Raw genomic sequence first — 57,671 nt, 5'->3', positions numbered from 1 at the left:
GAACATTCAAGACGGCATCAAGAAAGGCAAGAAGCACGCAATCATTGCGCTGACTGAGCTTATGATGGATGCGAACGAACTGGCTAAAGAGATCGAATCCGCAACCGGTCGTGAAACCCGTGCGACTGTACTGGGTCACATCCAGCGTGGTGGTCGTCCAACCGCCTTTGACCGTGTACTGGCATCTCGTATGGGTAACTACGCTGTTCACTTGCTAATGGAAGGTCATGGTGGTCGTTGTGTCGGTATTCAGAAAGAACAACTGGTACACCACGACATCATCGACTGCATCGAGAACATGAAACGTCCGGTTCGCCAGGATCTGTTCAAAGTGGCACAAGAGCTGTTCTAAGAAGCCTTGTCAAAAATGAAAAAACCGCAGCCAGTGCTGCGGTTTTTTATTGCCTATATAAAATCTTGTAATTGGGTTACGTAACGGCAACGGAATTTAGAGTCTCATTTCGAATTTTAATGGCGTAGAAATACCCCAAAATCCCACCAGCAAAATTACCCATGGCTAGCCCAATGAATAACCCTTCCACACCATAAATCAGGCTGCCCACCCACGCGCAGGGTAACGTGAAAATAAACAGGCGCATGGCACTCCAGGTAAATGCCTGCATCGGTCTGTGTAGCGCGTTCAAGCCACTTACCAGTACCATTAATATGCCCTGAAACCCATAGCTAAGCGGCACTACCAGCAAATAGTGCCAGAGTAGATCTCGTACTGATTGTTCTTGTGAGAAAAGTGCTGAAATAGGCACACTGAGTGGCACCATCATGACAAAAATCAGCAACTGGAAAAGAATCAAAAATCGCATACACAGGAACAGAGCCTGAAAGCTGCGGGTTGGATTCTTGGCTCCAATGTTCTGTGCCATAAATGGAGTCAGCGCCGAGTTCAGTGCCATCATCACCAATATCAGAATCGATTCTACTCTTTGAGCTGCCCCATACGCTGCGACAGCCGCTGTACCGTGGGAAGCGAGAATCATCATCAACAATGCCCCGGCAAGAGGAGACATGGCGTTTGACAGCATGGCAGGCGTACTGATCTTGAGTAAATCTCGCCAGTCCTGGAGCAACGAAGAGATGTGAGGAAGGGCCAGCAATTTCACTCGTCTTATCAGGACATACAGAGAACTTGATAACGCGCCTAACCAACTCAATGCGCTGGCTATGGCTGCTCCCTGAATGCCTAATTCTGGAAAAGGACCATAACCAAAGATCAGAAATGGGTCGAGAATGCCGTTGATGACGCCTGCCGTCATCATGATTTTGGCTGGCGTTTTGGTGTCTCCAGTGGCGCGAATGGCGCTATTGCCAGCCATCGGAATAACCAGTAATGGAATCGTGAGATACCACACCTGCATGTATTCTTTGATCAGAGGGATAAGATCTGGCGTCGCACCGAGCAGTGTAAACAAAGGCTCAATAGTGAAAAATCCGGCTGCGCACGCAAGACTGACCAGCATAATCGCCAGAATCAGCCCATGAGAAGAAAACCGCGCAGCATGCTGATTATTGCCCTGACCCAAAAGTCGCCCGATGTTGGTAGACAAACCTATCCCTATTCCCATAGTGATGCTACTCACAGCAAACGTGACGGGGAAAGTAAAACTGACGGCGGCAAGAGCCTGAGTGCCAAGAAGAGAAATAAAAAAGGTATCCACCAAGTTAAACATCAGAATAGATACCAGCCCAAAGGTCATGGGTATGGTCATCTTTCTCAGAACTTCTGGGATGGGACCCGTCAGTAATCCGTGTTTATCCTGCATAGGGGGTGACAACTTAACTGGCAACAAAAAACGTAGGATACAGAAGAAAAACCAGACCCGCTACAGACGTTATAAAAGAGTACGCGGGGGCGTTGTAAACGTACATTTCCTTCGCAAAATATGAAATTTCTCTAAAAGGTGATTGTTTTTTCAACATACGTCACAAAAAAACGGTTTTGCCCCCTTGGGTTATCGGATTGTACGCCCTATATAAGATCCACAAGCCGTTTTACGGCATTTCTTACATCAAATGGAAACATCTAATCAGGAGAGACGACCGATGAATATTCGTCCTTTACATGACCGAGTTATCGTTGAACGCCAAGAAGTTGAATCTAAATCTGCCGGCGGCATCGTTCTAACTGGTTCTGCTGCGGAAAAATCTACTCGTGGTACGATTCTGGCTGTTGGCAAGGGCCGCATCCTAGAAAACGGTACTGTTCAACCGCTGGACGTAAAAGTTGGTGATACAGTAATTTTTGCTGAGGGCTACGGCACTAAATCTGAAAAGATTGATGGCAAAGAAGTTCTGATCATGTCTGAAAATGACATCATGGCAATCGTTGAGTAATTTTTACTCTGATTCTAAAACGACAGATTAAAATCGAATTGAGAAAGGGAAATTAAAGATGGCTGCTAAAGACGTTAAATTTGGTAACGACGCACGAGTCAAAATGCTAGAAGGTGTCAACGTTCTGGCTGACGCAGTAAAAGTAACGTTAGGTCCTAAAGGTCGTAACGTCGTACTGGACAAATCTTTCGGTGCACCAACGATCACTAAAGATGGTGTATCAGTAGCGCGTGAAATTGAGCTGGAAGACAAATTCCAGAACATGGGCGCACAAATGGTTAAAGAAGTCGCATCCCAAGCAAACGATGCTGCGGGTGACGGTACAACAACCGCAACAGTACTGGCTCAGTCTATCGTAAACGAAGGTCTGAAAGCGGTTGCTGCGGGCATGAACCCAATGGATCTTAAGCGCGGTATCGACAAAGCAGTTCTAGCAGCAGTTGAAGAACTGAAAGCGCTTTCTGTACCGTGTGCAGACTCAAAAGCTATCGCTCAGGTAGGTACTATTTCTGCAAACTCTGACCAAACGGTTGGTGACATCATTGCAGAAGCGATGGAAAAAGTTGGTCGCGACGGTGTTATCACTGTTGAAGAAGGTCAGGCTCTGCAAGACGAGCTAGACGTTGTTGAAGGTATGCAGTTTGACCGTGGTTATCTGTCTCCTTACTTCATCAACAACCAGGAAGCGGGTGCGGTTGACCTAGAAAACCCATTCATCCTTCTGATTGACAAGAAAGTATCGAACATCCGTGAACTGCTTCCAACTCTTGAAGCGGTAGCGAAAGCTTCTCGTCCTCTTCTAATCATCGCTGAAGACGTAGAAGGCGAAGCGCTGGCAACTCTTGTTGTGAACAACATGCGCGGTATCGTGAAAGTTGCTGCGGTTAAAGCACCTGGCTTTGGTGACCGTCGTAAGGCAATGCTTCAAGACATCGCTATCCTAACTGGCGGTACTGTGATTTCTGAAGAAATCGGTCTGGAGCTAGAGAAAGTAACGCTAGAAGATCTAGGTCAGGCTAAGCGTGTCACTATCACGAAAGAAAACTCAACTATCATCGATGGCGCGGGTGAAGAAGCAGCGATCCAAGGTCGTGTAGCTCAAATCCGTCAGCAAATCGAAGAAGCGACTTCAGACTACGACAAAGAGAAACTACAAGAGCGCGTTGCTAAGCTAGCAGGCGGTGTTGCAGTAATCAAAGTTGGAGCAGCGACTGAAGTAGAGATGAAAGAGAAGAAAGACCGCGTTGAAGATGCATTGCACGCGACTCGCGCAGCGGTTGAAGAAGGCGTTGTAGCAGGCGGCGGTGTTGCACTTATCCGCGCAGCTTCTAAGTTGACTGAACTTGAAGGCGACAACGAAGAACAAAACGTTGGTATCCGCGTTGCACTACGTGCAATGGAAGCGCCAATCCGCCAGATCACAAGCAACGCAGGTGACGAAGAATCTGTTGTAGCAAACAACGTGAAAGCAGGCGAAGGCAGCTACGGCTACAATGCAGCATCTGGTGAGTACGGCGATATGCTAGAGATGGGTATCCTAGACCCAACAAAAGTAACGCGCTCTGCACTTCAGTTTGCAGCGTCTGTTGCGGGTCTGATGATCACTACAGAAGCTATGGTTACTGACCTGCCTCAGAAAGATGCTCCTGCTATGCCTGATATGGGTGGCATGGGCGGAATGGGTGGCATGGGCGGCATGATGTAAGCCTCCTCCATTCTGGATACTAAGAGCCTCGCAATTGCGAGGCTTTTTTATGTTTATCAGATAGATGTGAATATTCATTTGTTTTATTGATTTTATATATTTCAGATAAACCCTCTATCATTTAATAACTCTTCGCTAATCTAGGCTAAAAAATCGCTGTATGTCGCATATTGTTCTGGTATGTTAGAGACATAAAAATAAACAGCTAGGTTAACTCGGTGAGCCATAATCACTCATTTCCCATTAAGCGCTCTTTGCTAGGCGTGACGGCTTTGTTTGGCTTGTTTCTGCTTCTATTAGTGGTGGATGCACTTAACGAAGCATCTGAAGAGTTTGCTGCAGAGAAAAAGCACGTTTCAGCGACGTTGAAGGAGTTGTCTAATACGCTGCGGGCAGTGGAATATGAAATGACGTCCCTGTCTCAATTCAATTTGCCTCAGTACCCCGCCTCTCTGAAGTCTTCGATAAAAGACATCACCTGTTCATTGGAAGGAGAACCGGAAGCGGGTATCCATTCTGATTTCATCATTGCAGGCATCGTTGATATGTGTGATGAGCGAACCTCGCTGTATCAAGATGCGCATTTCTGGTTGCCCAGTGCTCACGTGATGTCTTATCTGGTTAACACGCATGGTGCGATTTCTTCGTTCTATTTTATTTCTAAAGACCAGTTCATCATTTCATCGCCTTCTGAGCTGGCACGAAACATCACCAGCAATACATTTGATGAAGTGCTGAAATACCGACCATTCTGGCGCAATACCATGAAATATGGATTGGCGAATAACAGTCGTAATATCGCTTTTACGGGTGAGTATCGTGACCTGTTTACCGGGAAGTCAGTGGTTACTCTGAGCGCAGCCGTTTATAAAAATGGTGGGTTGGCTGGGGTTCTGGCAATGGATGTTCTTGCCGATCAGCTTAAGCGAGATTTGGATAGAGAATACGAAATTAGCCCATATGCTGGGGAGAATCGCAGCAGTCTTTTGTCCTACAAAAAGTCTGGCTCCATCAATGATTCCTCTCAAAATACACGCCTGCACTTAAACATTGATCAAACCTGGCAACAGCATATCTACCATCTGTGGAGGTGCAAGCATTACTGGCTGGTGACCTGGTTTGTGTCCTACCTGTTTGTGGTCACCTTGCTAATCAGTAAAAACTGGTCTTTGATTCAGGATTACGAAGATAAACTGATTCACATTGATGACGATACTGGCTTGCTGAACATCAAAGGCTTGGAAGCCAGGCTGGGCGAATTGAGGGAGCAGCCCTACCTGATTGTGGCGGCTTACACCGTAAAAGATACGCAATACCTGTCTGAAGAATCCGTTATTCAGGTCAAAACGCATGTGCAAGGCATCGTCAGCGAGAGGCTTCGTTCATTCGACATTATGGCGGCGTCTGGTGATGGTGAGTGGATTTTGCTTATGCCCTGTGAATCGATGGAGCAGGGGCACCACTTACTCAGCCAATTAGAAATGGAAGTGGCGTTAACGCCTTATCGCTTACCTGAAGGTATCACTCGGGATTGTGAGTTGGACGGGCACTTCGATATTCTTCCCGTCCATAAGTTCGATGGTTATCTGCATTTGTGGCGCAGTGTGAAAACACGTTTTATTGCTCAGTGTGCTGAAACCAAAGAGATCATTCAGGTCGTCAGTCACTGAATTCCTATCCTCGTTTATTGCGTCTGCCAATGGACTGGTGGACACCCCGCCTTAAACTCATAAAGCTGCTTTCCAGCTTATCGACCCCAAGTAGCACAGAAAGAGTCAGCAAGGTCACCATTATTGCCTGTTGCCCAAAGCCTAATCCTGTCATTAAACCTAGCGCCGCCAATACCCAAATGATCGCTGCAGAGGTTACGCCGTGTATCTTGCCGTCCAGTGTCATCATCACGCCAGCACCAAGAAACCCTACTCCAGTTATGATCTGACCAAGCACTCGAGCCTGATCCAAACTGTTGGGAGAAAGGTGCACTGCCAGCGACATGAAAAAATAGGTTCCGGAAATGATCAGGATGGATGTTCGTATTCCAACGGGCTTTCCACGGGTTTGGCGTTCAATCCCAATCAGCGAACCACAGATTGCGCAGCAAAGAAGCCCCCACCAGGAAAAAGGTCCTAAGTCTAACCATTTTGATAATTCTGTCATGTAATACGCTCCTCAATAAGGTGCGAATATTAGGTTAAAAAAGGAAGAAGTCACCGTTTCCGTTGATGAAATTTTTTTATGGATTCGACAATAAATATTTGCCAGTCAAATGATAAAAAATCTTAATCGAATCAAGGGAAATCCATGTGTTGCTCAACCAATATAACTCGCTTATATTTCGCGCTCCTGTTCCTTTGAGTCTTTGGAGACTTAACAAATGAAAAAACTGATGTCTGTTGCTGCTGTTACAGCAGCGCTTGTATCGCCGGTGACAATGGCTCAAGATTCTGTCGCGATGTTTTCTACTCTGGACGGCTATAACGCACCGTCGAACGATGCTGTAGGCGGTGTTCGTCTTTCGGTTCTGCACGGAAAAGTGAGCGCGGTAAAAGGGGTAGATGTATCCGTATTGGGTATGTCGGAAACCGATACAACGACAGGTCTAAACCTGGGCATGTTCTTTGGCGCATCTAAAGTAAACAAAGAGATGAAAGGTTTGTCTTTAGGTCTGTTTAACTGGAACACTGGCAGTACAAAAGGGGCAAACTTCGGTGTCGTGAACCTGACTAATGATGTAAAAGGCGTTAACGTTAGTGCTGTGAACTACTCGGAAGGCTTTACAATGGCAGATGTAGGTCTGGTGAGTTTGTCTGAAAAATCCAACATTCAACTTGGTGTATTCAACAAAACCAAGCAGATCGAAGGTGTGCAGATTGGTTTGATCAACTGTGCGGATAACGGCTTCCTGCCTTGCTTCCCGTTGGTGAACTTCGCTATCTAAGTTGAACGCTTTTCAAAGCTCCTGCGCCTGACAGGGGCTTTATTCCAAATGCAAATCCAGCGGTGTTTTGCTTTTACGCCCGCCAATTTCTCTGGTGAGCTTTGGCACCAGATACCCAGACACTTCCTCTATCAACTTAGACATCAATACTTTCGCTTCCTGATCCGAAACGAAGAAATGCGCTGCGCCCTGCACTTTATCTAACACGTGGATGTAGTAGGGAAGCACGCCCGCATTGAACAGAGTTTCACTCAGTTTGATCAGGGCTTCGGCGTTATCGTTGACCCCTTTAAGCAGAACGCTTTGGTTGAGGAGTATCACTCCAGCCTGTTTTAGTTTGGCAAGGTATGCAGCAAGCTCGCCATCGATCTCGTTCGCGTGGTTAATGTGCGTCACCATTACTACATTTAAACGGCTTCCGCGCAGCAGATAACAAAGCTCATCGGTAATACGAGACGGAATCACCACTGGTAACCGGGAGTGGATACGTAGTGTTTTCACGTGTGGGATAGCTTCAATTCGCGAGACAAGCCATTCCAGTTCGCTGTCTTTCGCCATTAAGGGGTCGCCTCCAGATAAGATCACTTCATTGATTTCATCTCGCTCGGCAATGTAAGCCAAGTTTTGTTCCCAAACCGATTTGGATCCTTTGTTGTCCTGATAAGGAAAATGACGGCGGAAACAGTATCGGCAGTTGATCGCACAGCCACCCTTTACGATCATCAATACACGGGATTTGTACTTGTGCAGCAGTCCCGGTTGATCATTGTCCTGCTCTTCCAATGGATCGGCTGAATAGCCTTTATGGATTTCAAACTCTTCCATCAAAGGCAATACCTGCCTGAGTAGAGGATCGTTCGGGTTGCCTTTTTCCATGCGATTGACGAAGCTCTGAGGCACTCGCATAGCAAAGAGTTCACGTGCAGCCAGTCCTTTTTCCCACGGAGTTGGGTCAATTTCAACGGCTTGAAGCAACTTGCGAGGATCGGAGATCGCATTCGCCAATTGTTTGAGCCAGTTTTGCTCAACAGAAACAGCTTTTCGGGTTATGATGTGCGGCATTAAATTGAACTCGAAGATGGTAAGAGGAAAAAATGGCTACTGTTAGCACGAATGAATTTAAAGGCGGTCTTAAAATTATGCTTGATAATGAGCCGTGTGTCATTCTCGAAAACGAGTATGTTAAGCCGGGTAAAGGTCAGGCATTCAACCGCGTAAAAATCCGTAAGCTGCTTTCTGGTAAAGTTTTAGAGAAGACTTTCAAGTCAGGCGACACTGTTGAAGTAGCAGATGTAATGGACATCGATCTGGACTACCTATACAACGACGGTGAGTTCTACCACTTCATGAACAGCGAGTCATTCGAGCAGATCGCAGCGGATCTGAAAGCCGTTGGCGACAACGCTAAGTGGTTGGTAGAAAACGACACTTGCATGATTACACTTTGGAACGGTAACCCAATCGCGGTAACGCCACCAAACTTCGTAGAGCTTGAAGTAACCGAAACTGATCCTGGTCTGAAAGGCGATACTCAAGGTACGGGTGGTAAGCCAGCAACACTGGTCACTGGTGCTGTAGTTCGTGTTCCTCTGTTCATTGCTATTGGTGAAGTGATCAAAGTTGACACTCGTAGCGGCGAATACGTAGGTCGAGTGAAGTAATCAACTTCCGATACAAACTGTTACAAAGCCGCTCCAGTGTGAGCGGCTTTTTCATATATTTATCATTTTATTTATAAAATAAACTTAAGTTTATATGCATATAAGATGAGCACCATTAGAATTCGTGGCGATTAGTTGGAACTAATGTCACAAATAATAAAGGGCTCTCGATGAAATTCTCAACCACCGCACGATCAGCGCTAATGATCGCCACTCTAGGCTTATCGACACAAGCTGCTGCTTTCCAGTCTTTCGACACCACTACAGGTAAACCTGACGCTCAGGAATGTCGTTACCTGACAGACGCAGGAAAGAACGCATTTGATGCAAACACCGGTAAGCTTTGGGCTTGCAGTACTCAAGGTTGGGTATTTTTTGAATCTCAAAGTGCTCATAAATGTTTGAATGCATCGAAAGCAGAGCAAGCTAAGTACCCAGCATGGAAGAAAGGGCGTACTTACGTTGGCGGTAACAAAGTACTGTTCAATAACAAAGTATACCGAGCAAAATGGTGGACCAGAACAGGTACTCCTGCTACGTCAGAAGCATGGACATTGGATGTGAAAGACGTTCACCCTAAGACCTGGAATCAGAACCATCAATACAACAGTGGTGAGAATGTCTTGTTCATGGGGCATGTATACGAAGCGAACCATTGGAGTAAAGGCAAATTACCACCTGCAAATGTTTCTCAAAATAACCGAAGCAAAGAGTGGCGATACGTTGGTCCATTTGAATGTGCAAATAACTAACAGAAACTCCAATACCTCTTAAGAAAAATGCGCCCTTGTGGCGCATTTTTACTTTCCTGATTCCATCTCTATATTTACTCCTAAATATTCGTAAAAACCATAAAGTAACGCAGATTTATTCGGTTTTTATATTGGTAAATTATCTGTTACATTTTGTTTCGTTGTTAACAAGTCTGTTCACTACTTTGTTTTGCTCGATTTAACTGTCTTGATAACAACAAACGGAGATAAACATGCTAGGAGAAAGCCTGAAAGCTGAAGAAAAGCGTAGCGCTATGCGTAAGGGAATCAAAGGTGCACTAATCGGCGTTCCCCTGCTGGCATTTGGCTTAACAATCAATAGCTCGGTGTTAATGACCGATGCTGGTTACACATACGTTCACCAGAATAACATCACAGGTGAACTGGATGTGTTCACTCAACCGGGTATCCATTTTCGGATGCCATTTCTCTCAAAAATTACCAAATACGATCAGGTGATCACTGTGTCGTTTGGTAACAACACAGGAGAGGATTTCTACCAAAGGTTGGACCCAGTTCAGGTGCGATTTGCCGATACCTATATTGGTGAAATACCAGTGACCTTCCGATTCAAGCTCAGCACCGATCCGGAAGCGGCAATCAAAATGCATCGAGAGTTTCGCAATAACAGCAATCTGATAGATGCATTGCTGGTGAAAAATGCCCGAAACGTAACAGTGATTACGGCGACCCAATACACGGGGGAAGAGTTCTTCCAGGGGGATTAAACCAGTTCAAATCGAAACTGGGTGATCAGCTTAGGGATGGTATCTACCTGACTGAGCGAAAACAGGTCGAAGTTGAGCAGCTTGATCTGGCACCTGTTGGAATGGAGCAATCGGATGCCAATAAATTGCAACGTACCCAGCAACTGGTCTGGAAAACCGTTCCGGTAAGGGATGCTAATGGTCAGCCAATCAGGCAAGACAACCCGTTGCAGCAATATGGTATTCAGGTAACACAGGTAACCATTGGTGATCCTCAACCGGAAACCCAACTGGACCAATTATTGGCAGACAAAAAGCGTCTGGTCGCAGACAGAATCCGAGCGATTCAGGAGCAAGAGACTTCTAAAGCTCAGGCTGAAACTGAACAGTTGAGAAAAGAGATCCAGCGTACACGTGAAGTTCAGGACGCTCAGCGTCAGAAAGAACTGGCGATCATCTCTCAGCAGAAAGAGGTCGAGATTGCACGTCAGATTGCCGAACGTGAGATTGTCGAAGTTGAGAAGAAAAAGCGTCTGGCAGAAGTGGAAAAAGAGAAAGAACTGGCAATTGCGGAAGCTAACCTAGCGATTCAAAAAGCCAATTCACTATCTGCGGAGTTTGAAGCTAAGGCGATACTAGAGAAGGGTAATGCGGAAGCTCAAATTCTGAAAGCGAAGTACGCTGCATTAGGTGCCAACAGAGAAGTGTACCTTGCGGAGCTGAATCGTGATGTGGCCAATGTACTGTACAACAACCTGCAAAACTTCCAGGTTGAGATGCCTCAGAACTACATTGGTGGCAGCAATGAAAGTGGCTTAACCAGCAATCTGGATGTGATTACAGCATTTGGTGCGTTAGGGATGATGGACAAGGCTCAACAAGTGACCACTAAATAAGTTTTTATCTGACAGGTCAGTGCTTTGGCACTGACCTATTTTTTTCTGTAATCGCCGAATCGTACTGTTAATAAAACTAGACGGTGCTCTCAGTCTGTCTTCTCTAAAAAGTTCTTCCCGAATACTGTCTCGTTTTCTCGCTATAGTAGTCAGACAATAATGAAAGCAAGGAAGCGTTATGTCTGAAGACACTCAACTCCCACTCACCGATTTTATCGAGTATCCGGTCTCTGAAATGGTCAACCGGGCTGAGCAGAATTACGAGCTGGTCAAGCGTCGACATTCCATCCGTCAGTTCTCTGATCGCCCCGTTCCCAAATCCATTATCGAGAATTGTATTCTGGCAGCAGGAAGTGCTCCAAGCGGTGCTAATCATCAGCCATGGCACTTTGTAGCAATCAACAGTCAGGAAACGAAAGCCAAAATTCGCCTTGCGGCAGAGGAATTGGAGCACTCTTTTTATGAAGGCAGAGCAGGGCAAGAGTGGTTAGATGCCCTTAAACCTTTGGGCACCAATGCCAGTAAACCATACTTAGAAAAAGCGCCGTGGCTGATTGCTGTCTTTTCGCAAAAGCGTGGAGGCATGGACAACGATGACAATCAGACTAATTATTACGTCCACGAATCCGTTGGCATTGCGACGGGCTTTTTACTTCAGGCTCTGCACAACGCGGGATTGGGAACGTTGACCCACACGCCAAAGCCAATGAGTTTCCTGAGTTCAATTTGCGGCAGAGACAACAGCAATGACAGACCTTACATGTTGATTGTTGTGGGTTACCCTGAGGACGGTGCAACCATTCCAAAACACGCCACACACAAAAAAGCGTTGTCTGAAATATCGACGTTTATTGAATAAAAGCAAATAGCCCTTCCAGTACAGGAAGGGCTATTTGTTATTTGTTGATAAAGAAATATTTATTCAGATATTGATTCAGAGGTCTGAATGCTGGGTTTGCCCAGGTCACGTACATTTTGGAGCCGTCATCAGGATAAAATCCGGAAGCAATGTTGCCTTGGTTAATGAATGTGGTCCCTAGGTTGCCAACCAGTTCACCACCGCCTTCATTGTTGCCTGGGTCTAACTTGTATTCATACATCAATCCAAGCAAAGCGCCTGGGTTTAGATTTACCTGAGTTTTGCCGTGAATATGGTCCACAACGCCTCCAATATGAGGCGTACCATCCTTGATACATGGTGTTGGTGTGCCTAGAGCACGGTCCGCTTTAAGCTGACCATTGCCATAATTACACTCATTGAAGAATAGTGCTTCAAAGCTTTGTTGATCCGCAGTGCGTTTGTAGGTAGTCAGCTTGGTTTTGAAGTTTTGATAAGCGTCATTCAGTTCACTGCCAATCAGCGTGTTGCTGTTGCCATCCACGTAATAGTCGAAAACCTGCATGAGCTTTTGATACGTGGTCAGAGATAAAGTCTCGTCTTTTCCTTTGTTGGTGAATACCAGCTCTAAGCCGTGAACCTGTGATGTTGCCTGACTCAAAGCAAAGGCAAACTTATCTTCCTGGCTTTGACCTGTTGGTTCTGTTGCCATAACACCAATCACGACGGTTTTATTGTTGAAGCGCTCGTGGACATCTTTGTGCGACCATTTCACAAAGTTATCAACTTGTTTAATCACACGTTGGTGCTGTTCAGTGGTGATGGATGGCGCAATAGCCAGAACGTAAATGCCCTTCTGGAAAGAGCAATTTGGAATGTCGTCTACTTTAGAACAGTGGTCAATACTGGAATAAACGTTCACACCCGATGGGGTATTGGTTTGCGAAGGCGTCAGATTATTCTCGGAGGCATCTTCTATTTTGCACCCTTGTAACAACAAGGACATAACCACAGGAAGAAATAGAATTTTTTTAAACATACATTCACTAAAGATTGCGAAGTGTCAGCCACTCCAGGTTTCAATTGGTGCAGATCGCCATAGAAATCTGCGCAACAGGTAAAACTCTGGTCAAGCCAGGATGCGTTATGCTCTTCCGTGAAATGTTCAATTCAGCTCATTACGTTCAGAGGTGAGCTGAATTTTGATTTGTTTAAATGCCGTTGGGTATTGCATTTTAGCTGCAAGCAAATAAGCGGAGGGGATTATATAGACAGGCTTTAAGAAAAGGTAGTGCGATTCTTAAACAATTTGTAAGGCTTTTTTAATGTCTTAATTTATGAAAGGGAGCGAATTACTCCCTTTCATATTTGGCTTAAATCATGAACACAAAAATCACAGCCAGAGCAGAGATTAACCCTGCAAAAGCGTAACAGGCGATTTTTCCCGCTACACCGGTATGAATTTTCAGATCGTGCATTCCATGATGAACTCGGTGCATGGCATGCCACATTGGTAGTGCAAGGGTGCCTATGACAAACAAACCGCCAATCAGGCTGGTGGCGAAACCAGACACTCTTTCATAGCTCAGCGCTTCGGCATCAATAATACCGAGAGGGGCTAGGATGCCCAGCACGAGAATGGTGACCGGGGAGATCATTGCAAACCATGTCCCGCCTGCTCCAAACAGCCCCCACCAAATGGGTTCATCAGAGCGCTTTGGTGTTTTATCGATTTGATATTGAGTATTCATTATTCGCTCCTTAAACCACAATCAAAACAATGAGGGAAATAAAAGCGACAGCCGCCCACTGACTCATCACAATCAGTTTCTTCTCGACAGGCTTACCTTTCCAGCGAATGGGCATAACTTGCGGCATCATGCTGAAAAACGTCTGAGCATGGAGCAGGCTGCCTGCCAGAGCGACAAGGTTAATGCCGATGACAACTGGGTTTGCCATAAAACCTAGCCAGCTTTGCCAGGCGTCGGGACCTTTGACTAAAGCTCCTAGCCCAAATGTCAGAAAGACCGTAAACAAAACCAAAGGCAGAACGGTGGCTTCCCGCAGCATGTAAAAGCGGTAGAAGGGGTGATTCTTCCACCAGGTTCGCTTTACTTCGCGTACATAAGGTTTGCGGTTACTCATGGTTACGCCTCCTCTTTCACTGGTGAATCACTGGGTTTTAGCATGGCAATCACAAAGTCCATGGAAGAGGCGACTTTGCCCTGATTGACTGCGGCTGCCGGGTCGACGTTTTTAGGGCAAACATCCGAGCAGTAACCTACAAAGGTACAGCCCCATACGCCATTCTGCCCGTTGATCAACCCCATGCGTTCAGCCTTGCCATTGTCACGGCTGTCTAAGTTGTAGCGATGCGCTAGGGTCAGAGCCGCTGGTCCCATAAATTCGGGGTTTAAGCCAAATTGTGGGCAGGCTGCGTAGCAAAGCCCGCAGTTGATGCATCCCGCGAACTGTTTGTACTTTGCCATTTGTTCTGGGGTTTGTAGGTTGGTGCCGTCTTCCGGCTTGCGATCGTTTCCTATGATGTAAGGCTTGATGGCTTCCAGACGCTCAATGAACGGCGTCATATCCACAATCAGATCTTTTTCAATAGGGAAATTCGCCAGTGGTTCGATGGTCACGCCATCGGGGTAGTCGCGAAGAAAGCTCTTACATGCCAGTTTAGGTACTCCGTTGACCATGATGCCGCAGGAGCCACAGATCGCCATGCGACAGGACCAGCGATAGGAGAGATCTTTATCCAGGTGATCCTTGATGTATCCAAGGGCGTCTAACACCGACATGGTTTCATCGAATGGCACGTCGAAGGTTTGAAGATGCGGCTCCGCGTCTTTTTCAGGGTCATAACGCAAGATGTCGACTTTTTGAATGCGATTGGCTGACATTATGCTTTCTCCTCTTCCGCTTTAGCGGCTTCTTCGGCTGCCGCTTTTTCTGCCGCTTCACCATATAAGCGAGCTTTAGGCTGCGACTTAGTGATGGTGACATCGCTGTACTGAATGCTTGGTGAGGCATCCGTCTGGTAGTAAGCCAGCGAATGTTTCAGGAATTGCTCGTCGTCGCGCTCGGTGCAGCCATCATCCAGTCGCTGATGGGCACCGCGAGATTCTTTACGAAGGATCGCGGAATGCACCATGGCTTCTGCTACTTCCAAACCGTAACCGACTTCAATGGCATACAGCAGATCGGTATTGAAGACTTTTCCTTTGTCTTTGATGCTGATGCGTTTGTAGCGCGCTTTGAGTTCGGTGATTTTCTCGATAGTGGATTGCATCAGATCTTCCTGACGATAGATGCCACAACCCGCTTCCATGGTGTGACCCATTTCGGTTCGGATATCCGCCCAGTTTTCATCGCCTTCCTGATTCATCAGTGCCTGAATTCGGTCTTCTACCGACTGGATTTGCGTTGCGATAGCGTCATCATTCCAGCCTTTAAATTCTGAAACCCGTTTGACAGCGTTTTCGCCAGCAACACGACCAAAGACCACAAACTCAGCCAATGAGTTGGAGCCAAGGCGATTCGCACCATGAAGCCCAACGGATGCGCATTCACCCACAGCAAATAAGCCTTTGATGCGGGTTTCACAAGCTTTGTCTGTTTCGATTCCACCCATGGTGTAGTGTACGGTTGGACGTATTGGGATGGGTTCTTTGGCAGGGTCGACATTCACGTACGCTTTGGCCAGTTCGCAGATGAATGGCAGACGTTCTTGCAGGTAGTCTTCACCCAAATGGCGTAAATCCAGATGAACGACATCGCCAAGCGGATGTTTGATGGTGTTGCCTTTTTGTTGCTCATGCCAGAACGCTTGGGAAACTTTGTCGCGTGGACCAAGCTCCATGTACTTGTTCTTAGGCTCTCCAACTGGGGTTTCCGGTCCCATGCCGTAATCTTGCAGGTAGCGATAGCCGTTTTTGTTGACGATGATGCCACCTTCGCCCCGGCAGCCCTCCGTCATCAAAATCCCGGTGCCCGGTAAACCGGTCGGGTGGTATTGCACAAATTCCATATCGCGAAGTGGCACACCGTGGCGATACGCCATTGCCATACCATCGCCGGTTACGATACCGCCGTTGGTATTACAGTGATAAACGCGGCCAGCGCCCCCTGTCGCCAGGACGACGGATTTGGCTTTAATGGTGACCAGTTCGCCTTCCGACATATGAATGGCGACTAAGCCCTGAACTTCCCCGTCATCAACAATCAAATCAACGACGAAATACTCATCGAACCGATTGATGTTTGGATACTTCATGGATGTCTGGAACAGAGTATGAAGCATGTGAAAGCCCGTTTTATCCGCGGCAAACCACGTACGTTCTACCTTCATTCCGCCAAAACGGCGCACGTTCACTTCGCCGTTATCTTTGCGACTCCACGGGCAGCCCCATTGCTCCATCTGAATCATTTCACGTGTGGCGTTTTCAACGAAATACTCCACCACGTCTTGTTCACACAGCCAGTCTCCTCCACCGACGGTGTCATTGAAATGATTGTCTAAGCTGTCTTCATCTTTGATGACAGCAGCAGAACCCCCTTCCGCCGCAACTGTATGGGAACGCATGGGATAGACTTTGGAAATCAGAGCGATGTCCAGTTCTGGGTTTGCTTCTGCAGCAGCAATGGCAGTCCGAAGACCAGCGCCGCCAGCGCCGATGACTGCGATATCTGTGGTTATAGTCTGCACAGTTACCTCCGGTAAGAAACGACAAATGCAAAAACGACAGCGCACACCTTTGCGAGCCGTCCATGCGAAAATCTGTTGATCCATAGCCAGAATGGTCTGGCGAGTAAGACCAACAATCCAATAAAAACCTTGATTCCTATGGGTATATTAAGAGAGGGAATTGCGGGGAAAATTGATGTATTCGGGCTTTTGCTTCGGTAATGCAAACAAGGGCATAGAATTTCCATAATGTGTGATTACAGTCACTGAATGTGCGTTTCTATTCACCTTTGCTTATTAAGAACTACTCTGGGTAAGAAGCTGACACTGCGGGTTCAGAGAAGGTAAAATACGCGTCAGATGAAATGATAAGAGAGTCTCCATGTCTTTGAATCAGTGGCAACCCACTGCCCAACTTTCCCAGCTAAAACAACGTGCAGATTTGATTGCTCGAATCCGAGCATTCTTTTATGAAAGAGGTGTACTGGAGGTAGACACTCCAGCGATGAGCCACGCGACGGTAACGGATATTCACCTGCATACATTCAAGACCCATTTTGTCGGGCCGGGTTATGCTGACGGCAGCGCGCTCTTCTTGATGACCAGCCCTGAGTTTCACATGAAACGCTTGTTAGCCGCGGGAAGCGGGTCGATTTACCAGATTTGTAAGTCATTTCGTAATGAAGAAAACGGGCGTTTTCATAACCCAGAATTCACCATGCTGGAGTGGTATCGCGTCGACTTCGACCATCACGACTTAATGGATGAGATGGATGCCTTACTGCAACTCACTCTGGGCTGTGCGTCAGCGGAGCGAATGACTTATCAAAATGCGTTTATTGATACTCTGGGAGTGTGTCCGCTAGAGGGCAAGATGTCTGAACTTAAACACGCTGCGGCGAAACTGGGCTTAAATGATATCGCCGAGCCTGAAGAAGACAGAGACACTTTGCTTCAGTTGCTGTTTAGCATGGGCGTGGAAACCCGAATTGGTCAGGAAGTGCCAGCGTTTGTGTACGATTTTCCCGCTTCTCAGGCGGCATTGGCGAAAATCAACGCGACGGATCCAAGGGTCGCAGACCGGTTTGAGGTCTATTTTAAAGGCATTGAACTGGCTAACGGTTTCCATGAGCTGGATAACCCGAAAGAGCAGTTAGCACGGTTTGAGCAAGATAACGCACAGCGAGAAACCATGGGATTAGAGCCGCAGCCTATTGATCACCATTTAATTGAAGCGTTGAAGTCTGGCTTGCCTCAGTGTGCTGGTGTGGCACTGGGGATTGATCGCTTAGTCATGCTAGCACTGGGTGCTTCACACATTGATGAGGTCACCGCTTTTCCGTTTCCTCGGGCGTGAATATTCAAACACACAAAAACAAAAACCACCGTTAGGTGGTTTTTGTTTATCACAATGTTTTCTAAGCACAGGTAAATGAATTAAATAGTACTTACGTTGAAACAAGTATCTAACTCACCTGTTGTGGCAATGACTATCAAAGTAGGAAGCTTTGAGTGCCCCATTGCCAGGGCTTAGGAGGATTCAAGGTCTGGGATTGAGGTCGTGTTCTCGCAAGCAGACAAAATCACTATATCGCCTCTTTTTTATGAATGCAAATGGTTCTCAATATCGTTATTGAGTTCGAGACTCAGGACACAAGAATTCCGGTTCCTACTACCGCCAATATCGCGCCAATCCATGCGTAAGGGTTAGGGCGCTGTCGGGTATATATCCAAAGCAGAGGCAGCACCATGATAGGGGTAGTCGATGACAGCAGAGCCACCATACCAACGTTTCCATCTCTTAATGCGTAAAGGATCAAAGTCATCCCAACCGCCATGGCAAGGAAGCCATTCACGGCACATATCCACAGAATACGTAGGTTGATGGGCTTAATCGGGCGAGAAAGTTTCGCCCCAGTCATTCGGAACGCGCAATGAGCAAGAAAAGCAGCAATCATGCGAATAGCAGACGCGGCAACGGGGTCGATATCACCCTGCATCACGGGTTTGGCAATAATTCCACCCAGCGCCTGACAAAGTGCCGCGAGTAAACCTAATCCGATACCGATAGCAATGCTGCCTTGTACCGCTTCCCACTCGTGCTGACCTTGTTTCTTCTTGCCAAAGAAAATAGCGGTCATGACACCCGAAAAAACCAGTACCGAACCAACAAGCTCGAGACCAGATAAGGTTTCACTGAAGATCCAGTAACCCAGAATGGCAGAAAATACCGCGTGACATGAAAACAGCAATCCTGCCTGACGTGGGCCCATGCGATTCATACAAGCGAACAGTGCGGTATCACCGATGAAGATGCCAACCAATCCCGACAACGCCATAGGCAGAATATGGTCGCTGGTGATGGTGCTCCATCCACCAGTAAAAAGCGCCATTACAATCAGAATGGCGGAAGTGCAGCCCATACGCCAGCGGCTATAGGAGAATGACCCCAGGTGTCTTGCTGGGGTAACTGAGATAATGCTGGAAATTGCCCATAGAAATGCGGCAGCCAGTGCCAGCCATTCGTAAGTCATCGCGCTTAAAAAATCAGGTGGTTACAAGGTTTTCACTATGCCTGATTTCCTTAGCAACAACTACACTTATTTCCAACGGAAATGAGAAGGTTGAGGGTAATGTTCAATGGCTTCGGACGGGCAGTCGCAGAAGACGCCATCCACTCCAATTTCAGACAGCCATTGCCAGTCTTCGAGTTGGTTAACTGTGTACACATAAACCGCTAACCCGCGTAACTTGGCGTCTTGCACAAAATCCTGATCGATGACGTCGAGGTCGATATTGACGGAATCTGCTTTGAGCCGTTGGGCAAATTTTGCTTTATCTGTGCCTTTAGACCCAGTCAGTGCACCAATCAAGGTTTGGGGACGAGAGCGTTTGATTTGTGCTAGCCAGTCATGGTTGAAAGACGAGACGATCAGTTGCTCTTCCTGAAATCCGTAATCAGATAATGCTAAGTCTAAGTGAGAATAAAGCTGTTCTAAATTATCGATGCCTTTTACTTCGATATTCAGTGCGCACTGACCCTGTATAAGATCCATGACTTGCTTGAGAGTCGGAATCACTTCTCCGTTACCAGCGTCCAGTTTTTGCAGGCTGCTTTTATCAAACCATTTCAGTAGTCCAATGCCATTGGTGGTTCGGTTCAACCATTTATCGTGGATCACCCAAAGTTCGCCGTCCTGTTCATGGATATCCAGTTCGATTGCGGGGGCACCACTGTCTATTGCCGCCTGAAAAGCGTCTAAGGTGTTTTCCGGGTGTGTTGCGCGCGCACCGCGATGTGCAATGATGATCATTATTGAGCTCCGTGAAAAGATCAGTTCAATAGCCACATCGCAACGTACACGATGCCTAAGCCAATTATACCCATGATGAGACCTGTTTTCGCCATGTCTCGGCTCTCGACCAGCCCTGTGGAATAAGCGAGAGAATTCGGTGGTGTTGAAACGGGAAGAATCATGCCCAGAGAGGCAGAAAACGCGACCACCACAAGCAAAGCCTGCAAGCCGCCGATTTCAGCTAATGCTGGCATGGATACACCGATGGCGGCAGCGATTGGCATCAGCAAGTTAGCCGTTGCGGTATTCGACATGAAGTTCGCCATCAGCCAACAAACTATAGACAGAGTTAGCACCACTGCGGTTGGAGAAAGCGCATCGTAATCAATGGCGTGTGCCAAGGCACTGGCAAGCCCAGTTTTGTCCAGTGCGATACCAATCGCTATCCCCCCGGCAACCAGCCAAAGTACATCCCAATTGATCTGTTTCAGCTCTGCTTTTCCCATGATGCCCGTTAAGGTGAATACCGCGAGAGGAATGACTGAAACGACATAAGTGTTCATGCCGTGCAGTTTTGTCGTCATCCATAGGAGAATGGTGATGGCGAAAGTGATGTAAACCACGATAGCGCGCCAGCCACGTTTAAACGTGCCCCCCAGTTTTAATGTCATGCTTTCTTGAGAAGCGGGGAACAGTTTTTGTAGAAGAAACCATGCAATGGTGAGCTGGATGAGAACGAACGGGAGTCCCATCATCATCCAGGATAGGAAATCGATGCTGTTGTCACCAGTCAGATACTGCAAAGCAATGGCGTTAGGCGGTGTTCCAATTGGGGTGGCGATGCCTCCGGTATTGGCGGCGATAGGAATGCAAAGTACAAGTGCTTTGATGCCAGTATCTCCCTTTGGAGCTGATGCCACAATAGGACCAAGCAATGCCAGCATCATTACTGTTGTCGCCGTATTGGACATAAACATAGAGAAAACAGCGGTTATCAGCATTAGGCCCAGCATGATAAATCTGGGTTGGTGCCCAAACGGTTTGAGCAGCACTCGGGCCAGATTGTTATCCAAATCGTACTTGGACGCTGCAATGGCTAAAGCGAATCCCCCCATAAATAGAATGATGATAGGGGAGGAGAAAGCGCCCAATATATCAGTGTAAGTCAGTAGCTCTCCCAACTCATGCCCAGATGGTGGATTTCGGAAAAGGTGTAGCCCTTTGTCTGACAACATCACCAGTTCGAGTGCGATGATCAGTATTGAAGTTGCGAATACTGGGACAGGTTCCAGTACCCATAAGAGTGCAGCGAGCAAAAAGATGGCGAGTAAACGATGCTGAATTAAAGTGAGATCTTCTATGGGAATGGCATCGGCGGGAATCAGTAATACAAGAATAGGAAGAGCGAAACTTATCGCCAGCTTTATAATCACCGAAGTGTTTTTAGGAACCATGTTTTTCTCGCCAACTTTCTTACTGGGAACCAGCATAAGACAAGACGAATTCGCGTACTAAGATCGTGTCGGTAGTTTGAGAAGCTGTGGGATATTATCGAATAGAAGTTTGTTTTTTATCAAAAAACAAAAAAGGCAGCTCAATGAGCTGCCTTTCCAATTTCGGGGAAAGCGATTTAAGCTTCTGCTTTGTGGGCGTAAGGCGTACCCATAACCGTTGGCGCGTTGAGCTGCATGCTCTCATCAAACTGGATGCTGTCTTTTGCAAACAGGTTGATTACGGTCGAACCAAGTTTAAATCGACCCATCTCTTCGCCTTTTTTCAGCACAACGGATTTATCACCTTCAGCAGGGTAATCCCATGTGTAAACGGTGTTTCCACGAGGAGGAGTGACGGTTCCTGCCCAAATGAGTTCAATGCTACCAACAATAGTGGCACCAACCAGAACCTGAGCCACAGGACCAAACTTGGTATCAAAAATACACACCACACGTTCGTTACGAGCGAACAGATTAGGCACATTCTCTGCGGTCAGTGGGTTTACGGAGAACAGGTCACCCGGTACATAAATCATTTTACGTAGCGTGCCGTCACATGGCATATGAACACGGTGGTAATCACGCGGCGACAAGTACAGCGTCGCAAACTCACCATCTTTGAACTCTTCTGCCAACGCTTCACTGCCGCCAAGCAGCTCTTGAGCTGAATAGTTGTGACCTTTTGCCTGAATCAACTGACCATCCGTGATGGGGCCAAACTGACTAACACAAGCGTCGGCAGGGTGAGATATAACATGCTCGCCTTCTGCGATTGGGCGTGCGCCTTCTTTTAGCTCACGTACGAAAAATTCGTTAAATGTTTTGAAGTAAGCAGGGTCGGAGTGCAATGCTTCGTCCATGTTGACTTTGTACTGCTTGATAAACCAACGAATCACAGCCGTGGTCAAACTGCCTGCTTTTGCGCTTGCCAGATTACCAACAAGACGCGTCAATCCATGTTGTGGAATCCAGTACTGGAGACTCACTTTAATTTTATCTAACACAATTGATTCCAAATTGTTCAACAAGTCGGCGCGAGATGTTACTGAATCTCACTACCGTTGTCAGCTTCTTTACAAGTCCCTCTAACGTTTTGCCACAATTTTGCGGCAATGGTCGTTGGGATGAAGGTTAAAGGTCCGCTTTCTTATTCCGAGAGTACTGACGATTCGCTTTGTTTTCTTGCATGCTTTCGATAATGCGATGGTAATTTTCAAAACGAACTTCGCTGATATCACCGCGCTCTACCGCTTCTCGGATGATGCACCCCGGGTCGTCGGTATGCTTGCAGTCACGGAACTTACAGCCACCAAGGAAAGGTCGAAATTCCACAAACGCTTCAGTGACTTCATCCGGCTCCAGGTGCCACAAACCAAATTCACGTACTCCAGGAGAGTCGATTAAGTCGCCCCCTTTCGGGAAATGGTACAACCGGGCAGCCGTTGTTGTGTGTTGTCCAAGCCCAGAGTTTTCAGACACCGCACCTTCTTCGGCTTCGACTTCCGGCATCAGAGCATTGACTAAGCTGGATTTGCCGACACCGGATTGTCCCACAAAGATATTAATCCGATCTTTAAGTAAGGCTTGCAGCTCTTCAACACCTTCGCCAGATTCCTTACTGACCAACATCACCTGATAGCCTATTTTTTCATATTCAGTGAGCCAGGTACGATACGTTTCGCGTTGCTCGTTATCGAGAAGGTCGATTTTGTTTAGCACAATGAGTGGTGCAATGCTCAGGGTTTCAGAGGCAACCAAATAACGGTCTATGATATTAAGAGAGAGCTCAGGCAATACCGATGAAACGATGACCATTTGGTCGACGTTGGCAGCGACAGGTTTTAAACCATCGTAATAATCCGGGCGGGTCAAAACAGATGTGCGTGGTTCCACTGCTTCAACAACGCCAGAGATACCCGCCATGGCTTCGTGACCAGAGCGCCAGATAACTTTGTCACCAGAGACTAAGCTTTCTATACCACGTCGTAAATTGCAGCGATGGATCTCGCCAGTTTCATTGTCTTCAATATCGGCGTGTTGACCGAACCGAGTGATGACTAGCCCTGCTTTGGTTGCACCAAGCATGGACTCTTCCCATTGAACAGTGTCTTCTTGGGTCAATCGCTTTTTTTGGTTGTGACGAACGCGTCGTACTTGACCTTTTGTGAGCTTTTTCTTTTTTGCCACGGATTATCAACTTCTTTGGTTGGAATTCCAAAATAGGTGGGTATGATACCTCTTTTATCAACAAAATAGGCAATTCATCTATGTCGTTCAGCGATCAGAACTTAATTTGGATCGATCTAGAGATGACAGGGTTAGACCCTGAAACCCATAAGATCATTGAAATCGCTACTATTGTTACCGATAGTGAGCTCAATATTCTCGCTGAAGGACCCGTTCTGGCCATTCACCAACCAGAAGAAGAGTTAGCCAAAATGGATGAGTGGTGCACCACAACTCATACAGGCAGTGGCTTAGTTGCTCGCGTAAAAGAGAGCACTGTGACAGAGCAACAGGCGATTGATCAAACCATCGAGTTCCTGAAACAGTGGGTGCCGGAAGGTAAATCTCCGATCTGCGGTAACAGTGTTGGGCAGGACAGACGCTTCTTATACGAGTTCATGCCTGAGCTGGAGGCATATTTCCACTACCGCTACATAGATGTCAGTACCATCAAAGAACTGACACGCCGCTGGCAGCCAGAAGTGCTTAAAAAGTTCTCTAAAACAGGCAGCCACCTAGCACTTGATGACATTCGTGAGTCCATTGCTGAGCTGAAGTTTTATCGTCAGCACGTATTTAGTATTTAAGGTCCCTCCTCTTATTGTCCAATGGTAAGTCTTTGGGCAATACGCAGTTTTATCCGCATTTAAAATGCAGCCAAACAACCGATTCGCTTAAGGGCTGAGCGAATCTGATTGGTTTTGTTTCTTTTTTCGGCAAACTGACAAAAAATTTAATTTTTTTGAGGGAAGGACTTGCATCACAAAAAAATGCTCTTATAATTCGCAGCCCTAAACGACGGAAACGTTGTGAATGCGACACTAGCTCAGTTGGTAGAGCGCAACCTTGCCAAGGTTGAGGTCACGAGTTCGAACCTCGTGTGTCGCTCCAGTTGAATAAGCTCTCATCATGCTTTGAATGGTGAATACGGACGCGGGGTGGAGCAGCTTGGTAGCTCGTCGGGCTCATAACCCGAAGGTCGTCGGTTCAAATCCGGCCCCCGCAACCAAATTAAGATTTATTGCGATAGCGATAAGTCATGCGACACTAGCTCAGTTGGTAGAGCGCAACCTTGCCAAGGTTGAGGTCACGAGTTCGAACCTCGTGTGTCGCTCCAGTTGAATAAGCTCTCATCATGCTTTGAATGGTGAATACGGACGCGGGGTGGAGCAGCTTGGTAGCTCGTCGGGCTCATAACCCGAAGGTCGTCGGTTCAAATCCGGCCCCCGCAACCAAATTAAGATTTATTGCGATAGCGATAAGTCATGCGACACTAGCTCAGTTGGTAGAGCGCAACCTTGCCAAGGTTGAGGTCACGAGTTCGAACCTCGTGTGTCGCTCCAGTTGAATAAGCTCTCATCATGCTTTGAATGATGAAATACGGACGCGGGGTGGAGCAGCTTGGTAGCTCGTCGGGCTCATAACCCGAAGGTCGTCGGTTCAAATCCGGCCCCCGCAACCAAATTAAGATTTATTGCGACAGTGATAAGTCATGCGACACTAGCTCAGTTGGTAGAGCGCAACCTTGCCAAGGTTGAGGTCACGAGTTCGAACCTCGTGTGTCGCTCCAGTCTCTTTACGAACAGAGAAAATAGCCTTCATCGTACTTTACGATGACAAGATGCGACACTAGCTCAGTTGGTAGAGCGCAACCTTGCCAAGGTTGAGGTCACGAGTTCGAACCTCGTGTGTCGCTCCAATCTCTATTCAAAAAAAGACAAAAGCTTTCATTGTGCTTAACAATGACACTTCTCCCGATAGGGAATGATGTGAAGATGCATCAACCGCTCTTTATTTAATGCTGAGAAGCATTACCCCAAAAAGAAATAAAAATAACCACCCAGTCGGGTGTTTTTTTTCGTTTTCATAATACATACAGATACCGCGTCTATTAACGCTCAGTTTTCCACTGCCATAGATAAGTGCAGAGCGGAATCTGGTGCGTGTTTACAATTTCGCTAACAGACTTATCCACAAAGTGATATCTGTGGATAACTTGGTTGATAAATTGTTTTATTCGAAATGATCGGGGAAGGTGGCAAGGATCTTTCTTTTGTTCTGTTTGTCACGGATAAATATGAAAACAGTGTAAGTCTATGTATATCAAGGCTTGCGGGGTGATTTCTTAACTTTCGATATGTAAGCATTAAGATCATTAACTCGTGTTTTTTTGATCCTCGTCATTTATTGTATCTGTGTTTAACTTTTCTTTCTCCAGCTATCTGTGCTACCAAATTCGCTTTTTTCCACATAGAGCACTTTTTGAGAATTACATCAAATTATAGGTACAAAATTCGTCTCAGATTTTGAACTTTTAATTACAGAGGGTTGTGCACAGTGCACCACAAATGCTTGCCAAAGGTTAAGCGTCTCTTGGTAAACCTTTTTGGATGATTCGGATAAGTCTTTCCTTTTTCCGGTCTTTTACAGGGGTTTTGGAAATTTGTGTCTCAATTGCCCATTCAATGTGGTCATCCAGGTTGTCGTCAATTCCTAAGCGACCCTCAAGAGCATAGACGATATCCTGAGAAAAGGGAGCATTTCCCATTGCAACAGCCACATTTCTCATCCATTGAATGTGCCCGATGCGTCGGATAGCTGAGCCTTCCATCTTTTTTAGAAATTCTTCTTCTGTCCAAGACATCAGAGTAAGCAAGTCTGCCGAGCCAAAAGCATCACGTCGGTGAAAATCTTTCTGGTCGGTAATATCTGCTTCACGATTCCACGGGCAAACCAATTGGCAGTCATCACAGCCGTATATTCTGTTCCCCATCTTTGAACGAAGCTCTACAGGGATTTTTCCACTTAACTCTATGGTTAAGTAAGAAATGCAGAGCCTGGAATCAATGACACCTTCGCTGACAATAGCGCCTGTGGGACAGGAGGTAATGCAGGCTTTACAGGTTCCGCACTGATCGGTTGAAGGTTCATCGACGGGCAGGGGGAGGTCGATCAGCAGTTCACCTAAGAAAAACCATGAGCCCGAACCTTCATCCAGTATCAAAGAGTGTTTTCCTGTCCAGCCCAGTCCGGCTTTTTGCGCGATGGGGCGCTCAAGAATCGGGGCAGAATCTACAAAGGGTCGGTAACCAAATTGCCCCACTTCTGCTTCGATTCTCTGCCCTAGCTTCTTTAACTGGTTGCGAACGAGCTTGTGATAGTCACGCCCTAAGGCGTACCGGCTAATATAGCCTTGAGTCGAGTCTTCTAGGTTACTGGCAAACTGCGCATCCGGTGGAAGGTAGTTCATCCGGGCGCTGATGGCTCTGACTGTGCCAGGCAGCAGTTCAGCGGGACGAGCACGCATCATACCGTGGCGTGCCATCCAGTCCATTTCTCCGTGGTAGCCAGCATCGAGCCAGTCTTGAAGTGGCTTTTCATGCTCAGACAAATCAACATCGCAGATGCCGACTTTCTGAAAACCAAGCTCGGTTGCCCACTGCTTAATTTTTATGGCAAGTTCGGAGTAATCCATAGCTTTGGAGTGATTCTTAGCGCCGACAGCGTGAAAAATGGGCGACGATTCTAACTGATTCAAATGACAAAAAGAACTCCTTTTCGCGTAACTAATGCATAGGGTCTGTTGATCTTTCGTGGTTAAATTTTGTTCGAGTTCTATGTGTTTTAATCACGGCGCAAGGTCTTTCGCTTGGTTTTTGAAGTAAATAAGTATCTAAGCAAATACCTTGCAACAAAGAGTAAAGCGCATAGAACCGAACCCTTCGGGCAGCATTTGTGGCTCCTTTCTACTGTGTTATCGCTTATTGATGTAGAGCGACTACACCGAATAAGCGCTGCCTTGTATAAAGAACCCACAAATTGCTGCAAAAATCAGCTCGAAAGGTCAACAGACCCTATCTCGATTGTCTCAAATTAAGGAAAGGATCTCTGTTGCAATGAGCATTAAAGCGAGCTTTTCATGAGATTCACCCTTAATGGTGAATTTTTATCTTTTCCTAACAGATAAGATCTTGTCTCTCAAAACCAACACGGTTTACTATTCGGTTTCTTTTGAATTTTATATAGTCGTTGATCGGCACTGGAACATGCAACAAATGAACATGAAACACTTCACTCTCATTGATGAAAACGCCACCGTTGAATTTGGACAACTTGTCGCGAAAGCATGTCACCAGCAAACCACCATTTACTTGCACGGCGATCTCGGTGCAGGAAAAACCACATTCAGTCGTGGTTTTATTCGCTCACTGGGACATACTGGCAATGTAAAAAGCCCTACTTACACTCTAGTAGAGCCGTATCAGTTGGACGAGTGGCAAGTTTATCATTTCGATTTGTATCGTCTGGCTGATCCTGAAGAGCTCGAATTCATGGGAATTCGTGACTATTTTACTCCTGATGCGATCTGTTTAGTTGAGTGGCCGGAAAAGGGAGAGGGGTTATTGCCTTCTCCAGATTTAGATATTGAGATCAAATATGACCAATCACAACGTATTGCTACGGTCACAGCCAATACGGACTACGGTCATGCCTTGCTTAAGAACTTGGAGTCGTGTTGATTTATAAGCAATTTCGAGCACTCATACTGCTTGCTTTCTTTTTTCTGTTTGGGGTTGCTGCCAAGGTTTCAGCCAATACGCTGGAAGGGGTGAGGGTTTGGCCTTCGCCCGAAGAAACCCGAATTGTCATTGATTTGAGCAGTGAAGCTAACTACACGTACTTCACTCTGAGTAGCCCAGAGCGTCTGGTGGTGGATCTGAAACAGACCGACATCGCTGCAAAGCTGCCGATCAATGTTAAAGACTCTCCTGTACTCAAGAAAATCCGAAAAAGCAGCCCCCCTTCAAAAGGGACGTATCGACTGGTTTTTGAATTAAAAAAGAAAACCAAGGCAAATCTGTTCAAGCTGAGTCCTACGCCTGGTGGTCAGTATGGGCACCGTTTGGTGATTGACTTGCCTCACGGCAAAGTGGCGACACCAGCGCCAGCCAAACCTGCCAATCCTCTTATCCCTAAGAAAACCACACCAAGTAAAGATGCGTCGCAATTCTTGGGCAATGCGGATGTGATAGTGGCGATAGATCCTGGGCACGGAGGTGAAGACCCTGGTTCTATCGGACCGACGAAAAAGTACGAAAAGCACGCCACGCTGATCATTTCAAAGAAATTAGCCAGCGAATTAAACCAGGTTCGTGGGGTACGCGCCGTTCTTACTCGAACAGGTGATTACTTTGTTAATCTGAATAAGCGTTCTTCGATCGCGCGAAAGAATAAAGCGCACCTTCTTGTGTCAGTGCATGCCGACAGTTTCCGTTCACCTCAGCCTCGCGGTGGCTCTGTCTTTGTGCTTAATGTTCGTCGTGCTAATAGTGAAATTGCTCGTTGGGTCGAAAAGCACGAGGAACAATCTGAACTGCTAGGTGGTGCAGGTGAAGTGCTATCTAAGGTCAATAATGACAGAAACGTCAGCCAGACCTTACTAGATCTAAAATTCAGCCATTCACAGAAAGAAGGGTATAAGGTTGCCACCAAGATTCTTAAGGAAATGGGAAAAGTAACCCGCCTTCATAAGAAAGAGCCTGTTCACGCAAGCCTGGCGGTCTTGAAGTCTCCGGATATTCCATCGGTACTGGTTGAAACGGGTTTTATGTCCAACCCGGTTGAAGAGAAACTGTTATTCCAGCGTTCGCATCAAAACAAGCTGGCGAAAGCGCTATCGAAAGCCATTGTCAGTTATTTTGAGGCAAACCCACCGGAAGGAACCTGGCTCGCGAACAAAGGTGCAACCGTTAAACATAAAGTGGTTCGAGGCGAATCTCTGTCCCGAATTGCTCAGAAGTACGGCACCACGACCAAAGCCATTATGGCAACCAACAAACTGAAAAGCACCAATATTGCGGTTGGGCAAGTTTTGTTGATTTCTGGTGGCGCACCATCAGAACCTAAGGTGAAGACGGAAATCATTACTCACGTGGTGAAATCGGGTGAGTATCTTGGCAAGATTGCCAATAAGTACAAAGTGTCTGTTGCGAGTATTAAACAGCGCAATAATCTGAAATCGAATACTCTAAAGGTTGGTCAGAAGCTAAAAATTCAGGTGAAACTCAAAGATAAGCCGATTGTGAAGCACAAAGTGAAACGTGGCGAGTATCTTGGAAAAATCGCCTCGAAATATGGGGTTTCGACTTCGGCAATCAAAAAAGTGAATAACCTAAAATCTGATACCTTATCCGTTGGTCAGGTTTTGATAATCCCGAGTAAATAATGACGATTAAAATACTACCAGCCAGATTAGCGAACCAAATAGCCGCAGGGGAAGTGGTAGAACGCCCTGCGTCAGTCGTGAAAGAGTTGGTGGAAAACAGCTTAGATTCAGGAGCCACGCGCATCGATATCGATATCGAAAAGGGCGGTTCTAAGCTGATTCGTGTTCGGGATAACGGCAAAGGCATTGCCAAAGACGAGCTAGGTTTGGCGTTAAGCCGCCATGCCACGTCAAAGATTCACACCTTGGACGATCTTGAAGCTATCATGAGCCTGGGGTTTCGTGGTGAAGCACTGGCCAGTATCAGCTCTGTGTCTCGTCTTACCATGACTTCCCGACCTGCTACACAGGATGAGGCATGGTCTGCGTACAGTGAAGGTCGAGATATGGAAGTAAAACTCCAGCCAACCGCTCATCCAATCGGTACGTCAGTGGAAGTGCTGGATTTGTTCTTCAATACTCCTGCTCGGCGAAAATTCTTAAGAACAGAAAAAACCGAATTTTCTCATATCGATGAGTTGCTTAAGCGTATCGCTCTGAGCCGTTTTGATGTGACGATTAATTTGCGCCACAACGGAAAAATGGTTCGTCAGTACCGAGCTGCGAAAACCGAACGACAGACAGAAGCGCGTATTTCAGCAGTTTGTGGCAGTGCGTTTGTTCGACACATGTTGAACATAGAGCTTGAACATCAAGGCTTGAAACTTCACGGTTGGATCACCACCCCTGAAGGTGCACGCCAGCAAAGCGATCTGCAATATTGTTACGTCAACGGTCGTATGATGAGGGACAAACTCATTAATCACGCGATTCGTCAGAGTTACGAAAACAGCCTGAGCCCAGACCAATTCGCTACGTATGTTTTGTTTATTGAGCTGGACCCACATCAGGTGGATGTGAATGTTCATCCTGCCAAGCATGAGGTGCGATTCCACCAAGCCCGTCTGGTTCATGACTTTATCTATCAGGCGCTGAGTGATGCTTTGTCTCAAACCGAGTCGATTACTCCCGCTGAGACCCGTGCATCCGCTTATCATCAGCCTGCGCCCCAGCAGGATGATCAGCATCGAGTAATGGAAGCCATCGCCAGCACACCTGCGTATCCGAGAAAAGCAGAGGCTTCTGCCTATGTGCCTCAGGCGTTCACAGACACTCACTCCGCGCCTTCACATCATTCCTACTCAGAACCGAAAATTCCGAACTTGGGTAACCCCCCTTCTTCTTCAGAGCCAACGAATACTGCCCGAAACGAATGGCAACAGTCTAAGCCTGTTTCTGGCGGAGCGAAGCCTAGAAGCAAAGCAAAGGAAGATGCACCAACCTGGCAAGAAGTAAGAGCCTATAAAGAGCTGCTGAAAACACCGGAAGACATTGAACCGGTAGAATCGGTTGGCTCCGATAAGCCTGAAACTCCTAAGAGTCATGTGGTGCTTGGAAAAGCATTTACGGTCGTGGACCAACAGTATCTCCTGATGCAAGCCGAGCCTTCCTGCGTTCTTGTGAACTTACCGCGAGCAGAGTGGTACAGAACACAGTCTCAATTGTCGGTGGCGCATGGTCCGCTCAAAGCTCAGCCATTATTAGTACCGTTATCCATTAAGTTGGATAAGAACCTGGTAGAACAAGTATCACAATTTGATACTTTACTTCAGCAGCTAGGAATTCAGCTGCGGGAAAAAAATGCTCGCAGTATCATGGTCATGGCGGTTCCCCAACCTCTCAGACAGCAAAACTTACAAATCTTGATACCAGATCTGTTATCGTATCTGCAGAAACAAACCAATGAGGTTGAAGCAGAGCGGATATCTAAATGGCTTGCGACCGAAGTGACTCAGGTAAAAGATACCTATACCACATCGGAAGCCATTCAATTGATAGCAGATATTGAGAATTTGAGAGCAGGCAAAATGCCAGTCAAGGATCCAGTATTCTGTCAGTCCGTTAACTTCGCTTCAGCCATTGCAGCAATGAATTCGTGATGACAGATAAACTTCCTCTGGCGCTGTTTTTAATGGGGCCAACCGCATCGGGTAAAACCGAAATCGCCATACGTTTAAGACAAAAATATCCCGTTGAAATCATCAGTGTGGACTCCGCATTGATATACAAAGGGATGGACATTGGCACCGCCAAACCCGATGAGGAAGAGCAGGCGAAAGCTCCTCATCGCTTGATCGATATATTGGATCCGAGTGAATCGTACTCAGCCGCTGATTTCCGTCGTGATGCGCTTTCAGAAATGAATGAAATTGTCGCCGCCGGTAAAATTCCGCTCTTGGTTGGCGGAACTATGCTGTATTACAAAGCTCTATTAGAAGGGTTGTCACCTTTGCCTGCGGCAGATCCTGCAATTCGTCAACAAATAGAGCAAGATGCGTTGACTTTAGGTTGGTCTGCGTTGCACGATCAACTCAAGGATATTGATCCTGTATCAGCGAAGAGAATCCACCCGAATGATCCACAAAGATTGTCACGGGCATTGGAAGTTTACAAAATTTCAGGTAAAACTCTTACTGAGCTGACCAAAAAGCAAGGTGATCCCTTGCCATTTCGGGTTAAGCAATTTGCAATAGCCCCCAAGGAAAGGGCAGAGCTCCACCGCCGTATCGAGCTTCGTTTCGAAAAAATGATCGATGCAGGGTTTGAAGAAGAGGTTCAGGCGTTATACGCTAGAAAAGATCTTCACCCGGATCTTCCTTCGATTCGATGTGTTGGTTACAGGCAAATGTGGGACTATTTGGGTGGGAACTGTACGTTAGATGAAGCGGTATTTCGCGGAGTCTGTGCAACCCGTCAATTGGCCAAGCGACAGATCACCTGGTTGCGCAGTTGGGATGATTTAACTTGGTTAGATAGCGAAAACATTGATGAAGCGCTCGAAAGTATGTCAAATGCCATAGCATCTGATTGACTTGACTGTGTATAATGTGATCGTTTTTGCGCATTTTTTTCATTTAGCTCGGATGCAAAAACAGCTCTCTGAATAGCTAAATAAAACTAAAACTACAATCAAATAAGGAAAAATAAAATGGCTAAGGGGCAGTCTTTACAAGACCCATTTCTAAATGCGCTACGTCGTGAGCGTGTACCTGTGTCTATTTATCTGGTGAACGGTATCAAACTTCAAGGACAAATCGAGTCTTTCGATCAGTTCGTGATCTTATTGAAAAACACTGTAAACCAAATGGTATATAAGCATGCTATTTCTACTGTGGTTCCTGCTCGCGCAGTGACTCACCACAGTAACAATGAACGTTCTCCTTCAGAGCGTCCACAAGAGAAATCTGAAGATTAATAGTACTTTAGTAAGGAGTTGAGTGCTTGTTTGACCGTTATGAAGCCGGTGAACAGGCTGTACTTGTTCATATCAACTTCACGCAAGAAGGTGAATGGGAAGATCTAGCTGAATGTGAAATGCTAGTGACGTCCGCAGGGGTTGAAGTCTTGCAGGTTGTTACCGGCAGTCGTCAATCCCCTCACCCTAAATACTATGTCGGGGAGGGTAAAGCTCAGGAAATCGCTCAGGCAGTGAAAAGCTCCGGAGCTGAGATCGTGATCTTTAACCACTCCCTTTCTCCTGCCCAAGAACGAAATCTTGAACATCTTTTCAAATGTCGGGTCCTAGATCGTACAGGTCTGATTCTGGATATTTTCGCCCAACGCGCTCGAACTCACGAAGGTAAACTTCAAGTTGAACTGGCACAGTTGCGCCACATTTCAACGCGCTTAATTCGTGGTTGGACGCACTTGGAGCGTCAGAAAGGGGGGATAGGTTTACGTGGACCAGGTGAAACTCAGTTAGAAACTGACCGACGGTTATTGCGTGATCGTATCAAAGCCATTCTCCGAAGACTGGAGAAGGTTGCTAAACAGCGTGAACAAGGTCGCCGAGCTCGTAATCGCGCAGAAATCCCAACCATCTCGTTAGTGGGTTACACCAACGCAGGTAAATCAACCTTGTTTAACCGAATCACGGAAGCGGGTGTGTACGCAGCGGATCAGCTGTTTGCTACATTGGACCCTACGCTACGTAAGATAGAGTTAAGCGATGTTGGTACAGCGATTCTCGCGGATACTGTTGGATTTATCCGGCATTTACCCCACGATCTGGTTGCTGCATTTAAAGCCACACTTCAGGAAACGCAAGAAGCTGACATTTTGTTACATGTTGTCGATGCCAGTGATGAGCGTTTTCGTGAGAATATTCAAGCTGTTCATGACGTGCTAGAAGAGATTGACGCACACGAAGTGCCCACTCTTGTCGTGATGAACAAGATTGACAATATGGAAGGTCAACAACCCAGAATTGAATACGATGATGAGGGGATGCCTCAGCGCGTTTGGGTTTCAGCTATGGAAGGTGTAGGTATTGAACTGCTGTTCGAAGCGCTGACTCAGCGTTTAGCCAGCCAAATGGTTCAGTATCAGCTTCGGATTCCACCTCAATATCAGGGCAGATTCCGTAGTACTTTCTTCCAATTGAAAAGTATTCAACAAGAGGCGTATGATGAGCAAGGCAATTTGCTGATCGATGTCCGAATGCAACAAGTAGATTGGTCTAGACTAGAAAAAAGAGAAGGGGCAGTTTTAGGTGACTTTATAGTTACTTAAAGGACTGCTACAGTATAACGTCATATCAAATGATGGAGCTTTCTAATGGCGTGGAATGAGCCTGGAAATAACAACGGCGATAATGGCCGCGATAAAGACCCTTGGGGGAATAATAATCGTGGTCGTGATCAAGGTCCGCCAGATTTAGATGAAGTATTTAATAAGCTGAGTCAGAAGCTGGGTGGAAAGTTTGGTAAGCGCGGGGGCAACGGAGCCTCAATCGGTGGCGGTGGTGCTATCGGATTGGGTTTAATTGCGGTTGTTGCCATCGTGATTTGGGTAGTGTCAGGTTTCTACACCGTAGGTGAAGCAGAGCGTTCTGTTGTGCTGCGCTTAGGTAAAGAAGACCGCATCGAAGGTCCGGGTCTTAAATGGCACCCTAAGTTCATCGATACCTATGAGCTTGTTAATGTACAAGCGATTCGTTCACTACGCGCATCAGGCTTGATGCTGACTAAAGATGAGAACGTAGTAACGGTTGAAATGGGTGTTCAGTACCGAGTTTCTGACCCATACAAATACCTATACACAGTAACAAATGCAGACGACAGCTTACGCCAAGCAACAGACTCTGCACTTCGCGCTGTGATTGGTGATTCTTTGATGGATAGCATTCTGACGAGTGGTCGTCAGCAGATTCGTCAAAGCACGCAAGACACATTGAACCGCATCATTGATGGTTACGATATGGGTATCGTAGTCGTGGATGTGAACTTCCAGTCTGCACGTCCGCCAGAGCAAGTAAAAGATGCATTCGATGATGCTATCGCAGCTCGTGAGGATGAGGAGCGTTTTGTTCGTGAAGCAGAAGCTTACAAAAACGAAATTCTTCCTAAAGCAACAGGTCGTGCTGAGCGTTTGAAGAAAGAAGCTTTGGGTTACTCTGAGCGTACAGTAAACGAAGCACTTGGTCAGGTTGCACAGTTTGAGAAACTGCTTCCTGAATATCAGGCTGCTCCTGAAGTTACACGTAACCGTCTATACCTAGACACAATGGAAGAAGTGTACACCAGTACTTCAAAAGTTCTGATCGACTCTGAATCCAGCGGCAATCTGCTTTACCTACCAATCGACAAGATTACTGGTCAGGCAGCGGACACCACTAATACGAAACGTAAAGCGAAATCAACATCAGCATATGATCAGATTGAATTGGAATCAGAGCGTACTGATACCTCATCATCTACGCAATCTCGCTCAACTGGCTCACGTCAAGGGAGATACTAATTATGCGTAAATTAATGATCCCAGTATTGGTTGTTGTTCTGGCGCTGTTTTTAATGTCCGTGTTCGTTATACCTGAAGGCGAAAAAGGTATTGTTATCCGCTTCGGGGAAGTGCAAAAAGGCGTTAAAACCGAAACTGTGGTTGAAGACGGCGTTGAAACAACGGTGGATGTTCTGGATGAGAACGGTCAGCCTATTATCATCTCTAAGATCTACGAACCTGGCTTGCACTTCAAACTGCCTTTGTTTGATCGTGTGAAGCGATTGGATGCTCGTATTCAAACGATGGATGGTCGTGCAGACCGTTTCGTAACATCTGAGAAAAAAGACGTTATCATCGATTCCTACGTGAAGTGGAAGATCCAAGACTTTGGACAATACTACCTGGCGACAGGCGGTGGCGATTCACTGACGGCACAAGCACTACTTGAGCGTAAAGTGACAGACGTACTTCGTGCAGAAATCGGTTCGCGTGAAATCAAGCAGATCGTATCTGGTCCACGAAATAACGACGTGCTACCTGAAGACGTAAACAGCGAAGAGCTCTCTACCGAAGCTGCGAAGCAAGCGCTAGAGATTGATGGTGAGCGTGACAAGATCATGGCTGACGTACTTAGCGAGACTCGCATCAGTGCTCTGAGTGATTTGGGTATTGAAGTGGTTGACTTCCGAATGAAGAAAATCAACCTTCCTGACGAAATCAGTGAGTCTATCTACCGTCGTATGCGTGCAGAGCGTGAATCTGTCGCGCGTAAGCACCGTTCGCAAGGTCGTGAGAAAGCGGAAGTTATTCGTGCTCAAGCTGAGTTAGAAGTGGCTACGCTACTGGCTGAAGCTGATAAGACAGCTCGTGTAACACGAGGTGAAGCTGACGCTCGTGCCGCGAAGATCTACTCGGATTCTTACGGTAAAGATCCTGAATTCTTTAGCTTCCTTCGTTCACTAAATGCTTACGAAAAATCATTCGGCAGCAAGAGCGACATCCTTGTACTTGACCCGAACAGTGAGTTCTTTAAGTACATGAACGACGCTAAAGGCGCAAACTAATCGAAAAGCCCCGAAAGGGGCTTTTTTACATCTACTCAATTTTACCTATACATCACATGTCTGATTCATTATGGCTAGCACTGGGATTGGTGCTGATTCTTGAAGGTCTGGGACCGCTCGTTGCACCAAAAGGCTGGCGCAACATGATACAGGAGCTGAGCAGCCAGCCCGACAATCAACTCAGAAGAATCGGTGGGTGCCTTGTAGTCGCAGGTGCTGTGATTGCATATGTATTTAGTTAAGCTTTGAATAAATAGAGCTAAATACACAACAGATATTTGCTCTAATCTGAGGTGTTTCATTGCCTTCTCGCCCAATTCTTCCACTATTATTCCTTGCGCTACATACCCTTACATAAGTGTTTCACTTTTATGCTTAAAAAATGACTGCATCTTTTATTCGTAGGTGCTAGAATCCATTTTTAATCAGCAATCAGACTTGGAAAGATGGGAAATAACGTAGTCGTTCTGGGCACCCAATGGGGTGACGAAGGTAAAGGTAAAATCGTAGACCTTTTAACTGAAGATGCAAAATACGTGGTTCGCTACCAAGGCGGTCACAACGCAGGTCACACTCTAGTCATCGACGGTGAAAAAACCGTTCTTCATTTGATTCCATCAGGTATTCTTCGCGATAACGTAAAATGTGTTATCGGTAATGGTGTTGTTCTATCACCAGAAGCACTTCTTAAAGAAATGAAGCCTCTTGAAAAGCGTGGCATCCCAGTGAGCGAGCGTCTTTTCATTTCTGAAGCATGTCCTCTAATTCTTCCTTACCACATTGCTCTGGACCAGGCGCGTGAAATCGCTCGTGGTAAAAAAGCGATTGGTACAACAGGTCGTGGTATCGGTCCTGCTTACGAAGATAAAGTTGCTCGTCGCGGTTTGCGTGTAGGCGACTTGTTCGACAAAGAAGCTTTTGCAGAGAAGCTGAAAGAAGTGATGGAATACCACAACTTCCAGCTAGTGAACTTCTACAAAGCTGACGCAGTAAGCTACGAAGAAGTTCTTGAGCAGGCAATGGGCTATGCTGATCTACTGACTTCAATGGTTATCGATGTCACTGACGAGCTAGACGCGGCGCGTAAGCGTGGCGATAAGATCATGTTTGAAGGTGCTCAAGGCACACTTCTGGACATCGACCACGGTACTTACCCTTACGTAACGTCTTCTAACACGACCGCTGGTGGTGTTGCCGCTGGTTCAGGTTTTGGTCCTCGTCACATCGGCTACATCCTTGGTATCACTAAAGCTTACTGTACTCGTGTTGGTTCTGGTCCATTCCCGACTGAATTGTACGATGGTCAAGATAAGCAAGATCCTGTAGGTAAGCACCTGGGTGATGTAGGTCACGAGTTTGGCGCGACAACAGGTCGTCTGCGCCGTACTGGTTGGTTTGATGCTGTTGCGATGCGTCGCGCAATTCAAATCAACTCAATCACTGGCTTCTGTCTAACTAAGCTGGATGTATTGGATGGTCTGGAAGAGCTGAAAATCTGTACGGGTTACAAGATGAAAGACGGCTCTATCCTAGAAGTGTCTCCAATGGCTGCAGAAGCATTCGAAGAAGCGACACCTATCTACGAAACAATGCCTGGCTGGTCTGAGAATACATTTGGTGCGACGTCTATCGATGCCCTACCTAAAGCTGCTTTAGACTACATTAAGCGTATTGAAGAGCTTACAGGTGTACCAGTAGACATTGTCTCTACAGGTCCAGACCGTAACGAAACTATCATCAAGGTTCACCCGTTTAACGCGTAAGCTTTTGAGTGATTTGAATTTTAAATGCCAGCTCTTCGGAGCTGGCATTTTTTGTTTGTACCTTTGCATTTCTCTTTAGAATTTTCTTTCTAGCAATATCGCACTGCTTAGATTACTTTTTATTCATTGTCTGGCAAAATATTGCCAAAGATCGGCAATACTTGGCTAAAGAGTTAGCAATCTTTGCCGATACAAAAGCACGGTATGAATAAAGAGTGCGATTATGAAACTACGAGCTGTCACAGCTTCGTTGATTCTCGCCCTGTGTACCCGAGTGGGGTTAGCCAACGCGGATAACCACATCGGTGGACCAGTGCCAGTCTACACGGAAGCTGAGCTGATCAATCTGATTGAAAAGAACAAACATCTCGAACGAGTTAAAGCAGATAGCTGCCAGCTTGTAGAAGATATCGTTGCTCGTGCGACACGGATCAGCCTGCCTGCTTACGAATTTTTGTACGGTGATATGTTAGCCTGGGGGGTGTGTGTCGACCAAGATGTGGAGCTTGGGCTCTACTACATGGAAAATGCAGCGCATCAAGGCTTACCTGCGGCACTTGAACAAATAGGCCGATACTATTCGCGTGGAACTCTGGTTCAGCAAGACAAAGAGCGTGCGATTCCCTATTTGCGGGAAGCTGCCTCCATGGGCAGCATCAATGCACGAATTCATTTAGCCGAATTATTGCTGCGAGATTATGGTAGCCCTTTGGATTATGAAGATGCCTATCGCTGGCTATACAACTCAGTGACACCGGATAAAAGGCAACATCGCCGAATCTCTATGCTAAGGCAGGGATTGGAGCAGAGGATGCCAGAAAACATCATTGCCAGAGCCAAACGGCGTTCTACCTTCTGGTAAAAACACAAATGCCCCGACAAGTCGGGGCATTGTTATTTTTAATGTTTTACAGCACTTTATGAGGTCCAAAGCATTCGTAATGAATACGGTCTTTGGATACACCTAATTCTAAAAGCTGGTTGGCGACAAACTGCATAAACCCAACGGGTCCGCAGAAGTAAAAGTCAGTTTCTTTCCAGTTGACTCGCTCTTTAATCTGCTCAAGCTGCATCAATCCTTCTTGTACGCCTGCTTCCCCTTTATGTTCTCTGTACCAGTTGAATTGGTTCACAAGGTCGTATTGTTTCTCCAGTTCATCTATTCGATCAGAAAATGCATGATGTTCCTTGTTTTCCGCTGCATGTATCCAGTGGATAGGGGCTTCATGAATACCAGTAATGGACTCCATCATGGAAAGCAGTGGAGTCACACCGACACCCGCAGAGATCAGTGCTACTGGAGTAAATTTATCACTGGTGAAAAAGAAGTCACCACAAGGCGGAGCTAATCGAACAGAGTCACCGACTGTTAGGTGATCATGCAAGTAATTGGAGACAACACCCTCAGATTCACGTTTGACTGAAATACGATATTCTTTGCCATTTGGCGCATCAGACAGGCTGTATTGTCTGATTTCCTGATACTCAAACTGTTCAGGAGTTAGGTAGATGCCGACGTACTGACCTGGAATGTAATCAACAACGGGTTGTTGATCCTTTGGTTCGAATACGAAACTTGTGATGACTTCGCTCTCTCGGCGCTTTTCTTTGAGTACGAATTCTCTTGTTCCTCGCCATCCACCTGTTTGACTTTCTGTCTCGGAGTAAATGGTTTCTTCACGATCAATAAATACCTGAGCAAGCAACCCATAGGCCTCTCCCCACGCTTCCAGCACTTCTTGTCCCGGTGCGAACAACTCGTCAATGGTTGCTAGCAGGTGACCACCGACGATCTGATATTGATCTGCGGTGATGTTAAAACTGGTGTGCTTTTGCGCGATTTTTTCTACGACAGGGAGTAAAACTTCAATGTTATCGATATTGGCAGCATAGCCATGAACAGCGTTGAAAAGCGCCTCTCTCTGAGCCCCGTTTTGCTGGTGAGTCAGGTTAAAAATGTCTTTCAATTCAGGGTTATGGTTAAACATACGATCATAGAAGTGAGCGGTGAGTTTAGGTCCTGTTTCGGCGAGAAGTGGTGCGGTGGATTTTACGATATCTATGGTTGATTGCTTGAGCATTTGGGCTTCCTATTTTAAACATGTATTTATAATGCATGTTTTAAGTTGTATCTAAAATATATCTTTTAGTCAATGGAAGTTTTACAATTCACGGAGGAGGAATTCGCATTGCAGTTAACAAACTTTACCGACTTCGGAATTCGCGCGTTGATCTATTTGGCGTCGCTTCCAAGTGGCGAACTCACCAGCATTCAGAAAGTTAGTGATACCTTTGATGTTTCTAAAAACCACATGGTTAAAATCATCAATAAACTTGGTCAGCTTGGCTATGTGAAAACGGTCAGGGGTAAGAACGGAGGAATATGCCTTGGTCGACCCGCTGAAACCATTTTAATTGGAAACGTGATTCGGGACATTGAGCCGCTGGATGTAGTGAACTGTGCGCCTGAGTTTTGTCATATCACGCCTGCTTGTAAGCTAAAGGCACACCTTGCCAGAGCGAAACTGGCTTTTTTGGCAGAGCTCGATCACTGCACAATTGCAGATATGCTGACAGACAACTCGGAATTGTTGATTTTGCTAAAAAGATAGGCGCACTGGAAAAGTGCGCCTAAAGAGAGTTACTTCGCGTAAGTAGACATTTGAACCAGCAGCTTGGTGAGCTCACTGTTTGGCATGGTGCGTTTTTCTTTCTTGTTGAGCGACAAGTCGGTGACTTCGGTGTATCCACCCGGTCTGTTCACAATAATCTCATTCCCACCCACAATACCGTAATCCATATAACTGCCTACAATGACCCAGTTCTCTTCCCGGTTGTTATTAAACAAATCCACTCCAACACTGTAATCAGAAATGTCATTGCTGACGCCTAGCGGTTCTTTCATCAGCGTTGGAGGAATATCCAGATGGCTGGTTCTCGCATAGATGATATCTGCCGCTTTACCTGGGTGGTATAGATACAGTGGAACATGAACCTGTGCGGGTGCATAGTTGCTGCCATGTCCCCAGTAGTTCTTTTTGTAGTCATTGAACTCTTCACCGTGATCAGATGTGATGACCACAATGGTGTTATCAAGCTCACCAGCCTGTTCCAGTTTTCCTAACACCTCTCCGATCAGCTTATCAATGTAGAAAAGTGAATTTCGGTAGCGGTTTCGGTATTCCGTCGGATCAAAGTCGTTGTTCAGCTTCACGTGGTCGACGCGATCCCAATAAGGTTCGAACGGTGTCTTCATGTCATTGGGGAATGAAGTACCATGCGCAGCGTCATAGAACAGGAACCCGAAATAAGGCTTTGTATCATCTTTGCTGTCCAGGAATTCGAGAAAATCGTCAGTGATTTTACGATCCCGTTCAGCCGGTGTATCGCCAGGTGTCGTGACGGTCAGGTCCTGGATGCCAGCAAACACGGTGCGATCAAATGGAGGGCTGTGTAGTGGCGCAGAACCATGAATCGACATTTGGTAATTCAGCGAGTGCAGTGTTTCCATCAGAACCGGTTGCTGCTGACTTGAGCGTACCGCATCCCAGTACGTAGAAGGAATACCATAAAACAGGCTGAAGATACCCATTTGAGTGGAGTTACCCCCGCTCAGGTGCTCTTTAAATACCAGGCTTTGCTTACCAAACGTTTCGATATTCGGCGTGACTTGCTCGTTTGCATCATCAAAACGCCAGGCATCAAGCACAATCACAACCATGTTTGGTGTTTCTGAACCAGCATCAACAGCAATTGGCTTTAGAGGGTAATTTAGGTTGGTGACCTTCTGATGCGAGATTTTAGTATGAGCATCACGACCTGCCTGTTGTTCTACCCAACCATTATCTTCCAACCAGTCATTGGCAGTAAGAGGAAGATAGAGTGGCCAGTGATGGCTGTAACTCGGGATAACCTGATCAAAGTTTGCGTACTTCCAAGCGTGAGTCAGCTGGCTAAACAGCAGACAACTGAACCATACGCTGATACCCAACAGGAAATAACGCTTTTTCGTTTTTACCCAGCGGTTAGCGAGCACAATGGTCATGATAATGGCGTTGATCAATCCAAACACCACCACACCACCGACCAACAAGGTAAACCACGAGACATCAATAATCTGGTCACCGCCCTCAATCAACAGCTCGAAAACGAATCCGTTTAAATGAAAGCGATATTGGTTATATACCTGAGTGTCAATGGCAACCATTACGGCTGTCACGATAAATGGCAGGACAGCAATAAACCGGAAGAGGCGAGTGGGAAGCCACAGCAGCAAGAGAGATGGAATGGCACAGAGTACGGCCATTAACCCAAACAGACCCACTTGCGTGGAAAAGATATAAGGGTATGACAACCAACTACCTTCAGGAATATCCATCCAACTGACATAGGGCAGCGCAATCAAACACAATAAAACGGTGTTCAATAGTAGTAAGCAGAAAATCCATCGCGAGTTAAAGCAAAGCTTCTCGCGAAGCGCAGAAAAAAACATAAAATCTAATGGGTATCCAGAAAGAGTCGGGCATTTTACAAAGGATCTGAAGTACATTTCAAGCATCCATTTACCAGACTTATATATTGCATAAAATTTGTTTAGCTGAATATTTATCACATCCATTTGTCACAAATTGTCCAGATAATCGATTAACTGGACAATTTCGAATAAACACAATAATTGGTGCGATGACACCCCTTAAGCTGTAGGTAGTCGTAAGATTTAGATATACTTAAGATCTATCCAATCTTTAACAGGCCCTCCTATGTCTCAAAACACACCTAACGACCCATTTGCCGCGCGCGAATCCGACAAATACGACAATCCTATTCCCAGCCGTGAATTCATCATCGAGTTTTTGGAAAAGGCAAATGTGCCAATGAATCGCAATGATTTGTTTGAAGCACTAAAGCTTTCTGGAGAAGAACAGTATGAAGGTTTGCGTCGTCGGCTGCGTGCCATGGAGCGTGATGGTCAACTGGTGTTCACCCGACGCCAGTGTTATGCCCTGCCAGATAAACTGGAACTGGTGAAAGGGGTTGTACTGGGTCATAAGGATGGACATGGTTGGGTAAGACCAGATGGCAGTACAGGCAAAGACAACGACATTCTTTTGCCTTATCACCAAATGAAAACTCTGATTCATGGCGATTATGTGTTGGTTCAACCAGCTGGCACCGACAAACGTGGTCGCAAAGAGGGTCGGTTGGTACGTGTACTTGAAGAGCGTAAGACTCAAATTGTCGGGCGTTACTTTATGGAACAAGAATATTCCTACGTTGTTCCTGATGATTCACGCATTAGTCAGGATGTCTTGATTCCCAAAGAGCATCGCTGCGGCGCGCGAATGGGGAACGTAGTGGTGATTGAAATTACCGATCGTGCCACTCGTTCTCGTGGAATGATGGGGAAAATTGTTGAAGTACTGGGCGAAAATATGTCGCCGGGTATGGAAACACAAATTGCTATCCGCACTCACCAAATCCCGGATGTGTGGCCAGAAGAGGTCGAAAAACAAATCGCTGGTTTAGGTGAACATGTCCCTGAGAATGCCAAACAAGGGCGTGTTGATTTACGAGATCTCCCTTTAGTTACTATCGATGGTGAAGACGCGCGAGACTTTGATGACGCCGTATATTGTGAAGCGAAGCGCGGCGGAGGATGGCGCTTATGGGTTGCCATTGCAGATGTCAGCTACTACGTTCGCCCTGATACTGCGTTGGATAAAGAAGCCATCAATCGTGGTAACTCCGTGTACTTCCCGTCTCAGGTTGTTCCTATGCTCCCTGAAGTCTTGTCTAACGGACTGTGCTCATTAAACCCACAAGTGGATCGCCTGTGTATGGTGTGTGAGATGACCATTTCGGCATCCGGTCGGTTATCCGGTTACAAGCACTACGAAGCGGTGATGAACTCACATGCGCGTCTGACCTACAACAAAGTCAGTGCCATCCTGGAAGGTGATGAAGAACTGCGTCAGCGATACGAGCCTTTGGTGCCTCATCTTGAAGAACTTCACAAGATGTACGATGTGCTAAAGCAGTCGCGTGATAATCGCGGTGCTATTGAGTTTGAAACTGTTGAAGCGAAATTTATTTTCAACTCTGACCGCAAGATTGACCGTATTGAACCGGTTGTTCGTAACGATGCGCACAAGATCATCGAAGAGTGTATGATTTTAGCCAACATTGCGTCGGCATCTTTAGTTGAAAAGCTGAAAGAGCCTGCTTTGTTCCGGATACACGAAACTCCGGGTGAAGAGCGTTTACAAGGCTTCCGTGATTTCTTGGGAGAGCTTGGATTAAACCTGACTGGTGGGCTGGAACCTTCCCCAACTGATTATGCGAACTTAATGAAGCAGATTGGTGAACGTCAGGACAAAGAGCTGATTCAGACCATGTTACTGCGTTCAATGAAACAGGCGGTGTACAACGCTGACAATGTTGGGCACTTTGGTCTGGCGCTAAAACGCTACGCGCACTTTACTTCGCCGATTCGCCGTTATCCGGACTTGCTGCTGCACCGTGCGATTAAATACCTGATCGCAAAAGAAGACGGTAGAAACACGGATCGCTGGACGCCAACGGGCGGCTTCCACTACTCCTTTGACGATATGGATGTCTATGGTGAGCAGTGCTCGATGACGGAACGCCGCGCAGACGATGCGACTCGTGAAGTTGCTGACTGGCTGAAGTGTGAATACATGCAAGACCATGTTGGTGAAGAACTGGATGGTGTGATTGCTAACGTAACCGGTTTTGGTTTCTTTGTTCGCCTGACAGAGCTTCACATTGACGGTCTGGTTCATATTTCTTCACTAGCTAACGATTACTATCAATTTGATCCTATTGGTCAAAGGCTTATCGGTGAGAGCTTCGGAAACATCTATCGCTTGGGTGATGCGGTTAAAGTGAAGGTGCTGTCGGTCAATCTCGATGATCGTCAAATAGACTTTGAATTAGTGGAAACAAGTCGTAAGCTACGCGGCAAAGGTAAGACGGCGAAGAAGCGTGCTGCACAGGCAGATAAGAAAGCGGCGAGTAAAAAGAAAGCTGCAATCAAAGCGCGAAAGCCTGGTGGAAAGGCAAAAGCCCTTGTAGAACCTACCAAACGACCAGATGGCTCCAGTGAGCCAGCTAAAACACGCAAGAAGACCAAGGCTGAAAAGGCGCGTAAGAAAAAATCACGCACAAAGAACCGAAAGTCTCAAGGCAAGAAGAAGTAATCTGAATAGGTCAGACCATGAGTAACGAATTCCTTTATGGCATTCATGCCGTAAAAGCTGTGCTGGAAAAAGACCCGGTACGTTTTATTGAAGCATTTGTATTGAAAGGACGTCAGGATGACCGCTTATTGCCTTTGCTGAATGAACTTCAGAATGTTGGGGTTTCCATTCAGCAAATGGGGAGAAAGGCGCTGGATGACAAAGCCAAAGGAGCAAATCACCAAGGGATCATCGCCCGCGTAAAACCAGCAAAGGCGCTCAATGAAAACGACTTGGACGATATTCTGGCTCAGCATGAGCAGCCTTTGCTGCTGGTGTTAGATGGAGTCACCGATCCTCATAACCTTGGCGCTTGTCTGCGAAATGCAGATGCCGCAGGCGTCGCCGCGGTGATCGTACCAAAAGACAAATCAGCGCCAATGACAGCAACTGTGAGTAAAGTCGCCTGTGGTGCCGCTGAAACAGTGCCATTAGTTCGTGTGACTAATCTTGCGCGTACTATGCGTGCATTACAGGAGAAAGGTGTGTGGTTTGTTGGTACCGCTGGTGAAGCGACTCACGACATCTACCAAGCCAAGCTTAGTGGTGCATTAGCCATTGTCATGGGGGCTGAAGGTGATGGCATGCGCCGTCTGACTCGTGAAACCTGCGATGATCTTATTAAGATTCCGATGGCGGGAAGCGTATCCAGCTTGAATGTGTCAGTCGCATCTGGGATATGTTTGTTCGAAGCGGTTCGTCAGCGCCAAAACGTCTAAAGGATTGCATTAGATAATAAAAAACCACCAACTTGCGTTGGTGGTTTTTTTAAATCTGTATCGCTAAGAAAGTTAGCGAGTGCCGTAAACAACGATAGTCTTACCGTGTGCTGAGATGAGGTTTTGCTCTTCCAGCATTTTCAGGATACGACCTACTGTTTCACGAGAACAGCCAACGATTTGACCGATTTCCTGACGGGTAATCTTAATTTGCATACCGTCTGGGTGAGTCATTGCGTCTGGTTGCTTCGCAAGGTTCAGAAGCGTTTGAGCGATACGACCTGTTACGTCTAGGAATGCAAGGTCGCCCACTTTCTGGCTTGTTGTTTGAAGACGGTTCGCCATTTGCGCAGAAAGGCGCATTAGGATATCAGGGTTAACCTGAATCAGCTGACGGAACTTCTTAAATGAGATTTCTGCTACTTCACACGGGGTTTTCGCACGTACCCAAGCGGTACGTTCCTGGTCTTCTTCGAACAGACCAAGTTCGCCGATAAAATCACCTTGGTTGAGGTAAGACAAGATCATTTCTTTGCCTTCTTCATCCTTGATCAGTACGGCAACAGAACCTTTCACAATGTAGTACAGGGTCTCTGCCTTTTCACCAGCATGAATCAGAGTACTTTTTGATGGGTACTTATGAATATGACAGTGTGAAAGGAACCACTCTAATGTTGGATCGGTTTGAGGTTTACCTAGAACCATAATATCTTTCTTCCTCTGCAGGGCTTGCTCAGCAGCTTTCCATATCGACTGAGCCAGATTGAACTGGTCATTTAGAATAGGGTGTTATAGTTGATGCTGCAAGCTATCATATGTTTCGGTTAGAAATAGTATCCTTTTTCTGAAACGATTTCTTGACTTTGATCGTTACACACTGGCGTTTATCTAAGCAAAAATGTGCACATGATCACGCTATAGCAACTTGGTTTACTTTTCTTCTTATCACTAACCGATTTTGCCCGTTTCGATGAGCTGTTGAAGGATAGGCTGAACGATAAGCTCCATTGCAAAACTCATCTTGCCTCCCGGCACAACAAGGGTGTTGTGTCGCGACATAAATGACCCTTGAATCATAGACAACAGATATGGGAAATCGACGTTTTTAATACCACGAAGACGAATCACTACAAAACTTTCATCTAAGCTGGGGATGCCTTTTGCAGCTAAAGGATTAGAAGTATCTACTGTCGGTACTCGCTGAAAATTGATGTGAGTACGTGAAAACTGCGGGGTAATGTAGTTCAGGTAATCGTCCATGGAGCGAACAATGGAGTCCGTTACGGCTTCCTTTGAATGACCTCTGTCTCGGGTGTCACGAACGAACTTCTGAATCCACTCCAAGTTAACGATTGGCACCATGCCGATCAGTAAATCAACGTGCTGTGATGCGTTTACGTCACCATCAACCACACCGCCATGCAACCCTTCATAAAAGAGCACGTCGGAATCTTCTGGCAACTCCTGCCATGGAGTAAAGGTTCCCGGCATTTGATTATAAGGGACAGCCTCGTCAAAGGTGTGCAGGTAACGGCGGACTTGTCCTTTTCCTTCGTCACCGTATTTGCGGAAAAACTGCTCTAGTGTGGGAAAGTCGTTGGCTTGAGGACCGAAGTAACTGATGTGCCTTCCTTGTTCTTTGGCCTTGCGAATTTCCACGTCCATTTCCGGACGAGTGAATCGGTGGAAACTGTCACCTTCAACCCATGCGGCTTTAACGTCCATCATGTTGAACATCTTACGGAACGCTTCAGATGTGGTGGTCGTTCCTGCTCCCGATGAACCTGTAACAGCGATGATTGGGTGTTTTGCTGACATGACTGTCCTTGTCTCTGTTTGTCGTTATAGAAATTCAGTGTAGGGGAAGTGCTTCGAATAATAAACACTGCTCCAGTCACGTTAATGAATGAAATACCTTAACGGGCGGGATGAACCTGGATGTCCACCGTTTCGTGAAGTTCGGAAAAGACAACCACAGCCTGACCGCTTTGCAGCTGTGTCCGAACGTGCTCAACCTTTTCGTCTAAGCTGATTTCGCTTTCGCCGTAATCGGTTCCTTCCCTCAGTACAAACTCTTTTATCAGGTTTGTCAGAGTGTCTGCATCAATCTGTTCCCAAGGGACGATCATAAATACCTCTTTCTTTTATGTCGTGATGTCTCTAGCTTTCAGTGACCGCAATCTTATCATCAATTACAGACCCTTGGTTATGTTCCGCAACTTTAAGGAAATGTGAATAGTATTCAGGGAGTGTTTCTTCTAACCAGAATTTCGGTTTAAACAAGCTTCCGGTAACAAAGCCAACGTGTCCGCCTTTGGGAAGCAAATGGTAATTAACGTGAGCAGGCAGTGGATAATCTGGAATAACCGCTTCGGTCATGAACGGATCATCGTGAGCATGAATGATGTCTGTTGGGATGCGTATCTGAGGCAACATAAGTAACCCAGAACAGGTCTGATAATAATGATGCGCGCCATTAAACCCGTGTAATCGCGAGGTAATCACATCATCAAACTCAAACATGGTACTGATTTTATTGATCTCGGACTCTGTCAGAGGCATCACTTTCTGTACTAAGGGCAATTTGGCAATGGCATTGTCTTTCAGAGAGCCGAGTAAGTAATCCTGATAGACTTTCGAAAAGCCCTGATTGATACGCCTTGAGCACGCCAGTAGATCCAGCGGGGCAGATACAATCGATGCCGCGTCCAATTTTGTGTCGTCACCGTATTTCGCTAAGTAGTTCACCAGCATATTTCCACCGAGTGACACGCCCACCGCCACTTTTGAATTAGAAGGAAAACGCTGGCTTAGCTCCGTCAGAAAATGTCTCGCGTCTTCGGTTTCACCAGAGTGATAGGCACGTGGTAAGCGGTTTGGCTCTCCGCTGCACCCACGAAAATGCATCATGACCGACAGCCACCCTTGTTCGGCAAACGCGTGGAGCAAGCCATTTGCGTAGGGGCTTTCAAAGCTTCCTTCTAAACCGTGAAAAAGCACGAAAATAGGCTTGTCAGAGTGATTGTTCGGATCTTCGCTCCAAGCCAGATCAACGAAATCCCCGTCGGGCAGTTCCAGCCTTTCTCTGACGGCTTGAAACAGAGGTTTGCGCCTGATAAAACGCGACAGAAGAGTTTGAATGTGTGCATTGCCCAGCCCAAATGCCGGGGAGAATGTCATCATAAAGCGAAATCCGAAATAGGGTTGCTGTTAAGCAGTTCTGCGAGAATTTTAAGACCTTTCTCAAGCTGCTGACGGGTGATTGGAGAACTTAACGACAAACGTATCGCTGGGGGTACAGCACCACCTGGCGGGACAAACAGCTCTCCCGATTTAACGACCACATTTTTTTCTGCGGCTTTCGCAATGAAATCACTTAAACGCCAGTGTTCAGGCAGGGTTAGCCACAGGTGAAAACAGTGAGGCTGAAAGCGGATATCAAAGTCGCCCAGATATTGCTTTGTCAGCTCAAGCCTGCCGTCCATTTCTTTACGAATGGCACCAATCACTTCTTCTACTTGGTTATTTTGTATCATCTGACAGGTAAGGGCTGTCAACAGTGGGCTAATCATCCAGCTGTGATTTTGCAACGTGATGCACAATGAGGGATAAAGTTCGTCTGGAATGAGTAAGTAGCCGACTCTCAACCCCGGCGCGAGGCATTTGGAAAACGCTCCGATATGGATGACTTGCTGAGGCATCAGATTCACCATTGGAGAAGGTGGGCTATCGGGCAGCATTCCGTTTACATCGTCTTCAATAACCGTGATTTGATATTTCTTACACAGTTCCAGTATGGCTTTTCGCCTTTCAAGCCCCATTGTGGCAGTCGTTGGGTTTTGCAAAGTAGGGGTTAAATAAATAAAGCGTACAGACTGATTCTGTTTGTAAGCCGACTCCAGCCCGGCAGGTGTGATCCCCTCTTCATCCATCTCAACGCCCTTCAGAGTCAGCTGATTTTGTCTGGCCAAGCTGAGCAGTCCGGGATAAGTGAATTTCTCGCAGAGGATGGTATCCCCTGCACGTGTAAACGCACTGAGCACCATTTGAATGGCGTGTTGAGCACCGCTGCTGAAGAGAATGTTACTGGCGCTGGCATTGACCCCATGAGTATTTAGCCATCGGGAAATGATTTCGCGGTGAGAATCTAACCCTTTTGGTTTTTGATAGAGCATTAACGAATTTAATGCGGTATTTGACTGTGATAGGGCACTTAAAGCATCGGAAACGATCTTCGAACGATCCATTATTGGAGGGATGTTATAACCAAAATTGCATTCTTCCGTTTCTTCGACGCTTTCTTCGAATACCCATCCCACTTTTGAATGGTCTCGAATATAAGTGCCCGCGCCAACTCTGGCTTCCACCAATCCTCGTCGCTCAGCTTCCGCGTACGCTCGGGTAACCGTTCCTACGGTGACATCCAATTTGTCTGCCAATGCGCGGTGAGTAGGGAGTTTGTCGTTGGCTACAAGGTTACCCAGTTCCACTTCTCTGCCAATCGCATCAGCAACTTGTTGGTACAGAGGAGCAGAGAGTGATTTGTCTACTTCAATTGTCTCGATTGTCATGGTGACAATAAACCTTTTGCACAGATTTTATTCCATTGTTATGGTCAATATGTGCACATTAAATCAAATAATCAACCAAAAAATTAAAATTGTATCGATACAATGTGAGAAGGAACAATTAATGGATTGGCAATTTTTTACCTCAGTCGCATTGTTTGCTGTCGTAATGACGGGGACCCCGGGTCCTAACAATGTCATGTTGACGGCTTCAGGCGCAAACTTTGGGTATCGTCGGACAGTGCCACATTTTGTCGGGATTGGTGCGGGTCTGCTCAGTCAGATGGTCTTGATTGCAGCAGGGCTAGGTGTGGTGTTTGAGCGTTACCCAGAAGTTCAGCAAGTACTGAGAATCGCGTCCAGTGCGTATTTACTGTATCTGGCTTGGCGAATTGGGACAGCAATGCCTCCAGAAAAGAGTGATGACAATGAATCCAAACCGATGACTCTGTTTGAAGCGGCTCTGTTTCAATATCTGAATCCGAAAGCCTGGATCATGTCGTTAACTGCAGTGGGGTCTTTTTCTTTCACGGGTGACCAGTTTTGGTGGTCGGTGATCGCCATGGGGATGATTTTCTGGCTGGTTCAGTTGCACACCTCTTCGGTATGGGTGGGCTTTGGTACTCTGATTCGCCGTTGGCTTTCCAGCGTGACTGCTTGGCGTCGTTTCAATGTGGTGATGGGTTTGCTAACCGCCAGTTGTGTCGTATTTATATGGTGATGCCTATGCAGTTTGATTTACAAGATATTGCCAGTAGTACGGTGCTTTGCTGGCTGGCAACAACCGATATTAATGGGCAGCCGAATGTCTCCCCGAAAGAAGTGTTCCACTTGGTCGATGCCAATACATTGTTGATTGCGGATATTGCCTCGCCCAACTCCGTCAAAAACATTGCTGAGAATCGTAAGGTGAGTGTATCTCTGCTGGATATTTTTCGTCAGCGAGGCGTAAAGCTGATAGGTGTCGCTAAGTACAAATCGTTCAATGGAGCAACAATATTGGAGAGCGAAAAAATGCTGGTAGAGAAAGCAGGAGACTTTCCAGTAAAAGGCATTATCACCGTGGAGATTGTGAGCACGTCATCGCTTGTTGCACCCAGCTACTGGATTAAGCCTCAAGAGAGTGTTGAAGAGAAAGTGGCATTAGCGATGAAACGCTATGGTGTTCAGCCCGCTGAAGACGTTTCTTCAAAAAACTGAATCAGATGATCAGCCTGAAGATAGCTGCAGTAGGTGGCGACCATTGAGTCGCCCGTATTCTTAGACAGGGTGAGCCCATTGATGCAGTCAACCAGATCGGATTGCTGCTGTTTTTCCAGCAGCAATTCAAATTGAAGTGTTTCTCGGTATAAAGTGTCGGGAAGGTGAGATTTAGATTTCCGGCGCAATTCGCGGTAATTCACCAGCAGGTTTTCAGAGCGAATTAAACAATCTTGGACTGGGTGCCAGTCATCCTGACCAAACGCGAGTTTTTGTTCGTCTAACCACTTTAAAAGTAGAAGCAGGTTAACGTTGCCCTGATATTGGTTTTGCAGAGAAAGACACGCCTCTTTTACCTGACGCACACTGTAGTACTGGAGGCTAAATTGCCACAAGCGTTCTAAAGTGAGCGACAATGATTGCGTGTCTTTGGGCATGCTACTTCATCTCCAGTTCCATCTGCTCAAGAGTTTCCTGCTCTGCCATCCATTCCATTTCAACTTCTTCAAGCTCGGATTTCGCGGTGGCTTGCTGCGACAGTACTTCGTTAAGCTTAGCCTTATTTTCTGCCTGATAAAGCTCGGTATCGCTTAACTGCGTTTCTGTATCTGACAAAATTTGACCGAGTTTATCCATTTTTTGTTCCAGTTTTGTCAGGTTTTTGCGAATTGGCGCGGTAAGTTTGCGAAATTCCGCTTCTTTCCGTTTTTGTTCTTTTCGTGCCGCAGCACTGTTATCTGTACTCTTTTCGGGAGCGGAAGCTTGCAATTCCTTTCGCTCGGCTTTTTGTTGTTCAGTCAGCCACCTGTAGTAATCGTTCAGGTCACCATCAAACGGGGCAACCTGACGGTCGTGGACCAGATACAAATCATCGGTGGTGGCACGCAGTAAGTATCTGTCGTGGCTGACTATGACCATCGCCCCTTCAAAGGTTTGCAGAGCAAGCGTGAGTGCCTGACGCATGTCCAGATCCAGGTGGTTGGTTGGCTCATCGAGTAAAAGCAGATTGGGCTTTTGCCAGACGATCAAAGCCAGAACCAGACGCGCTTTTTCACCGCCAGAAAATGGGGCGACCTTTTCCAGTGCTTTATCTCCCTGGAAGCCAAAGCTTCCTAAATAATCACGGAGTTGTTGCTCGGTTTTGTCAGGGGCAATTTGCATCATATGTTGAAGTGGGGTCTCTTCTGGATGCAGTGTCTCAAGTTGGTGCTGTGCGAAGTAGCCAATCTTCACGCCCTGAGAATAGGTGAACTCGCCTGATTGCGACTTCAGTTCGCCTGAAAGCAGTTTGATGAGCGTAGATTTACCAGCACCGTTGCGACCTAAAAGACCAATTCGACTGCCCGGGACAAGGTTCAATCGGATCTTTTCGAGAATCAGGTTTTCACCGTAACCCGCTGAAACTTCATCCATCATTAGAATCGGGTTTGGCAGCGCCGCTGGCTCGCGAAACTCAAAGCTGAACGGGTTATCGAATTGGGCAGGTAGCACCTTCTCCATTTTCTCCAGCGCTTTGATTCGGCTTTGTGCTTGTCTTGCTTTCGAGGCTTTATAACGGAATCGGTCGATGTAGCTCTGCATGTGTGCCATCTGCTTTTGCTGCTTTTGATACATGGCTTGCTGCAAGATCAGCTTTTGAGCTCGTTGATTTTCAAACGATGAGTAGTTACCCGTGTATTCATTCAGAAGCTGATTCTCGATATGGATTATTCTGCCGACAATCGGATCCAGAAAGTCCCTGTCGTGCGAGATCAGAATCAGTGTGCCCGGGTACGTTTGCAGCCAACGCTCCAGCCACATTACGGCATCCAGATCCAAGTGGTTGGTTGGCTCATCAAGCAATAACAGGTCTGAACGACAAAGCAGTGCTTGTGCCAGGTTCAGTCGCATTCGCCAGCCACCCGAAAACTGAGTCAGGCTCCATTCCATTTGTTCTTGGCTGAAGCCCAAGCCATCTAATAGCTCAGCGGCACGTGCTTTGATTGTGTATCCACCAATGACTTCAATCTTGCCGTGCAGTTCAGCAACCAGTGTGCCGTTGTCCTGTTGTTCTGCTTTGGCAAGCTGGTCTTCCAAGTCTCTAAATTCTCTATCGCCATCAATCACATATTCGATGGCTTTTCTTTCAAGTGCTGGCGTCTCCTGAGCTACCCAAGCGAGCTCCCATTGACTAGGCTTATGAAAGGTACCTGCATCAATGGAAAGTTCATCTTTAAGGAGGGCAAACAGCGTCGACTTACCACAACCGTTTTTTCCGACCAGACCGACTTTGTCTCCGGGGTGAATGGTTGCGCTGGCTTGATCTAGCAGGGGCTTGCCGCCTCGAAGGAGTTGGATGTCAGAAAAGGTAATCATAGTGCTCGTGTCGAATAAGAGAATTTAACGGTTCGAATACTATGGGGAATCATGATAAATGTCGATCATTATACAAATTACGATATGATGGATTAACGGAAAAACAACAACATGCCGTGAAGGAAGACGTCAGAAAGCATGACTGTTATTCAAGAAAAAGCTCAAGCATTGCCGAAAATTCTGGTGATTTACGTTCACCCAGATCCGGACAACTCGGTCGCCAATCAAGTGATGATCAATCAGATCCGCGGGTTAGACCATGTGACGGTTCACGATCTGTATGCCCATTATCCCGATTTCTTTATTGATGTTGCTCACGAACATCAACTGCTTCTCGATCACGACATCATCGTCTTTCAACACCCTCTATATATGTACTCCTGCCCAGCGTTGCTCAAGGAATGGATGGATCGCGTTCTCGGTAAAGGGTTTGCTTTTGGGGAAGGCTGTGCCTTAGCCGACAAACACTGGCGAAGCGTGATTACCACAGGTGGTGCGCAAGACGCCTTTGCTGCGAGTGGTTACAACAAGTACCCGATGCAGGAAATCCTTCAGCCTTTTGAGCTGACCGCTTTGCTTTGCCGAATGAAATGGGTTGAACCACTTATTTTATATTGGGCACGGAATACCTCCGATGTAGAGCGCTATCAGCATGCCGAGCGTTACCGTCACTGGCTACTCAATCCACTGAATGAAGGAGATGCGTATGGCAGCGACGAGTGAGATTCTGACAAGCACCGCCATTTTCCTTTCAGCGGCGGTGGTCGCCGTACCTTTGGCACAGCGTATGGGTCTGGGGTCGGTACTGGGTTATCTACTGGCAGGGATCGCAATCGGTCCTTGGGGTATGGGGCTTATCAGTGATGTAGAAGCCATATTGCATTTCGCGGAATTTGGTGTGGTTTTACTGCTGTTTCTGATTGGTCTTGAACTGAATCCGAGTAAGCTCTGGCAGATGCGACGTCCCATTCTGGGGTTAGGTGGCGCACAGGTGGTGATCACCACTGGGGTGATTTCTTCCATCGTCTACTACGGCGGTGTTTCCTGGCAAAGCAGTTTAGTCATCGGTATGGGGTTAGCCCTATCTTCCACGGCGATTGCACTTCGGGTAATCGAAGAGCAAGGGTGGACTGGAACGGAGACGGGTCAGTCTGGGTTTGCGGTCCTGCTTTTTCAGGACATCGCAGTTATCCCTATGCTGGCGATGATCCCTATTTTAGCAGGTGGCAGCGGTGGAGACTGGCTGGATGCAATTAAAACCTTTGGCGGAATTGCAGGGTTGTTGGTCGTCGGGCATTACTTATTGCGACCTGCTTTTCGATACATCGTATTAACCGGCGTTCGAGAACTCTTTACTGCGACCGCGCTATTGCTGGTGGTGGGCATCGCTCTCATCATGCAGCAGCTTGGGCTCTCCATGGCATTGGGTACTTTCCTTGCCGGTGTGCTTCTGGCAGAAAGTGAATATCGCCACGAATTAGAGATAGCGATTGAACCTTTCAAAGGGTTATTGCTTGGTCTCTTCTTTATTGCAGTCGGTATGGCGGTCAATCTCGGTCTGTTAGTTATAGAGCCTGTCGAGGTGCTTGTGGCGGTAGTGCTGCTGATCTCGATTAAAGCCAGCGTGCTATATATGTTGGGGCGTTTCTTCGGAACCCGTGCGAAAGCGCGCAGCTCGATGGCCGTGATTTTGAGTCAAGGGGGGGAGTTTGCGTTCGTTATCTTCACCGCGGCGCAGGCAGAAAATCTTCTCGACCCTGAATTGGGGGCATTTCTCCTTGTTGTGGTCAGTATCTCAATGGTGACCACACCGCTACTGCTTCTGATTCAAAAGCGTTGGTTTGCGCGTACAATCAATGATGGAGATGGCATCCCATCTGATGTTGTTGATCGTCGTCCGAAAGTAATTATCGCTGGATTCGGTCGTTTTGGTCAGGTGGTAGGACGTTTGATGTATGCCAACAAGGTCCGCGTTACAGTATTGGAAAGTGATGCCAGCCAAATTCAATTGCTGCGTAAGTTCGGGTATAAAGTGTTTTACGGCGATGCTACTCAGCTTGATTTACTTCGGGCAGCCGGAGCCGCTAAGGCTGAAGCGATTGTGGTGTGTACCGATTCTCCGGATGAAGTGATGAAAATCGTCGACTTATGCCGACATCACTTTCCAAACTTAAAAGTATTGGCCAGAGCGCGAAGTCGTGTCGAGGCGTATCAATTGCTTAATCACGGCGTCGATGCGTTTTCGAGGGAAACGTTTCTCGGTGCTCTGGATTTAGGAAGGCAGACTTTAGTTCAAATGGGGATGCATCCTTATCAGGCAAAAAGAGCCACTTCGCACTTTAAAAAGCTCGATATGAAAATGTTGGAAGAGCTTTTACCAGAGCACAGCGAAGACAAAGAGCTTGCCATGCGAGCCAAAGAAGCGCGCAAAGAACTGGAAGAAATTTTCGGGCGCGAGATGGAAAACGATTCCCGTCAGAACTGGGAATAGAGGTAAACGTGAAAATAAAGAAACGATTTATTGCAGGCGCAAGCTGCCCACAGTGTAAGGAAAAAGACACATTACGCTGGTGGGAAGAAAACAGCGTCGAAGTGGTGGAATGTGTCGACTGCGATTACGTAGAACAACGCACATCTAAAGCCGTAGAGCAAAGTGAGCATGCCAGCCAGGATATGATTGGCATTTTTAAGCCAGATTAACGCTTTTGTTTTTTGAGTATTTGTTAGCCGTAAAGAAAACCACGCTTTCATTGTGTTTTGATATTTCATCCCCATAATAGCGTGGTCACTAAATATTTTTCCTGGGTATGAGCGTTCTCCCAGGATTTCAAACCTCCTTGGAGTCATCATGAAAATTGAAAAAAACGTGGTTGTAAGTCTGGCTTACCAGGTAAAAACCGAAGACGGTGTAGTTGTTGACCAGTCTACGGCTGAAGCACCTCTTGACTATCTTCACGGTCACAACAACCTGATCACAGGTCTTGAGAAAGAGTTGGACGGTAAAGCGGTAGGCGAGAAGTTCACAGCTACGGTTGCTCCTGAAGATGCTTACGGTGAGCACAACGACGCGCTGGTACAACGTGTACCTGCAAACGTATTCCAGGGAGTCGATGAAATCGAAGTAG

53 protein-coding genes, 8 tRNA genes and 1 pseudogene (2 of these 62 cut by a window edge) are annotated in these 57,671 nt (G+C 46.7%); 39 read left to right on the top strand and 23 right to left on the bottom strand.

Going from position 1 to position 57,671, the window contains the following annotated elements:
- Nucleotides 1-352, top strand: the final stretch of a protein-coding gene (gene pfkA, locus INR79_RS16670; protein ID WP_004399830.1) for a 6-phosphofructokinase. 611 nt of this gene lie to the left of the window's left edge; only the last 352 of its 963 coding nucleotides appear in the window; its start codon lies off the left edge, out of view; the stop codon is at nucleotides 350-352.
- A 76-nt stretch (nucleotides 353-428) separates the two neighbouring features.
- Here pfkA and INR79_RS16665 read toward each other — a convergent pair whose 3' ends face one another.
- A complete protein-coding gene (locus INR79_RS16665) occupies nucleotides 429-1,778 on the bottom strand; it encodes an MATE family efflux transporter (RefSeq protein ID WP_223095174.1) in 1,350 nt (449 codons plus the stop codon).
- 280 nt (nucleotides 1,779-2,058) lie between these two features.
- Between INR79_RS16665 and INR79_RS16660 the strand changes: the two genes are divergently transcribed.
- From INR79_RS16660 to INR79_RS16650, 3 genes are all read left to right on the top strand, one after another.
- Nucleotides 2,059-2,349: a co-chaperone GroES gene (locus INR79_RS16660; protein WP_004399832.1), complete on the top strand. Its 291-nt coding sequence runs from the start codon at nucleotides 2,059-2,061 to the stop codon at nucleotides 2,347-2,349.
- Between the two features lie 58 nt (nucleotides 2,350-2,407).
- Nucleotides 2,408-4,054 carry a chaperonin GroEL gene (groL, locus tag INR79_RS16655; protein WP_004399833.1) on the top strand — a complete coding sequence of 549 codons (1,647 nt, stop codon included), beginning with the start codon at nucleotides 2,408-2,410 and terminating at the stop codon, nucleotides 4,052-4,054.
- A gap of 218 nt (nucleotides 4,055-4,272) precedes the next feature.
- Nucleotides 4,273-5,724 carry a PDC sensor domain-containing protein gene (locus tag INR79_RS16650; protein WP_223095172.1) on the top strand — a complete coding sequence of 484 codons (1,452 nt, stop codon included), beginning with the start codon at nucleotides 4,273-4,275 and terminating at the stop codon, nucleotides 5,722-5,724.
- Between the two features lie 4 nt (nucleotides 5,725-5,728).
- On the opposite strand, the gene INR79_RS16645 is transcribed toward INR79_RS16650, so the two are convergent.
- On the bottom strand, nucleotides 5,729-6,211 hold the full coding sequence (locus INR79_RS16645; protein WP_022551754.1) for an MgtC/SapB family protein: 483 nt from the start codon (nucleotides 6,209-6,211) through the stop codon (nucleotides 5,729-5,731).
- Between the two features lie 217 nt (nucleotides 6,212-6,428).
- On the opposite strand from INR79_RS16645, the gene INR79_RS16640 reads away from it, so the two are divergent.
- Nucleotides 6,429-6,992, top strand: coding sequence for a VC2662 family protein (locus tag INR79_RS16640; protein WP_223095170.1), 564 nt, complete (start codon nucleotides 6,429-6,431; stop codon nucleotides 6,990-6,992).
- 39 nt (nucleotides 6,993-7,031) lie between these two features.
- Here the strand turns inward: INR79_RS16640 and epmB are convergent, their stop codons facing one another.
- Entirely contained in the window at nucleotides 7,032-8,054 is a 1,023-nt protein-coding gene (gene epmB, locus INR79_RS16635; RefSeq protein ID WP_004399837.1) for an EF-P beta-lysylation protein EpmB, read from the bottom strand.
- Nucleotides 8,055-8,086: 32 nt separating this feature from the next.
- Here epmB and efp point away from each other — a divergent pair, with 32 nt between their 5' ends.
- The 4 genes and pseudogenes from efp (at nucleotide 8,087) to INR79_RS16615 (ending at nucleotide 11,888) form a co-directional block, all read left to right on the top strand.
- Nucleotides 8,087-8,653, top strand: coding sequence for an elongation factor P (gene efp / locus INR79_RS16630; RefSeq protein ID WP_004399838.1), 567 nt, complete (start codon nucleotides 8,087-8,089; stop codon nucleotides 8,651-8,653).
- Between the two features lie 170 nt (nucleotides 8,654-8,823).
- The gene (locus tag INR79_RS16625; RefSeq protein ID WP_223095168.1) at nucleotides 8,824-9,405 is read left to right on the top strand and encodes a carbohydrate-binding protein; all 582 of its coding nucleotides are present in this window, start codon (nucleotides 8,824-8,826) and stop codon (nucleotides 9,403-9,405) included.
- Nucleotides 9,406-9,638: 233 nt separating this feature from the next.
- Nucleotides 9,639-11,029, top strand: a pseudogene (locus INR79_RS16620) (SPFH domain-containing protein).
- A gap of 178 nt (nucleotides 11,030-11,207) precedes the next feature.
- Nucleotides 11,208-11,888, top strand: coding sequence for a nitroreductase family protein (locus INR79_RS16615; protein ID WP_223095166.1), 681 nt, complete (start codon nucleotides 11,208-11,210; stop codon nucleotides 11,886-11,888).
- 37 nt (nucleotides 11,889-11,925) lie between these two features.
- Here the strand turns inward: INR79_RS16615 and INR79_RS16610 are convergent, their stop codons facing one another.
- The 5 genes from INR79_RS16610 to frdA form a co-directional block, all read right to left on the bottom strand.
- Nucleotides 11,926-12,906: a histidine ammonia-lyase gene (locus INR79_RS16610; RefSeq protein ID WP_223095164.1), complete on the bottom strand. Its 981-nt coding sequence runs from the start codon at nucleotides 12,904-12,906 to the stop codon at nucleotides 11,926-11,928.
- Nucleotides 12,907-13,240: 334 nt separating this feature from the next.
- Entirely contained in the window at nucleotides 13,241-13,618 is a 378-nt protein-coding gene (gene frdD, locus INR79_RS16605; protein WP_223095162.1) for a fumarate reductase subunit FrdD, read from the bottom strand.
- A 10-nt stretch (nucleotides 13,619-13,628) separates the two neighbouring features.
- Nucleotides 13,629-14,012, bottom strand: a complete 384-nt coding sequence (gene frdC / locus INR79_RS16600) for a fumarate reductase subunit FrdC (RefSeq protein ID WP_022602326.1) — start codon at nucleotides 14,010-14,012, stop codon at nucleotides 13,629-13,631.
- 2 nt (nucleotides 14,013-14,014) lie between these two features.
- Nucleotides 14,015-14,773 carry a succinate dehydrogenase/fumarate reductase iron-sulfur subunit gene (locus INR79_RS16595; RefSeq protein ID WP_223095160.1) on the bottom strand — a complete coding sequence of 253 codons (759 nt, stop codon included), beginning with the start codon at nucleotides 14,771-14,773 and terminating at the stop codon, nucleotides 14,015-14,017.
- Complete coding sequence (gene frdA, locus INR79_RS16590; RefSeq protein ID WP_223095158.1) at nucleotides 14,773-16,578, bottom strand: fumarate reductase (quinol) flavoprotein subunit; 1,806 nt, start codon at nucleotides 16,576-16,578, stop codon at nucleotides 14,773-14,775. The genes INR79_RS16595 and frdA overlap by 1 nt, the downstream gene beginning before the upstream one ends.
- Nucleotides 16,579-16,939: 361 nt before the next feature.
- Between frdA and epmA the strand changes: the two genes are divergently transcribed.
- A complete protein-coding gene (gene epmA, locus INR79_RS16585) occupies nucleotides 16,940-17,914 on the top strand; it encodes an elongation factor P--(R)-beta-lysine ligase (RefSeq protein ID WP_223095156.1) in 975 nt (324 codons plus the stop codon).
- 289 nt (nucleotides 17,915-18,203) lie between these two features.
- On the opposite strand, the gene INR79_RS16580 is transcribed toward epmA, so the two are convergent.
- The 5 genes from INR79_RS16580 to rsgA all read right to left on the bottom strand — a co-directional run bounded on the left by INR79_RS16580 (nucleotide 18,204) and on the right by rsgA (nucleotide 23,533).
- On the bottom strand, nucleotides 18,204-19,091 hold the full coding sequence (locus INR79_RS16580) for a DMT family transporter (protein ID WP_223095154.1): 888 nt from the start codon (nucleotides 19,089-19,091) through the stop codon (nucleotides 18,204-18,206).
- Between the two features lie 66 nt (nucleotides 19,092-19,157).
- Entirely contained in the window at nucleotides 19,158-19,871 is a 714-nt protein-coding gene (locus INR79_RS16575; protein ID WP_223095152.1) for a glycerophosphodiester phosphodiesterase, read from the bottom strand.
- 20 nt (nucleotides 19,872-19,891) lie between these two features.
- Nucleotides 19,892-21,307: an SLC13 family permease gene (locus tag INR79_RS16570; protein ID WP_223095150.1), complete on the bottom strand. Its 1,416-nt coding sequence runs from the start codon at nucleotides 21,305-21,307 to the stop codon at nucleotides 19,892-19,894.
- Nucleotides 21,308-21,483: 176 nt separating this feature from the next.
- On the bottom strand, nucleotides 21,484-22,350 hold the full coding sequence (asd, locus tag INR79_RS16565) for an archaetidylserine decarboxylase (protein ID WP_223095148.1): 867 nt from the start codon (nucleotides 22,348-22,350) through the stop codon (nucleotides 21,484-21,486).
- A 127-nt stretch (nucleotides 22,351-22,477) separates the two neighbouring features.
- Nucleotides 22,478-23,533 (bottom strand): small ribosomal subunit biogenesis GTPase RsgA, encoded by a 1,056-nt coding sequence (gene rsgA, locus INR79_RS16560; protein WP_022594180.1) that lies wholly within the window; start codon nucleotides 23,531-23,533, stop codon nucleotides 22,478-22,480.
- 80 nt (nucleotides 23,534-23,613) lie between these two features.
- Here rsgA and orn point away from each other — a divergent pair, with 80 nt between their 5' ends.
- From orn to INR79_RS16515, 9 genes are all read left to right on the top strand, one after another.
- Nucleotides 23,614-24,159, top strand: a complete 546-nt coding sequence (gene orn, locus INR79_RS16555; protein ID WP_022610770.1) for an oligoribonuclease — start codon at nucleotides 23,614-23,616, stop codon at nucleotides 24,157-24,159.
- 228 nt (nucleotides 24,160-24,387) lie between these two features.
- Nucleotides 24,388-24,463: transfer RNA gene (locus tag INR79_RS16550), tRNA-Gly, on the top strand.
- Between the two features lie 41 nt (nucleotides 24,464-24,504).
- Nucleotides 24,505-24,581, top strand: a tRNA-Met gene (locus INR79_RS16545).
- A gap of 32 nt (nucleotides 24,582-24,613) precedes the next feature.
- A tRNA-Gly gene (locus INR79_RS16540) sits at nucleotides 24,614-24,689 on the top strand.
- A 41-nt stretch (nucleotides 24,690-24,730) separates the two neighbouring features.
- Nucleotides 24,731-24,807: transfer RNA gene (locus INR79_RS16535), tRNA-Met, on the top strand.
- 32 nt (nucleotides 24,808-24,839) lie between these two features.
- Nucleotides 24,840-24,915, top strand: a tRNA-Gly gene (locus INR79_RS16530).
- A 42-nt stretch (nucleotides 24,916-24,957) separates the two neighbouring features.
- Nucleotides 24,958-25,034: transfer RNA gene (locus INR79_RS16525), tRNA-Met, on the top strand.
- Nucleotides 25,035-25,066: 32 nt separating this feature from the next.
- Nucleotides 25,067-25,142: transfer RNA gene (locus INR79_RS16520), tRNA-Gly, on the top strand.
- Nucleotides 25,143-25,195: 53 nt separating this feature from the next.
- A tRNA-Gly gene (locus tag INR79_RS16515) sits at nucleotides 25,196-25,271 on the top strand.
- A 663-nt stretch (nucleotides 25,272-25,934) separates the two neighbouring features.
- Here INR79_RS16515 and queG read toward each other — a convergent pair.
- Nucleotides 25,935-27,047 carry a tRNA epoxyqueuosine(34) reductase QueG gene (gene queG, locus INR79_RS16510; RefSeq protein ID WP_038124438.1) on the bottom strand — a complete coding sequence of 371 codons (1,113 nt, stop codon included), beginning with the start codon at nucleotides 27,045-27,047 and terminating at the stop codon, nucleotides 25,935-25,937.
- Between the two features lie 580 nt (nucleotides 27,048-27,627).
- On the opposite strand from queG, the gene tsaE reads away from it, so the two are divergent.
- The 11 genes from tsaE to motX all read left to right on the top strand — a co-directional run bounded on the left by tsaE (nucleotide 27,628) and on the right by motX (nucleotide 39,307).
- Nucleotides 27,628-28,092 (top strand): tRNA (adenosine(37)-N6)-threonylcarbamoyltransferase complex ATPase subunit type 1 TsaE, encoded by a 465-nt coding sequence (gene tsaE, locus INR79_RS16505; protein WP_004399855.1) that lies wholly within the window; start codon nucleotides 27,628-27,630, stop codon nucleotides 28,090-28,092.
- Complete coding sequence (locus INR79_RS16500; protein ID WP_223095146.1) at nucleotides 28,086-29,798, top strand: LysM peptidoglycan-binding domain-containing protein; 1,713 nt, start codon at nucleotides 28,086-28,088, stop codon at nucleotides 29,796-29,798. Before tsaE ends, INR79_RS16500 begins: the two co-directional genes overlap by 7 nt.
- Nucleotides 29,798-31,777 carry a DNA mismatch repair endonuclease MutL gene (gene mutL / locus INR79_RS16495; RefSeq protein WP_223095144.1) on the top strand — a complete coding sequence of 660 codons (1,980 nt, stop codon included), beginning with the start codon at nucleotides 29,798-29,800 and terminating at the stop codon, nucleotides 31,775-31,777. Before INR79_RS16500 ends, mutL begins: the two co-directional genes overlap by 1 nt.
- On the top strand, nucleotides 31,777-32,709 hold the full coding sequence (miaA, locus tag INR79_RS16490; protein ID WP_223095142.1) for a tRNA (adenosine(37)-N6)-dimethylallyltransferase MiaA: 933 nt from the start codon (nucleotides 31,777-31,779) through the stop codon (nucleotides 32,707-32,709). The genes mutL and miaA overlap by 1 nt, the downstream gene beginning before the upstream one ends.
- A gap of 117 nt (nucleotides 32,710-32,826) precedes the next feature.
- Nucleotides 32,827-33,093, top strand: coding sequence for an RNA chaperone Hfq (gene hfq / locus INR79_RS16485; protein WP_004399859.1), 267 nt, complete (start codon nucleotides 32,827-32,829; stop codon nucleotides 33,091-33,093).
- 26 nt (nucleotides 33,094-33,119) lie between these two features.
- Complete coding sequence (gene hflX / locus INR79_RS16480; protein WP_004399860.1) at nucleotides 33,120-34,409, top strand: ribosome rescue GTPase HflX; 1,290 nt, start codon at nucleotides 33,120-33,122, stop codon at nucleotides 34,407-34,409.
- Nucleotides 34,410-34,454: 45 nt separating this feature from the next.
- Complete coding sequence (gene hflK / locus INR79_RS16475) at nucleotides 34,455-35,636, top strand: FtsH protease activity modulator HflK (protein ID WP_004399861.1); 1,182 nt, start codon at nucleotides 34,455-34,457, stop codon at nucleotides 35,634-35,636.
- Between the two features lie 2 nt (nucleotides 35,637-35,638).
- Nucleotides 35,639-36,682 (top strand): protease modulator HflC, encoded by a 1,044-nt coding sequence (gene hflC, locus INR79_RS16470; RefSeq protein WP_223095140.1) that lies wholly within the window; start codon nucleotides 35,639-35,641, stop codon nucleotides 36,680-36,682.
- Between the two features lie 56 nt (nucleotides 36,683-36,738).
- Complete coding sequence (locus INR79_RS16465; protein WP_223095138.1) at nucleotides 36,739-36,924, top strand: DUF2065 domain-containing protein; 186 nt, start codon at nucleotides 36,739-36,741, stop codon at nucleotides 36,922-36,924.
- A gap of 204 nt (nucleotides 36,925-37,128) precedes the next feature.
- Nucleotides 37,129-38,445, top strand: a complete 1,317-nt coding sequence (locus tag INR79_RS16460; RefSeq protein WP_223095137.1) for an adenylosuccinate synthase — start codon at nucleotides 37,129-37,131, stop codon at nucleotides 38,443-38,445.
- 223 nt (nucleotides 38,446-38,668) lie between these two features.
- The gene (gene motX / locus INR79_RS16455) at nucleotides 38,669-39,307 is read left to right on the top strand and encodes a flagellar protein MotX (protein ID WP_223095135.1); all 639 of its coding nucleotides are present in this window, start codon (nucleotides 38,669-38,671) and stop codon (nucleotides 39,305-39,307) included.
- A gap of 46 nt (nucleotides 39,308-39,353) precedes the next feature.
- Here motX and hmpA read toward each other — a convergent pair whose 3' ends face one another.
- On the bottom strand, nucleotides 39,354-40,526 hold the full coding sequence (gene hmpA / locus INR79_RS16450) for an NO-inducible flavohemoprotein (protein WP_223095133.1): 1,173 nt from the start codon (nucleotides 40,524-40,526) through the stop codon (nucleotides 39,354-39,356).
- Between the two features lie 108 nt (nucleotides 40,527-40,634).
- Between hmpA and nsrR the strand changes: the two genes are divergently transcribed.
- On the top strand, nucleotides 40,635-41,057 hold the full coding sequence (gene nsrR, locus INR79_RS16445) for a nitric oxide-sensing transcriptional repressor NsrR (RefSeq protein ID WP_004399867.1): 423 nt from the start codon (nucleotides 40,635-40,637) through the stop codon (nucleotides 41,055-41,057).
- A gap of 29 nt (nucleotides 41,058-41,086) precedes the next feature.
- Here nsrR and INR79_RS16440 read toward each other — a convergent pair whose 3' ends face one another.
- A complete protein-coding gene (locus INR79_RS16440; RefSeq protein WP_262415355.1) occupies nucleotides 41,087-42,994 on the bottom strand; it encodes a DUF3413 domain-containing protein in 1,908 nt (635 codons plus the stop codon).
- Between the two features lie 211 nt (nucleotides 42,995-43,205).
- Between INR79_RS16440 and rnr the strand changes: the two genes are divergently transcribed.
- Entirely contained in the window at nucleotides 43,206-45,665 is a 2,460-nt protein-coding gene (gene rnr, locus INR79_RS16435; RefSeq protein WP_223095131.1) for a ribonuclease R, read from the top strand.
- Between the two features lie 17 nt (nucleotides 45,666-45,682).
- On the top strand, nucleotides 45,683-46,423 hold the full coding sequence (rlmB, locus tag INR79_RS16430) for a 23S rRNA (guanosine(2251)-2'-O)-methyltransferase RlmB (protein ID WP_022612621.1): 741 nt from the start codon (nucleotides 45,683-45,685) through the stop codon (nucleotides 46,421-46,423).
- A 72-nt stretch (nucleotides 46,424-46,495) separates the two neighbouring features.
- Here rlmB and crp read toward each other — a convergent pair whose 3' ends face one another.
- The 5 genes from crp to INR79_RS16405 form a co-directional block, all read right to left on the bottom strand.
- Nucleotides 46,496-47,128, bottom strand: a complete 633-nt coding sequence (gene crp, locus INR79_RS16425; RefSeq protein ID WP_004399871.1) for a cAMP-activated global transcriptional regulator CRP — start codon at nucleotides 47,126-47,128, stop codon at nucleotides 46,496-46,498.
- Between the two features lie 243 nt (nucleotides 47,129-47,371).
- Nucleotides 47,372-48,241: a phosphoribulokinase gene (locus tag INR79_RS16420; RefSeq protein ID WP_022551727.1), complete on the bottom strand. Its 870-nt coding sequence runs from the start codon at nucleotides 48,239-48,241 to the stop codon at nucleotides 47,372-47,374.
- A gap of 98 nt (nucleotides 48,242-48,339) precedes the next feature.
- Nucleotides 48,340-48,552 (bottom strand): YheU family protein, encoded by a 213-nt coding sequence (locus INR79_RS16415; RefSeq protein ID WP_004399873.1) that lies wholly within the window; start codon nucleotides 48,550-48,552, stop codon nucleotides 48,340-48,342.
- Between the two features lie 31 nt (nucleotides 48,553-48,583).
- The gene (locus INR79_RS16410) at nucleotides 48,584-49,606 is read right to left on the bottom strand and encodes a hydrolase (RefSeq protein ID WP_223095129.1); all 1,023 of its coding nucleotides are present in this window, start codon (nucleotides 49,604-49,606) and stop codon (nucleotides 48,584-48,586) included.
- A complete protein-coding gene (locus tag INR79_RS16405; protein ID WP_022592291.1) occupies nucleotides 49,603-50,994 on the bottom strand; it encodes a PLP-dependent aminotransferase family protein in 1,392 nt (463 codons plus the stop codon). The genes INR79_RS16410 and INR79_RS16405 overlap by 4 nt, the downstream gene beginning before the upstream one ends.
- 121 nt (nucleotides 50,995-51,115) lie before the next feature.
- On the opposite strand from INR79_RS16405, the gene INR79_RS16400 reads away from it, so the two are divergent.
- Both INR79_RS16400 and INR79_RS16395 read left to right on the top strand, forming a co-directional pair.
- The gene (locus INR79_RS16400; RefSeq protein ID WP_223095127.1) at nucleotides 51,116-51,712 is read left to right on the top strand and encodes a LysE family translocator; all 597 of its coding nucleotides are present in this window, start codon (nucleotides 51,116-51,118) and stop codon (nucleotides 51,710-51,712) included.
- 5 nt (nucleotides 51,713-51,717) lie between these two features.
- On the top strand, nucleotides 51,718-52,191 hold the full coding sequence (locus INR79_RS16395) for a pyridoxamine 5'-phosphate oxidase family protein (protein WP_223095125.1): 474 nt from the start codon (nucleotides 51,718-51,720) through the stop codon (nucleotides 52,189-52,191).
- On the opposite strand, the gene INR79_RS16390 is transcribed toward INR79_RS16395, so the two are convergent.
- Together INR79_RS16390 and INR79_RS16385 are read right to left on the bottom strand one after the other, a co-directional pair.
- Nucleotides 52,158-52,628: a TIGR02444 family protein gene (locus INR79_RS16390; RefSeq protein ID WP_022592288.1), complete on the bottom strand. Its 471-nt coding sequence runs from the start codon at nucleotides 52,626-52,628 to the stop codon at nucleotides 52,158-52,160. The two genes, INR79_RS16395 and INR79_RS16390, sit on opposite strands and share 34 nt — an antisense overlap.
- Nucleotide 52,629: 1 nt before the next feature.
- Entirely contained in the window at nucleotides 52,630-54,546 is a 1,917-nt protein-coding gene (locus INR79_RS16385; RefSeq protein ID WP_045965437.1) for an ABC transporter ATP-binding protein, read from the bottom strand.
- A 138-nt stretch (nucleotides 54,547-54,684) separates the two neighbouring features.
- On the opposite strand from INR79_RS16385, the gene kefG reads away from it, so the two are divergent.
- The 4 genes from kefG to slyD form a co-directional block, all read left to right on the top strand.
- Complete coding sequence (kefG, locus tag INR79_RS16380) at nucleotides 54,685-55,269, top strand: glutathione-regulated potassium-efflux system ancillary protein KefG (protein WP_004399880.1); 585 nt, start codon at nucleotides 54,685-54,687, stop codon at nucleotides 55,267-55,269.
- The gene (kefB, locus tag INR79_RS16375; protein WP_022551719.1) at nucleotides 55,253-57,037 is read left to right on the top strand and encodes a glutathione-regulated potassium-efflux system protein KefB; all 1,785 of its coding nucleotides are present in this window, start codon (nucleotides 55,253-55,255) and stop codon (nucleotides 57,035-57,037) included. The genes kefG and kefB overlap by 17 nt, the downstream gene beginning before the upstream one ends.
- A gap of 8 nt (nucleotides 57,038-57,045) precedes the next feature.
- Nucleotides 57,046-57,246 (top strand): YheV family putative zinc ribbon protein, encoded by a 201-nt coding sequence (locus INR79_RS16370; RefSeq protein ID WP_022551718.1) that lies wholly within the window; start codon nucleotides 57,046-57,048, stop codon nucleotides 57,244-57,246.
- A gap of 148 nt (nucleotides 57,247-57,394) precedes the next feature.
- Nucleotides 57,395-57,671, top strand: partial view of a peptidylprolyl isomerase gene (slyD, locus tag INR79_RS16365; RefSeq protein ID WP_022592283.1) — the 5' end (the start) only. Its footprint extends 278 nt past the window's final position; only the first 277 of its 555 coding nucleotides appear in the window; it begins with the start codon at nucleotides 57,395-57,397; the stop codon falls past the right edge of the window.

This window comes from Vibrio sp. SCSIO 43132 (assembly GCF_019904195.1).
GTDB lineage: Bacteria > Pseudomonadota > Gammaproteobacteria > Enterobacterales > Vibrionaceae > Vibrio > Vibrio nigripulchritudo.
The sequence above is the reverse complement of the archived record's forward strand: the minus strand, read 5'-3'. Positions and strand labels throughout refer to the sequence as shown.

Bases quoted from the DNA above. Each gene is read 5' to 3' on its own strand.
- INR79_RS16420 (WP_022551727.1), bottom strand. From the start codon at position 48,241: ATGTCAGCAAAACACCCAATCATCGCTGTTACAGGTTCATCGGGAGCA.
- INR79_RS16410 (WP_223095129.1), bottom strand. From the start codon at position 49,606: ATGATGACATTCTCCCCGGCATTTGGGCTGGGCAATGCACACATTCAA.
- frdC (WP_022602326.1), bottom strand. From the start codon at position 14,012: ATGAGTAACCGCAAACCTTATGTACGCGAAGTAAAGCGAACCTGGTGG.
- INR79_RS16400 (WP_223095127.1), top strand. From the start codon at position 51,116: ATGGATTGGCAATTTTTTACCTCAGTCGCATTGTTTGCTGTCGTAATG.
- queG (WP_038124438.1), bottom strand. From the start codon at position 27,047: ATGGATTACTCCGAACTTGCCATAAAAATTAAGCAGTGGGCAACCGAG.
- epmA (WP_223095156.1), top strand. From the start codon at position 16,940: ATGTCTTTGAATCAGTGGCAACCCACTGCCCAACTTTCCCAGCTAAAA.
- crp (WP_004399871.1), bottom strand. From the start codon at position 47,128: ATGGTTCTAGGTAAACCTCAAACCGATCCAACATTAGAGTGGTTCCTT.
- INR79_RS16640 (WP_223095170.1), top strand. From the start codon at position 6,429: ATGAAAAAACTGATGTCTGTTGCTGCTGTTACAGCAGCGCTTGTATCG.
- INR79_RS16625 (WP_223095168.1), top strand. From the start codon at position 8,824: ATGAAATTCTCAACCACCGCACGATCAGCGCTAATGATCGCCACTCTA.
- INR79_RS16440 (WP_262415355.1), bottom strand. From the start codon at position 42,994: ATGTACTTCAGATCCTTTGTAAAATGCCCGACTCTTTCTGGATACCCA.
- groL (WP_004399833.1), top strand. From the start codon at position 2,408: ATGGCTGCTAAAGACGTTAAATTTGGTAACGACGCACGAGTCAAAATG.
- kefG (WP_004399880.1), top strand. From the start codon at position 54,685: ATGACTGTTATTCAAGAAAAAGCTCAAGCATTGCCGAAAATTCTGGTG.
- miaA (WP_223095142.1), top strand. From the start codon at position 31,777: ATGACAGATAAACTTCCTCTGGCGCTGTTTTTAATGGGGCCAACCGCA.
- hflC (WP_223095140.1), top strand. From the start codon at position 35,639: ATGCGTAAATTAATGATCCCAGTATTGGTTGTTGTTCTGGCGCTGTTT.
- orn (WP_022610770.1), top strand. From the start codon at position 23,614: ATGTCGTTCAGCGATCAGAACTTAATTTGGATCGATCTAGAGATGACA.
- hfq (WP_004399859.1), top strand. From the start codon at position 32,827: ATGGCTAAGGGGCAGTCTTTACAAGACCCATTTCTAAATGCGCTACGT.
- tsaE (WP_004399855.1), top strand. From the start codon at position 27,628: ATGAACATGAAACACTTCACTCTCATTGATGAAAACGCCACCGTTGAA.
- INR79_RS16405 (WP_022592291.1), bottom strand. From the start codon at position 50,994: ATGACAATCGAGACAATTGAAGTAGACAAATCACTCTCTGCTCCTCTG.
- INR79_RS16460 (WP_223095137.1), top strand. From the start codon at position 37,129: ATGGGAAATAACGTAGTCGTTCTGGGCACCCAATGGGGTGACGAAGGT.
- INR79_RS16580 (WP_223095154.1), bottom strand. From the start codon at position 19,091: ATGACTTACGAATGGCTGGCACTGGCTGCCGCATTTCTATGGGCAATT.
- INR79_RS16390 (WP_022592288.1), bottom strand. From the start codon at position 52,628: ATGCCCAAAGACACGCAATCATTGTCGCTCACTTTAGAACGCTTGTGG.
- INR79_RS16610 (WP_223095164.1), bottom strand. From the start codon at position 12,906: ATGTTTAAAAAAATTCTATTTCTTCCTGTGGTTATGTCCTTGTTGTTA.
- INR79_RS16595 (WP_223095160.1), bottom strand. From the start codon at position 14,773: ATGTCAGCCAATCGCATTCAAAAAGTCGACATCTTGCGTTATGACCCT.
- INR79_RS16570 (WP_223095150.1), bottom strand. From the start codon at position 21,307: ATGGTTCCTAAAAACACTTCGGTGATTATAAAGCTGGCGATAAGTTTC.
- frdD (WP_223095162.1), bottom strand. From the start codon at position 13,618: ATGAATACTCAATATCAAATCGATAAAACACCAAAGCGCTCTGATGAA.
- INR79_RS16385 (WP_045965437.1), bottom strand. From the start codon at position 54,546: ATGATTACCTTTTCTGACATCCAACTCCTTCGAGGCGGCAAGCCCCTG.
- efp (WP_004399838.1), top strand. From the start codon at position 8,087: ATGGCTACTGTTAGCACGAATGAATTTAAAGGCGGTCTTAAAATTATG.
- kefB (WP_022551719.1), top strand. From the start codon at position 55,253: ATGGCAGCGACGAGTGAGATTCTGACAAGCACCGCCATTTTCCTTTCA.
- INR79_RS16415 (WP_004399873.1), bottom strand. From the start codon at position 48,552: ATGATCGTCCCTTGGGAACAGATTGATGCAGACACTCTGACAAACCTG.
- INR79_RS16395 (WP_223095125.1), top strand. From the start codon at position 51,718: ATGCAGTTTGATTTACAAGATATTGCCAGTAGTACGGTGCTTTGCTGG.
- epmB (WP_004399837.1), bottom strand. From the start codon at position 8,054: ATGCCGCACATCATAACCCGAAAAGCTGTTTCTGTTGAGCAAAACTGG.
- mutL (WP_223095144.1), top strand. From the start codon at position 29,798: ATGACGATTAAAATACTACCAGCCAGATTAGCGAACCAAATAGCCGCA.
- rnr (WP_223095131.1), top strand. From the start codon at position 43,206: ATGTCTCAAAACACACCTAACGACCCATTTGCCGCGCGCGAATCCGAC.
- INR79_RS16665 (WP_223095174.1), bottom strand. From the start codon at position 1,778: ATGCAGGATAAACACGGATTACTGACGGGTCCCATCCCAGAAGTTCTG.
- motX (WP_223095135.1), top strand. From the start codon at position 38,669: ATGAAACTACGAGCTGTCACAGCTTCGTTGATTCTCGCCCTGTGTACC.
- hflK (WP_004399861.1), top strand. From the start codon at position 34,455: ATGGCGTGGAATGAGCCTGGAAATAACAACGGCGATAATGGCCGCGAT.
- INR79_RS16660 (WP_004399832.1), top strand. From the start codon at position 2,059: ATGAATATTCGTCCTTTACATGACCGAGTTATCGTTGAACGCCAAGAA.
- hmpA (WP_223095133.1), bottom strand. From the start codon at position 40,526: ATGCTCAAGCAATCAACCATAGATATCGTAAAATCCACCGCACCACTT.
- INR79_RS16645 (WP_022551754.1), bottom strand. From the start codon at position 6,211: ATGACAGAATTATCAAAATGGTTAGACTTAGGACCTTTTTCCTGGTGG.
- INR79_RS16615 (WP_223095166.1), top strand. From the start codon at position 11,208: ATGTCTGAAGACACTCAACTCCCACTCACCGATTTTATCGAGTATCCG.
- INR79_RS16465 (WP_223095138.1), top strand. From the start codon at position 36,739: ATGTCTGATTCATTATGGCTAGCACTGGGATTGGTGCTGATTCTTGAA.
- INR79_RS16575 (WP_223095152.1), bottom strand. From the start codon at position 19,871: ATGATCATCATTGCACATCGCGGTGCGCGCGCAACACACCCGGAAAAC.
- rlmB (WP_022612621.1), top strand. From the start codon at position 45,683: ATGAGTAACGAATTCCTTTATGGCATTCATGCCGTAAAAGCTGTGCTG.